Below are 56,102 nucleotides of genomic sequence, written 5' to 3'. Positions count from 1 at the left end.
CCCTTCGCGAGGCTGCAGCACGAACGCCCACGTGCCCGGCTTCGTCTTGTCGCGGTTCTCCACCGGCACGCGCATCCACGGGTACTGATCGGGATAGTCCGGCATCCGCGCCGTGGAGTACGCGAGGACGCCAAGCGCGCCGCGCTTCCACACCGCGTCCTCCATCGCCCGCGACACCGGACCCGAGGTCAGCACCACCTTGCCGGCGAGGTCTTTCCCTTCGAGGTCCGACGCGGCTCCCTCGCCGATATCGACGAGTTCCGCGGCGGGCACGTTCGCCGGCCGGCTGTAGTCGGCCAGCGCCAGCGGCACCTCGGTATTGAACGCGAGGCGGCGCATCTCCGGTTCGATCAGCCACAGCTCGCTTGCGCGCGGGCTCCAGCTCGGGCCGTTCTGTTTCAGCCTGATGATGCGCACCTCTTCGAGGCCGTACTGCCGGGCCTTGTCGTACACGTACTTCTCGACCGCCTGGTACCCCTCGCTTCCTCCCATCGGGCGGTGGTAGTGGGTGAACCACCGCACGTGTTCGTACGCGATATCACCCGAAATCTCGTTGACGAGCGCGCGATAGGCCGGTTCGGCAAGAAACGGCGACGATTGCGCCGGAACGGGACGCGGCCACGCCAGAACGATGGCCAGCGCCATCAGAAGACGGCTCATGCGCATGGGGACTCCTGTCGTGCTGGAACGCGGAAAATCTTATACTACTTGGATGAAGGCAGTGACGAACGGCCCGGCCGCGACCGCGCGCAGCGGGACGGACCGCTACGAAGGCCTCTCCCCGGAGGATCTCCTTCGCATCTATCGGACGATGCTGCTGTCGCGCCGCATCGACGACAAGGAGATTCAGCTCAAGAACCAGAGCCTCATTTTCTTCCAGATCAGCGGCGCCGGCCACGAGGCGATCCTCGTCGCGGCGGGGATGAACCTGAAGCCGGGTCACGACTGGTTCTACCCGTACTACCGCGATCGCGCGCTGTGCCTCACGCTGGGCGTCACCGCCGAAGAAATGTTCCTGGCGGCCGTGGGCGCGAAGGACGACCCCTCATCCGGCGGACGGCAGATGCCCTCGCACTGGGGCCACACACGCCTCCACATCGTCTCGCAGTCCAGCCCGACGGGCACGCAGTGCCTCCAGGCGATCGGCTGCGCGGAAGCGGGCCTGCTCTACTCGAAGATCGACGGCATCGCCGATCGCCGCGACCGTTTCCGGGACGACGAGGTGGTGTACGTCTCGCTCGGCGACGGGACGACCAGCGAAGGCGAGTTCTGGGAGTCGCTGAACACGGCGTGCACGCGCAAGCTGCCGGTCGTTTACCTGATCGAGGACAACGGATACGCGATCTCCGTGCCCGTCGAAGTGCAGACACCCGGCGGCGACATCTCGCGTCTCGTCGAGTCGTTTCCCGGCCTGAAGGTCGTGCGCACCGACGGGACCGACGTGCTGGCGAGCTATCGCGCGTACAAGGAGGCGGTCGCGTACGCGCGCGCGCGCAAGGGGCCGGCGCTCGTTCACGCGAAAGTCATCCGGCCGTACTCGCACTCGCTCTCCGACGACGAGCGGCTGTACAAGACGCCGGAGGAACGCGCGGAAGAAGCGCGCCGCGACCCGATCGTGCGCTTCGCGGACTTCCTCAAGAGCGAGGAACTGGTGGACGAGGCGGCGCTGGCCACCATCGCAAAGGACGTCGAGAAGGCGATCAACGAGGCCGTCGAGCGCGCGATGGCGGCACCACGGCCGGCGAAAGACACCGCCGCGCTCTACGTGTACTCGCCTGACGTCGATCCCACGTCGCCGGCGTTCGACACCACGCCGCAGCCCGAGGGGAAGCCGGACACGATGGTCGCGGCCATCAACCGCACGGTGAAGGACGAGATGGCGCGTGACGCCCGGATCGTGGTCTTCGGCGAAGACGTCGCGGACTGCAGCCGCGAGAGCGCAGCCGCGAAGGTCCCGGGCAAGGGCGGGGTGTTCAAGGTCACGCACGGGCTGCAGAAGGCGTTCGGCAGCGTGCGCGTGTTCAATTCGCCGCTCGCCGAGGCCAACATCGTCGGCCGGGCCATCGGCATGGCCACCCGCGGGATCAAGCCGGTGGTCGAGATCCAGTTTTTCGACTACATCTGGCCGGCGATGATGCAGCTGCGCGACGAGATGTCGATGCTGCGGTATCGCTCCAACAACGCGTTCTCGTGCCCGGCGGTCGTGCGGGTGGCGATCGGCGGGTACCTGCGCGGCGGTGCGCCGTACCACAGCCAGTGCGGCGAGAGCATCTTCGCGCACTGCCCGGGCCTGCGGGTCGTGTTCCCGTCGAACGCGCAGGACGCGGGGGGACTGCTGCGCACCGCGATTCGTTGTGACGATCCCGTGCTGTTCCTCGAGCACAAGCATCTGTACCGGCAGACGTACAACAAAGCGCCGTATCAGGGTGCGGAGTACATGGTGCCGTTCGGCAAGGGGGCGGTGCGTCGCGACGGCACGGACGTCACCGTCGTCACGTGGGGGGCGCTCGTGCAGCGGTCTCTGCTCGCCGCCCAGCAGGCGGAGAAGGACGGCATCAGCGCGCGCGTGATCGATCTGCGCACCATCATCCCGTACGACTGGGACGGCATCGCGAAGGCCGTGCGCGAGACCAACCGCGTCATCATCGCGCACGAAGATCAGCTGACGTGCGGCTTTGGCGCCGAGCTGGCGGCGCGGATCGCGGGGGAGCTGTTCGAGCACCTCGACGCGCCGGTCCGGCGCGTGGCCGCCATGGATACGCCGGTCGCGTACTGCCCGGATCTCGAGGAAGAGATCCTGCCGCAGTCGAGCGACGTCCTCGAGGCGATTCAAGAGATCGCGCGGTACTGACGGGGGGCGCCAGGTGCTCCAGGTGCTGAAGGTGCTCCAGGTGCTCGGGGTGCTCGCGGTGCTCGGAGCACCCGGAGCACCCAAAGCACCTGGAGCACCGAGAGCACCTGGATCACTTCAACCGTCCGTCCGCGTTGAAACCCTCACAGCCACCGGCGGGCTCCCCGCGCACATTGCCGGCGCGTTCCAGGAGCCCACCGCGTTTCAGCAGGCGAAGTCCGGGCGGTATTACGTCTTCGATCGCCGCGCCCACGCCGTGTACGGCATCGATCCCGGGGCGGGCGCGCCGCGCAAGCTCATTCAGATCGGGTTCGAGGAAGGGCGCCTCCTGCAGCCGTCGGCGTTCGATCTCGAGCCCGAAAGCTCGTTTGTCGTCGCCGACGCGCCCAATTCTCGCGAGCGCGTGCAACTGTTCGACGCAAACGGCATCCGCATCACGGGTTTCACGCTGCCCGGCCGCAACGCGATACGGGTGACGCTGGGAAGCCTGGTGGTCAACGGCGTGGGATCGCTGCAGTACACCGGGCGGTCGCTGCTCATCAACCAGCCGGAAACGGGATCGCTCATCACCGAGTACGGCATGTCCGGCACGCCGCTTCGCACCTTCGGACAGCTTCGCCGCACGGGCCATGAAGCGGACCACGACCTGCACCTCGCGTTGAACACCGGCCTGCCCATCGTCAATCCACGCGGCGGGTTCTATTTCGTGTTTTCCACCGGCGTGCCGATGTACCGCGCGTACGACCGCGACGGACGGCTGCTCTTCGAACGGCACGTCGAAGGACCGGAAGTGGACGAGATCGTGGCGAACCTGCCGGCACGATGGCCGCGACGGGAGTCCCCCGAGGGAGACCTGCCCTTCGTGACGCCCAACGTTCGCGCGGCCGCGGCAGACGCGCACGGCAATCTCTGGGTCTCGCTGATGCCGCCGTTCACGTACGTCTACGACCGCTACGGCGACAAGAAACGAACCGTGCAGTTCAGGGGCGCGACGGGCATCCTCGCTCCGGTCTCGCTGTCATTCTCGCCGGCGGGAAGGCTGCTGGTGGCGCCGGGATTGTACGAGTTCAATGGGGCTCGATCGGCCGAAAAAGCGGCCACACCGGGAACTCCTGAACCTCTCGAACCCCGAACCTCGAACCTCGAACCTCGAACCCCTCGAACCCCTCGAACCCCTCGAACTACATCAGCCTCCCCACCGCCCCCAAATCCAGATTCAACTCCTCCGGATCGATATCGAACTGCCTGGCGAGATCCTGGATCGTCTCCTCCAGGCGCATGAGCGCGAACCCGACGTCCTCGGTTTGCTTTTTCGTCAGCGTGCGGTTCTCCATGCGCCGGATCGCCTGGCGCTCGAGCAGGCGGCGGATGAACTCCACCAGCGTGAGCACGAGCTGCATCACCGATCGCTGCACGTCATCGGGATTGGCGTTCCACCGCGGCGAGCCGCTGCGCGCTGCCGCGCGCTCGAGATCCCGGCGGAGGGTCTCGATCTCCTTCGTTTCGGCCCGGGCGGCGCCGACCCTCCGCGGCCGGGCCCGCGTCTTTGGCCGTGCGGCGGTGACCTTCGGGTTTGTCGGGGTCCTGGACTTGCGCCTGGCGGTCATGACTCCTCGATCTCGACGAAGGCGAACGGCGCCCACGGCCCGGCGATCGCCGCGGCAGCGCCGCGCCGCTTCATCGCGCGGGTGACCGCCGACACGTAGGCGAGGGCGCGGGCGCGGGGCACCAGGTGAAACACGCTCGCGCCGTCGCCGCGCCACTCGATCCGGGTCTCCCGCGCATAGGGGCTGGCCGCGCGGCGCACCGCCCGAACGATCGGATCGCGGCGCCGGGCGGCTTCGGCCGCCGCCCGCGCGCGCAGAAAGCGCGTTCCTCGATCCGTGCCGATCCCACGATGGCTGATCCCGCGATCGTTCGATTCCATCGTGACACGCACCGTCATCTGCACGCAGCCGCGCACGCGGCGAAGCGCGCGCGAGAGTTCCCGGGCCCGGCCTGCCAGCGCGCGTGCCAGTTCGCCGGCGTCGCGGACGTGGGCGCCGAAGCGCGCCGGCAGGATGTCGGCGCCCGACTGCACCAGGCGCGCGATGACCTGTCCCTGCGCCTTCAGCTTCGCGACCGTCGGCCGTGGTGCGCGCGCCGCGGTCTCCACCACGACGTAAAGCCGGCCCGCCCGTACGACACGCAACGGCCGCCCGAAGATGCCCCGGGCGCGCACGCGCATGGCGCGGCCGGCGATCGCATAGACGTAGAGCCCCGTCATCGCCTCCGGCGGCGCCGCGCCGGCGAGAGCACGCGATCCGCGGCGCTCAGCAGAAGCGACAGGCGCAGATGGACCAGGTCGACATCGGCAAGCGCCAAGATCAGCTCCGCGTCGATCACCACGCCTCGATTGAGCAGGTTGTCTACGGCGTCGAGCAGCGTGGCGTCTTCGTGCTGCAGCGACTGCACGAGCGTCTTCGGCCGGCTCCGCGATGCCTCGGGCGCCGACAGCCGGCGCTGCGCCTCTTTCCAGGGTCGGGTTCGCGGCACGCTACCGCTCCGCCACGAAGTGATAGGCGGGCCAGGGGCCGCTCAGCACCATTTCGCAGCCGGCTCGTCCGGCACCGGCCGCAAGCCGCTCCACCTCGCGGCGAAAGGACTGTTCTCTCTTTCGCGGAACGAGGAACGCCGCGTCGAGCATCAGGCTTGTTCCCTCGGCGTCTCCCTCTTTCCGGACCGACGCGCGAGCGAGCCGTGAGAGGCGGCGATGCACGTCCTCGACCGCGCGGCGCGCCTCCGCAACCGCCGTGCGCGCCTGGTCTCGATCGGCCTTCTTGCGGAGCAGGAACGATGTTCCTGAGGCGGCGCTTCCTCGAGCGCTCGCGCGGCGACGGCCGGGAGAGGCGGGCTGCGCGCCGGCGGAGGCGGAGCGTGCGCACGTCACGCGCACGCTCCACTCGGCGGCGCCGCCGATCCGCTTGAAGATCGCCGCGAGGTTTCCCGCGCCCTCCACGTTGGCGATCGCCCGCGCGTCGTCCCTGAAGAGCGTGAACAGCTTCATCGGGACCACGTCACCGGCCCGCGAGCAGAATTCGACCACCGCCTCGTGCGCCATGGCGCGCACCGACACCCACTCCATGTCCTGGAGGTTGGCGTTGATCGACTCTGATCCGTACAGGTCGAGAGGCACGTCGGACACGATCAGCCAGAGCCCCGCCGGCCGATGCGGGACTTCGATCGCGCGCGGCCGCGCGCCGCCCGGCATCCCCGGAGGAACGCGAGCGAGCGGAGGCACGCGCGCCCGTTTCAACACGCAGTAGAGGTACGTGGCAGTCGTCATGATGTAGGCGCCGCGCCGCGGCGGCCTGAGGCGGTGTGCCCGGTTCGCCACGAGTCGCTCCACTCGAGCAGCTCCTGGACGCCGTGTGGCGGCGGAATCCGAAGCGGCGCGTGCATGATATCGCAAGGGGGGCGCGAGGCGCCGCACAGCCGCTCGATGCGGGCGACCTCTCGCTGCTCCGCCTCGGCGCGCCGGCGACAGGCCGCGCACCCACCGCTGCTCTCCCCGTTGACGATGACCGTGGGCGCCGGCACGTTCATGCGCTGCAGCTGGTCGAGCAGCCGCTCGGTCTCCAGCCGCGGCAGCACGGCGGGGCGCACGACGGTCACAAACCGTGCGCGCGTGCGGTCGCCGAGCAGCGCTCGAAACTCCCGGAGACCCCGCGAGAGATGCACGAGGTCGTGGGCAAGCGATTCGGCTCGGGCCGCAAGCCGATACTTGATCACGAGCTGCATCAGCAGGGCGACCCACTGCTGGACGTCGGCCTGCATGCCCAGCAGCCGCACCGTGTGCCCGGTCGGCGCGGTGTCCACCACGAGCAGATCGTCGGCTCCCTCGCGCAAGACGTCCGCGACGGCGAGCAGCGCGACGAGTTCGTCGATGCCGGGCGGTGCGAGGTCGAACAGCCGCTCGAACACGGCTCGATCCGCGGTCGCGTCAAACGGGGATCCGGCGGCAAGACGGTCGAAGAAGTCGGCGATGGCTCCCTGGTACCGCTGGCGGTATTCGTCGAACACCGTCGAGGCGTCAAGCTCGCGAACGTGCAGATGCCAGCGGCCGGGCACCGGCCGCCAGGTGTTGCCGATCTTCATGCCGAGCACGTCGCCGAGCGATGGCGCCGGATCGGTGGAGATGAGCCTGACCTGCCGCCTGGGTTCTGCAGCCGCCAGGCTCATGGCACTCGCCGCGGCGCACGTGGTCTTGCCGACGCCCCCCTTTCCTCCGAACAGCACCAGCCTCGTAAACGCGGGTACGTCAAACACGGCGGGTGCCGGTTCGACCGCGTCGCGACGGATCGCGGCGGCCGATGCGCCGCTCCCCCGCTTCGCTCTGGTCGCGCCGAGCCGGACGCCGGAACGGTCCGCCATGAGATCCGCCGCGATCCGCCGGAGCGCGGGAACGCCACGCGGCTCGGCCCCCTGATCCTCGACGAGCGACACGCGAAGCGATCTCACGTGTGCGGCGAGGGGCGCCAGCGCGTCCTGCTCGTACTCCGCGCGGGCACGGCACTGGGGGCAGCCGCCCCGCGGCGTCGGGGTCAGGCGGTTGACGATGAGCGCATCCAGCGGAAAGGCGCCTCCGCGAAGCCATCGGATCCCGTCGATGGTTTCCTGGATCGTCACGGGCTCGGCGAGCGTGACCCACGAGATCGCGCACTGCGACGCGTCGTGCAGCCGGCGCTCGACATCGCCCGCGTCGCGGCGCAGCTCCTCGACCAGCGGATCGGCGCCGACCGATCCTCCCAGCGCGCGCGCGACCATCGCGTGGCGGCCGTGCATGGCCGCGAACAGGTCGGCCACGGCGTGCACGAGACGTGGGACCTCGAGCAGCCGGAAGGTGTGCCCAGTGGGGGCGGTATCCACGACGATCTCGTCGTACTCACCGGCACGCTCGAACGAGGTCATCGCGAGAAACGCGGCAAGCTCGTCGAGTCCCGGCAGCGGCAGCTTCATCAGGCGGGCGGCGTCCTCGTGATCGAGGAGCGTGCCGCGCTCGATCAGCGCCGCGAACGCGGGCCGGCGTTCCTTGAGCCACGCGACGACGGCGGACCCGGCATCGACCTCGAGCGCCGCGAGCATTCCGCGCCCGATGGCCACGCGGGCCGGCTTTGCGCCGAGACGCCTGCCCAGCGCGTCGCCGAGCGAGTGCGCCGGGTCCACGGACACCGCCAGCACGCGGAGGCCGGCTTTGGCGCGCGCCACCGCCCACGCGGCGGCGCACGTCGTCTTGCCGACGCCCCCTTTGCCTCCGAACAGGCGCCAGAAAAAGGGGTCGGGAGCCTTTTTACGTTTTTCGTAAAAAGGCTCCCGACCCCTTTTTTCACGTTTCGTCACCGCCGAAGGTCGCTTCGCGGATGTCACGGAGGCGTTCGAGGATGGTGGCTTCGAACGAGGCGAACTCCCGCTCGCTCATCTCGCCCAGCTCGACCCGCATCTGTGCGGTCAGCAGCTGCTCGCGAAGCGCGGCCTCGTCGTTCAGCTCCTCGTCGGCGGCGGCCGCGATCTTGTCGAGCACGAACCGGATCCCGCCGATCAGGAGCGAATCAAGAATGAACACGTGGTGGGTGCTAATGCGCCCGTTCGAGCTTCAGCCGGATGTTCACGAAATTGTACGGCGGCCAGGGGCCCGTGTACTTGAACGTCAGCTTGTCGTAGCGCGTGCCGATCGCCTTCACCCGGGCGTCGAAGGCCAGCTCCATGTCTCGCGCAACCAGGAAGGCGGCGTTCATGATCATGCGATCGCCGATGGGCTTGTTCGAACGGGATGCGACCGACACGTCGCGCAGCGCGTCGAAGATCTCCGCCACGTACCGCTCCGAGCGCGCCTGCAGCGCCTGATCGATCAGCCGTCCGTACTGCATCCGGGCGAAGTAGGTGGACCCCGTCTGGCTGGAAATCTCCCCCTTGAGGCGGCGGATGTCCTCATCTTCGCTCTCGATGTCGCGGATGGTCTGATCGCGATCCCACAGCACCTTCAGACCGAACTCGAACTTGTCCTGCATCTTGTTGAGGACGTCGGTGAAGGCCTCGTACGCGGAGCGGAGCAGCTCGACGATGTCGTCCGCCGTCTTGAAGACGGTGCCGAACGACATCGGGATGACGGTGTGGTCGCGCATGACCGTCTCGTTCACGCGCTGGTGCGCGAGAACGTTTTCCCGCGTGGGATCCTGGACCACCATGGGCGTGCTCGACACGACGGCCGCCAGGTCGCGATAGATCACCGTGTGCACTTCCGCCGGATCCTGCCCGAGCCCAAGCGGGCCGAAGTACAGCGGCTTGTCCGACTTGATGATGCAGTAGACGTACTTGCCTTCGACGGCGCCCGCGGCGCTCCGCCTGGGCGCGGCGCTCGGCACCGCCGACGGAAACTTCACGCGCTCCAGCTTCTTGGTGCGCGCAGGTTCCACCGCCGCAGCCGGCTTCCGGCGCGTGGACGTCGCCTGGCGGGCCGCGATCCGCGACGCCGTCCTGCGCCCTGCCGATGGTGTCTGCTGACGCTTCGCCATAACTGGGTGTCACTTATCCGTTGCCGGCCCTGGCGGCCTGGCGGCTCCCTTTCTTCCTTCCGCTTCCGAGGATCCTCTGGATCTCGGTGACGAGCGCGTCGGGCAGGCATGGCTTCGTGACGAAGGAGTCACACCCGGCCTTCTTCGCCCCGTCGGCGTGTCCCGCGAGCGCGTGTCCCGTGAGCGCCACGATGGGGATCTCCTGGGTCCGGACGTCCGCCTTCAGCCGGCGCGTCGCCTCCCAGCCGTCCATCTTCGGCAGCGCCAGGTCCATCAGGATGAGGTCCGGTGCCTTCGCCACGGCCTGCTCGATCGCCTCGAGGCCGTTGGCCGCCTCGATGACGTCGAAGCCCGAGAACCGCAGGTACTCACTGTACATTTCACGCGCGTCCTGGTAGTCCTCCACCACCAGCACGAGCGGTTGTTGGCGCCCCGCGATCATCGTTTCCTCAGGCGTGCCGGCAGGACCAGCGTGAAGGTGGATCCCTTGTCCGGCTCGCTGCGCAGCTCGATCGCCCCACCGAGCATGACCGCCAGCCGCCGGCAGATCGAGAGACCCAGACCCGTGCCGCCGTATCCGCGCGCCGGCGAGCTGTCAAGCTGCCGGAAGTCCTCGAACACCTTCGTCTGATCGCCGGGCGCGATGCCGATGCCGCTGTCGGTCACCGAGATCTGCATCATGCGGTCGGCCGCACGATAGGTGGCCGAGATGCGCACCCCGCCCGCATGCGTGAACTTCAACGCGTTGCTGAGCAGATTGACGAGGATCTGCTTCACCTTCTGCCGATCGGACCGCAGCTCCGGCGCGCGGTGCGGCATGCGCACGGTCAGCTTCAGGTTCGATCGCTTGATGATCGGCTCGAGCTCCGCGATGACTTCGTCGATCAGCTGCTGCACGCCGAACGTGCTCAGGTGCAGCGGCATCCGGCCGGCTTCGATCCGCGTGATGTCGAGAATGTCGTTGATGAGCGCGAGCAGGTGGCGCGAGTTGGAGTCGATCCGCGTCAGGCTGCGCCGCTGCGCGTCCGCCACCTGTCCGAACACGCCCTGCAGCAGCATGTGCGTGTAGCCCAGGATCGCGTTGAGCGGCGTCCTGAACTCGTGCGACATATTCGCCAGGAACTGCGACTTGAGGGCCGACGCCTGCTCCAGCTCCAGGTGCTGGCGCCTGAGCAGCTCGTTTTGCGCCGCCAGCTCCGCGGTCGCCTCCTGCACCTTCGCCTCGAGCTCTTCCGACGCCTTCTTCACCTGCGCGTAGAGCTTCGCCTTCTCGATCGCCTCGGTGAGGTCGTGCAGGATGGTGACGACCCAGGTCAGCTCCCCCTGCTCGGAGAGGATCGTCCCCGCAATCGCCTCCACGGGGCTCGGTTGTCCGCTCAGCGGATCCACGAGGTTGATTTCGCCGCGGTACCGCTGCTGCCCGCTCGTCGCCAGGAGGTTCGACACGAACGAAGTCAGGTGAGCGCCGTTCGACCGCACGCGCCGCAGCGCCGACTCGCCCACCTCGGGCGGCGCCGTGAAGAGCCGCTCGGCCGGCGTATTCATCAGGACGATGTCCGCCGCCTCGTCGGTCACCAGGATCGGGTCGGCCACCGAGTCGATGATCAGGTCCAGCCGGTGCCGCTCGTCGCGGACCTCCGCCTGCGCGATCCGCAGCGTCCGGTAGCTCTCTTCGATCTCCTCCTTGGCGCGCGCGAGGTCGGTGACGTTCCGGAGCACGGACACGACGTACGTGCCCTGCCGCTCGTCTTTCGCCCGCGATGCCATCAGCTCGAACAGCAGGTCCGAGCCCTCGATCGAATCGACGAGCAGCAGCTCGCGGCGCCCTGCAGGGCCCTCGGTGCGCTCCATCGCGGTGGCCGAGAGCGCGGCGCTGAACAGCATGCTGTTGAGCGCCACCGCCCGCCGCCACCCTTCGCTCGCATCATCGGGTGCGGTGAACAGGCGCTCGGCCAGCGAGTTCGCGATGATCAACTTGCCTTCGGTGTCGGTAAGGAGGATCGGGTCGGTGACGGCGTTAATGATGCTGTACAACAGCATCCGCTCCTGGCCGAACCGCGATTCCTGCAGTGCCTGCCGCTGCTGAAGACGACCGAGCTGGCGCCCCAGCATCTCCGCCAGCCACGCGGCATCCGCGGGCACCTCGGGCGATCCGAGAGACGCCAGCAGGACGCCGACAAGATTCTGCGGCGCCTCCGGATCTTCACAGCGCAGCGGAAACGCATGGAACCCCGCGCGATCTATCGGAGAGGGAAACGCCCCCCGCTCGAAGTACACCGGGTGGCCGCTCCGCGATACCGCGGTGAGCGGGTGCTCGTCATCCGTCAGACCGACCGAGAAATTCGTGACCGCTGAGGCCGGAATGCCGTGCTCCGCCAGCACGATGAGATGGCGCGAGGCCGGCTCGACGATCGTGACGAGCCCCTGTTCAACGCCGAGCTGCTTCGCCAGCCAGTCCAGCGCGCGTGCGGCAGAATCCTGCAGGTCCACGCTCCCGAGCAGGAACTCGAGAAGCGCCACGCGGGACTCGGCATCGCTCACCGAAGACACGGTCATCGTTGCGGACGGCGCTCGAAACACGGCTCAACTCAATCTCGTTCTCAGCCTTGCGCGATGCGCCGTCGCCGCCGACGTGCGGGCGCGCGCCCGCCGCGCGCGGCGGCCAGTTCCGCACGCAACGCGGCGTTCTCGGCCAGGACGTCCTGCTGCGCCGGCAATTCGCCGGCGGGACGCGACACGGGCGCCACGAGGCTGACCGCCTCCGAGTACTTCAAGTACGTATCGATGGATGCCACGACGACGCGGGCCTCGACGGTAATCAGATCGATGCCGACGAGCGATACGCGCACCCAGGCATCGATCACGATGCCCTTATCGAGAACGCGATCGAGAACGTCGATCAGACTTGTTCCGCCTGCGGCTCTTTCAACAGCCATGCTGAGCTCCTGACACTCCTCGCTGGACTCGGTTACTTGCGGCGCCGCGCCGCGGGAGCGCGATCGATGGGTCTGGCCCCTGCTGCCCGCACGCCGGCCGCTGCCGAGAGCGCGTCAACTTTCGCCTCGAGGACGCGGACGTGCTCCCGCAGCGCTCGTTCCGCTGCCGTGTCGCCCGATCCCGGCGACAGAGAGCGGTCGTACCGCCACCAATCGAGTCCAATTTCCTGTGCCTTGTCGAGAGAACACACCAGCAGACGGATCCGGATGGTGAGCAGCTCGACTTCGGCCAGCGACACCTTGATGTCGCCGGCGATGACCAGCCCTTTGTCGAGGACACGGTCGAGGACGTCGACCAGCCCTGTGGAACGCGAATGAACGGGCAAATCCGACGGCATGGGAACGCTGAATATATCGCAGCCTGCTTAGTCGCGCCAACTCAGTGACTTGGAAGCAAACATCGCGTTGGCGAGACGGCCTGCCGAGTTTGCAAGGGGCCGGCCAGTGCCGCCGCGCGAGCATCTGAACAGGAATACACGGATCTACGCGTGAAAACAGGCTTCCGGTCTTTCACGAGCCTGCACCTCGTCAGCGGGCTGACAGCCGAGCTTGAAACCCATACACGGCGTGCGACGCACGAGGGGCGTGATGAATGGCTACCGGCGCGCGGCCAGGAACCGGGCGATGTGCTCCAGTTCGCCTGAGGAGAGCTTGTCGTCGAAGGCGGGCATCTCCGCATCCGACTTCATCGCGGCGGGACGAGCGATCCAGTCGCGCAGCCACTGCCCGTCGTGCTTGCGTCCCGCGCGCGACAGGTCGGGCCCCTCGGTACCCCCGTCGCCGTCGATGGTGTGGCACCCGATGCAGTGGCGCGCGAACAGCACGGACGCCTCGCGGGCCTCCGCCGGCCAGGATGGCGGAACGCCACCGCGCTCGACATACGCGATGAGCGCGGCCCCTTCGCGCTCGTTCGAGGGAGGAAGCGGCCGGATCCCTGGCGCGATGACCTCTGGATCGGCGAAGTGGTTCTGCAGCCAGGGAAGGGGGCGCGTCACCGCAATCTGACCGAGCTGATCCGCCAGCCGGCCGTCTCCGTGACAGCGCGCACATCCCTTGCTCTCTGCCAGGGCGGCGCCGGCCACTTCCCGGACGGTCCATTCCCCCGCCGGTCGTCGCGGGGGACGGTCGCTCCAGCCGGCGACGGTCAACGACACGAGCGAAAGCAGCGCGGCGACGACCCCTCCGAGCACGATCGGCCTCTTCCGGGGATCCCGGTTCGGACTTCGATCCAGCCAGGGCAACAGCGCGAGCAATCCGACGACCAGCCCCGGCAGAATGAGCGCGCCGAAAATCTCGAGGCGCCCCGGCATGTACTTCAGCAGCTGGAACAGCCCGAGGAAATACCACTCCGGGCGCGGCACGTAGGTGGCATCAGCCGGATCGGCCATCCGCTCGAGATCCGGCATGCCGTGCCCGGCGAGCGCGCCGAGCACGGCCGCCACGATGACCATGACGACAACGTCACGAGCGGCCTGGTACGGATAGAACGGCTGGCCGGCGGCATGAGCCCCGGCACCCGATGGCACGGGCGGCCGGACGGGGCCGGAGATCCCGTGACGCCGCATCAGGAAGATGTGCGCGACCACGAAGGCGACGATCGCCGCGGGGAGCACGATCACGTGGATCGCGAACCAGCGTGAAAGCGTGAGCGCGCCCACGTGGCCTCCGGGCGCGCCGGCGAGGGCGGCCATCGTATCGCCCGCAAGCGGGATCAGCTTCGTGATATTCACGGTGACCACCGTTGCCCAGTACGCGCGCTGGTCCCATGGCAGCAGGTAACCGGTCAACGAGAATGCGAGCACGATGAGCAGAAGCGCAACGCCCGTGAGCCACGTGGCTTCGCGCGGAGCTTTGTACGATCCGAAGGCGATGACCCGCAGCATGTGCAAGACCGCGGCAATCACGATGGCACTGGCGCCGAAGAAATGCAGCCCGCGAACGAAGGACCCCAGCGGGACCTCGCGCATGATGAACTGCACGCTCTGATAGGCATGGTCCGGCGTCGGCGCGTAGTACAGCGCGAGCGCGACGCCGGTGATGCCCTGGAGCGCCAGAAGGAACAACAGCACGCTGCCCAGCGTGAACCACCAGCCGATCCCGGGCGGAAGCGGCTCGTCGAGCAGACGCGACAGGCCAGTCCGATAGCCGGTGCGTGCGTGCAGCCATTCGCCGAGCGCCTTCATCACAGCCGGACCTCGACGTCTCCCTCATCCGTGATGCGCGCCGCCAGGGCCAGCAGGGGGCGCGGCGGAGGACCGGCGGTGACGTTTCCGTGCGCGTCGTACTCGCCACCGTGACAGGGACACTTGAACCGCTGCGCGCCGTTGTCCCAGCGCACGCGGCAACCCAGGTGCGTGCAGGTGGCAGACATCGCCCTGATGCCAGTCAACCCATCCCACACGACAAAGACAGTCTCGTTCACGCGGGCGCGCGACCACCCGTCGTCTCGCGCGACCGCCAGGACGGCAGGAAATGGCGTGTCGGGATCGAGGTCGCCAAGCGACGCGCCGCGGAACCACTGCTGGCGTGCCGACGCCCTGGGCACGAGCGCGAAACGCCCGACGACCGAGGCGAGGCCGGCGGCGAGCACGCCAAGGGCCGTGTTGACGAACGCTCGAAGCACGAGACGCCTGCCGTGTGCCGGGTCGGTACGGGTCATCACGCTGCAGCAAAGCGAACCGCGCGCCACGCCAAAACCGGGGGAAAACCCGTCATTTGCGGCCGAAGCCGCTCACGCGTTTTACGAAAAGCGTAAGAGGTTTCGTGCCGGCACTGCCATGAGCCGCTCCGGCCCGATGTTGCGCATTCCCGGGTGGAGGTTCGAATGCAGACACGATGGGTGCTGATGGTCGCGGCCTTGCTGGCGTCGGCACCCGCCACGGCACAGACGCCCGGCGCGCCGCGCGGAGATGCCAGCGTGTCGCTGGGGTGGCTTCACTCTGACGTATCCGCGCTCAGCCGCGGAGAAGACAACTGGGCGTTAGGCCGCCTGACGCTGGCCGGCCAGGCGGGTTTCTACTGGACCGAGCACCTGAAGACCGAGGTCGTGGCGGAGCGATCGGACCACGAGGATGTCTTTATCGGCGAGAGCATCCTGCTGCCAGCGGGGCGGACGGCGTGGCGGAGCACCCAGCACGACATCCAGGACACGCGGCTCTCGATCGGACAGTTCTACCAGTTCGGCCGCAATACGTGGGCGCACGTTTCGGTCGGGGCGGGTGTGAGCGTCACCTGGCGTGACATCACGAGCGAGACCTCGCCGTTGATCGTGTACGACCGCAGCGGCCAACAGCAGCTTGAACCCGGCTCCACGCGAACCTCCGCGGACACCCGAACGAACGCGTTTGCCGCGCTGGCGTTGAAGGCATACCTCACGCCGCGCGCGTTCTTCCGTTCGGATCTTCAGACCGACTTCCGGTCGTCGATCGACAACCTCGCCGTGCGCGTCGGCTTTGGCATGGACTTCTGAGGTGACGTCATGAAGAAGACAGTGGCGGTGATATTGTGCGCGGCGCTCTCCGCGCAGTGCGCGGGAGTGCGGGCGATGCAGGGGGGCGCGCGCGTGCAGGAGGCCACGCGCGTGGATCCGGCGCTCGTCCGCTCCACGGCGGAACGGATCCCCGCGGGCGCGCGCGTCCGCGTGACCCTTACCGACGGCCGTCAGATGAAGGCGGTGATCGTCGGCGTCGACGCGCAGGATGTCGTCGTCCGGGAGCGCACGCGCATCCCGGAGCCTCCGGTGCGGATCCCTGCCGAACGCATCACGTCAATTGAACTCGACCAGGGGATGGGGTTCGGCAAGGCGTTGGCGATTGGCGTCGCGATCGGTGTTGGGCTCACCTTCAGCGTGCTGGCGATCCTGTTCGCGACGCTGGACGACTAACGGCATCGCCGCAGAACTCGCAGAAACCGCGGAAACGCGCTTCGAAAAAGCCCTGCGCGTTCCGCGCGTTCCGCGGCGGGACTGGGGAGCTACTTTCGTGCGCGCGCGGCCTCGACGAGCGCTCTCGCGCGTGGCGTGCCGAACAGCTTCAGCCGCGCGAGCGCTTCGTCCCTCAACTTCGCATCCCGCTCGCTCTCGGCGATCGCGATCAGCTCGTCCTCCCCGGCGGCCGTGAACAACGCGATGATGATCGGCAGTTTCAGCTCGGGGTGCTGCCGGTACAGCATCGCGAGCTGCGTTCGCGCTCCCGCCTGGCCGAGCGCGGCGACGGCGCTCTCGCGCAGCGACCATTCCCCTTCCGAGCGCGCGATCCGCACGAGGCTCTGCGGCTGGCGCGTGGCGCCGAGCGCGCGGATGACCTGCGTTTTTACCGGGGAGGAACCCGACGAGTACAGGTCGGCCAACAGCTGCGCGGCCTCAGGGGATCGCGCGAGCCCAAGGACTTTCACGGCGGCAAGCGTCACCGGCTCGGGGCCGATCCTGGCGACGTCCGCCACGGCCGAACGCGCATCCGGGCGGTCGGACTGCATCAGCACGAACAGCGCGCGGCGCGCCTGGTCCACGTCTGTCGTCCTGAGGGCCACGTCCTTGAGGATCGGCACGGCGCGCGTCGGCTCGACGCGGATGAGGCTGCCAAGCGCCTGGATGCGCAGATCCACCTCGGCGACGATTTCCAGGTCGTCGATCTCGTCAGCCTTCACCCACTGTCGCCGGGGGCGAGGGCCACGCGCGGGAGGCGCGGGCGGCGGGGGTGGTGCCGGCACCGCGTGCGGGGCCGGAGCGGCCGGTGGCGGCGGAGGTGCCGTCGCGTACTCCCACAGGACGTCGTTGCGGTTCAGCCGATGTGCGATCTCGATCTTCAACGACCGCGCGGGAAACGCCCAACGGCTCCGCGGGAACCGGCGCTCGAGCTGTTCGATCGCCTGCAGGGCCGCCGCGGTGTCGCCGGTCTGATGAAGGCTGTGCGCGAGCCAGAACGCGGCTTCGTCACGAGCCGGCTCGTTCGGATCGTCGTACGCCGCGCGAAGCTCGACGATGGCCCGCCGCCACTGCTCGTCGGCGATCAAATCTTTCGCGCGGGACAGCCGTTCGGAGTCCGCCGCGAAGGCGAGCGCCACCGTGGGCACCCATATGGTGGCCAAGAACGCCGGCAGGTATTTCCTGGACATGCCGCTATAACTCCCTGAAGCCCATGCGGACGATGAGGTCGCGCCCGCGGATGATGCGCTGGAGGCGCTGCAGTTCCGGCGGGTCGGCGTCGGACGCCATTGACGCCTGCAGCAGCACGGTCTCGAGATCGCCGAGGAGCCGCGCGAGCCGCGCGTCGCCGCGATCGGCGGCCGACAGGCGGAACAGGCGCGTCTCGGGCAGCAGCGATGCCGCCAGCGCGCGCTCGTACTCCCAGTCTGCGGCGCTCGCGCGCTCCGTGTCTTTCATGACCAAGCCGAGCAGGACGATCTTCGCGCGCTCGAAGTGCCGCGCCGCCGCCGCCTCGAGCGCCGCGTCGCCTGCCGTCCCGTTCACGGTCGCCTGGCGCGGCGGCAGGCTTCGCGGCTGCCAGACCAACCCGAGCGCGACGCCGACGAGCAAGGTGGCAGCCAGAGCGAACCACGTCATCACGTGCCACGTCACGTGCCACGTGCGACGTGCCACGTGCGACGTGCTGACGTCCGCACGTGGCACCGTGGCACGTCGCACCGTGGCACGTCGCACGTCGCACGTGGCGGCGCCGAGGCGCCGCATGAAGTCGGCCCACTCGGCATCCGTGCGCGTGACAGATGCGCGATCATCGAGCGCCGCGCGCACCTGTTCCAATTCGCCGACCGCGGCCGCGCACGCCGCGCACGTGGCGAGGTGTCGCTCGAAATCGTTGCGGGCGGCGGGATCGAGCTCGCCGTAGAAATACAGCGTGGGCGTCTCGCCAGCGGCGCGCGGGCAGATCGTCATGAGTTCGCCACTCCGGGCCGGTGCGCGGCCGCCTCGTGCGTCCGCCCGGCGCGCACGCCGCGCACGCCGCGCAGCGCGTGGCGCAGGCGGTGCACCGCGGAGTGGAGCTGCCGCTTCACGGTCCCCTCCGCGACGCCGAGCGCGTCAGCGATGTCGGTGAGCTTCAATCCTTCGAAATGGCGCATGGCGAAGATCACCCGCTGCTGCGGCGGCAGCTTGTCCACTGCCGCCTCGACGGCGCGCCGGACCTCGCCGGCGTACACGTGCTGCTCCGGTCCGGGGTCCGCGGCAACCGGGTCGTACGGTCGTTCGTCTTCCCGCGCGGCGTCAAGCGACGTCACCGGGGTCCGCCGCCGGCCGTGATCGATGCACGCGTTCATCGCGATCCGATAAAGCCAGGACGCGAATTGCGCGTCGTGCCGGAACGAGGCGAGGGACCGGTGCACCTTGAGGAACACGTCCTGCGCAATGTCGTCCGCGTCGAAGTGGTTGCCGGCATACTGGAACGCCACCCGATACACCAGCCCCCGGTGACGCTCCACCAGGGTCATGAAGGCGGCACTGTCCCCAGCCGCGGCTCGCGTGATGAGCTGAGCGTCATCCATTCAGCTGGCGCCAGAGGTTAAGACGGTGGGAGCCCCTTCGGGGTTGATCAGGCACCTGTCAGGTATACTGGTGAGATGCTCATGACCCCTCGAAGCCCGCAGATCGCCAATCCGCTGCGCCGGAACGTCGCCATCGTGGCCCACGTGGACCATGGCAAGACGACGCTGGTGGACGCGATGCTGCACCAGAGCGGGGTCTTCCGCGCCAACGAGCGCGTGGCCGAGCGCGCGATGGACAGCAACGAGCTCGAACGCGAGCGGGGCATCACCATCCTGGCGAAGAACACGGCGGTGCACTACCGCGATCCCGAGACGGACGAGGGTCTCCTCATCAACATCGTGGACACGCCGGGGCACGCGGATTTTGGCGGCGAGGTGGAGCGCACGCTGTCGATGGTGGACGGCGTGCTGCTGCTGGTCGATGCCTCCGAGGGGCCGCTGCCGCAAACGCGGTTCGTGCTCCGCAAGGCGCTCGAGCGCCGCCTGGCGCCGATCGTCGTCATCAACAAGATCGATCGGCCTGACGCCCGGCCGCAGGAAGTGCTGAACGAGGTGTACGACCTCTTCATCGATCTCGACGCCACCGAGGATCAGCTCGATTTTCCGGTGCTGTACACGAGCGCGCGCGCGGGAACCGCCTCGGTTGCGCTCGACACGCCGGGGACGGACCTCCGCCCGTTATTTGACGCCGTTCTCCGGAGCGTGCCGGCGCCACACGGCGATCCGTCCGCGCCGCTCCAGATGCTCGTGGCCAACCTCGACTCCAGCGACTATCTCGGGCGGATCGCGATCGGCCGCATCTTCAACGGCACGGTGACGATCGGCGACGCGATCACCGTCTGCAAGCTCGAGGGAGCGCAGCAGCAGACGCGTGTCACCAAGCTGTTCGCGTTCGAGGGGCTGAAGCGCGTCGACATCGAATCGGCCGCCGCCGGCGACATTGTCTGCCTGGCTGGGATTGAAGACATCACGATCGGCGAAACCGTGGCGGACCCCGAGCACGCGACGCCCATCCCGACAACGGCCATCGACGAGCCGACCGTTTCGATGATCTTCGGCGTGAACACCTCGCCGCTCGCCGGCCGCGAGGGGCAGTTCGTCACGTCGCGCAACCTGAAGGACCGGCTCGATCGCGAACTGCTCGGCAACGTGTCGATTCGCGTGGAGCCGACCGACACGCCGGAACAGATGAAGGTGCTCGGGCGCGGCGAGCTGCAGCTGTCAATCCTGATCGAGATGATGCGGCGCGAGGGGTACGAGCTCCAGGTGTCGCGGCCGGAGATCGTCACCCGCGACATCGGCGGCACGCGCGTCGAGCCGGTCGAGGAGCTGGTGATCGACGTGGCCGACGAGTTCCAGGGCGTCGTCATCGCGCAGGTCGGGACGCGCCGCGGCGTCATGACCAAGATGATCAATCACGGCAGCGGCCGCGTGCGGCTCGAATTCCGCATTCCGGCGCGCGGCCTGATCGGCTTCCGCTCGCAGTTCCTCACGGAAACCAGAGGCACCGGGATCATGAACCACATCTTCTCGGGCTGGGAGCCGTGGCACGGCGCGATCCCGGCGCGTCCCACCGGAGCGCTGGTCGCGGACCGCGCGGGAGTGGCCACCGCGTACGCGCTCTCGAACCTGCAGGAGCGCGGCGAGATCTTCATCGATCCCGCGACGCAGGTCTATGAAGGCATGCTCGTTGGCGAGAACTCGCGCACGAACGATCTGGACGTGAACGTCACGAAGGAAAAGAAGCAGACGAACATGCGCGCGTCGACGGCCGACGAAGCCATCCGGCTCATCCCGCCGCGCAAGCTCGGCCTCGAGCAGGCGATCGAGTTCATCAACGACGATGAGCTGGTCGAGGTGACGCCGAAGAGTATTCGCCTGCGGAAGAAGATCCTGCAGGCGAACATGAGGCCTCGGAAGACCGACTAGGCACGAGTCATCAGGCGCGAGTCGGAAGGCTGACGCACGAGGCGCAACCTGGTGCCTCGTGCCTGGTGCCTCAAACGAACGGGCGCAGGGCGTCGGCCACGAACACGTCTTCCGGCTGCGCGCCAAGCAGCTCGACCTTCCCGTTGACGACCGTCTTTGGCACGCCCGTGATGCGGTAGCGCTGCACGACGTCTGGAAACTCCGCCGCGCCGACCGACGCCATCGTCACCTTGTCACTGAGCATCGCCATCCGCATCGCCAGGCTCACGGCCCGGGGACAGTGCGGTCAGGTCGGTGTCACGAACACCTGGATGTGAACCGGCTCTTTGAGTGACGCGAGCAGCGCCATGCTGTCCTCGCTCAGGCCCACTTCGTCGGCGCCCCCCGTCAGCAGGATCGATTCGAGCAGCGACGAAAATTCGTAGCCGTGCGGCGCGCCGAAGAAACGGATGCCGTGGTCCGTGCCGTTATCGCCGAGCACCGCAACGGCGGGCACGCGGTCGATGCCGAGGCGCGCGGCCTCATCCTTCTCGAGGAGGAAATTGCGCTCCTCGAGCGTGATCTTGTCGTTGATGCGCACGACTTCGCTGAGCACCTGCTTCGCGATATCGCAGGTCTCGCAGTTGAGCGTCTGCGTGAAGAAGACGATCTTTACGGGGTTCTTGAGCTCGGCGAAGGTTTCCTGGAGCTGCTTCAGATCGGCGTCGGCGAGAAGGGCCACGAAGACATTTCATCACAGAATAAGGGGGACAGTCACACTTTCCGAGGCAGCGGCCCAGGAAAGTGTGACTGTCCCCCTTACGCGGCTCAGACCCGGGACTGCTCCGCGCCCTCGACCCCGAATGCCGGGGCGTGCACGAACGTCTCGGCCTGCGCGGGGAACTGCGTCGTGTGGCTTTCCTTCACACGAAACGCGACCACGTCGGCGTTGGGCTGCGTCGCGAACTGGTGCAGCAGGTCGTCGCGGCGGCGGCGAGCCTCTTCGAGGTCCGCCGTGCCGAGCGAGCGCCGCACGCGCTCCTGCCGCCACCCGTCGTACACGACGGTGAAGGCGATCCACCACAGGCGGCCGTTTCTCCAGAGATGATGATTTGGATTAGGTATGGATGCGACAGGCATTGGTGTTTTCTCCTCGGCCAGCCCTCCCGCTGGCCTTGAAAAAACACCCGGAGTGCCCGCTGTTGCCTCTGGGCTTGGCAGGCCGGACACTTGTTTGTCCCGTCCGGTTGCTCGGGACCGCATCTCCGGCAGCGCGCGGGGGAACCGCTGGGGCTGCCGGAAGGCACCTTGGGATGTCCGCCCCAGGTTGCCGGGCCCACGCTCTCCAACGTGGACCGCTCCGGATGTCTGCCCAGACTATAGCCGGAACCCCCCCGAAAGCTCAAGTGGGGGGCGTGTCATAGCGCACGGCGCCAGGCTCCAGGCAGGGTTAAGGGCTCAGGGTTCAGGGTTTTAGGTGTGCCGTGTACCACGCCAGCGCACGCTCGATGGCGTCCGCGACGTGACCGGTTTCGCGCAGGCCGTGGCCCTCGCGCGGATAGCGCACCATCACCGTCTCCACGCCCGCATCTTTCAGCGCGATGAAGAATTGCTCCGCCTCCGCGATGGGGACGTCGTTGTCATTCTCACCATGGATGAAGAGCGTTGGCGTCTTCACGTCCTTCGCGTAGCGAATCGGCGACCGCTCCCACAGCTTGTCGATCAACCCCTTCTCGTGCGGGTACGACCCGAACTCCACGGCGAGGTAGTCGTGGTAGTACGCCATGTAGTTGAAGCTCACGAGGTTCGCAATGCCCGCGATGGGCACCGCGGCCTTGAACCGGTCGGTCTGCGTGATGAGCCAGTTGGCGAGCTGCCCGCCGTAACTCGTGCCCTCGACGAGTAGCGCCGTGCGATCGATCCACGGGTATCTCGCAACGGCCGCGCTCACGCCGGCCAGTACGTCCTTCGCCTCGCCTCCGTTCTGGTCGCCGAAGATCGCGTCGGCAAATTTCTGCCCGTAGCCCGTGGAGCCCCGATAGTTCACCATCAGCGACGCGAAACCGGCCCCGGCATAGATCTGCGCCTTCGCATTGAATGACGCCCCCTGCTGCGCATGCGGGCCGCCATGGATGACCGTAACGAGCGGGTACTTCCGCGCGGGATCGAACGCCGCCGGCCTCGTGACGAACGCCTCGACATCGAGACCGTCGAAGCTCCTGACCGTGAACGACTCCACGCCGGCGATGGCGCGATCGTGAAGGAACGCATTGTGGTCCGTGAGGACCCGCCTGTCCGAGCATGCCGGGCGCCGGTCTGACGACCGGCGGCGGCACGCGATCAGATCCGCGGGGCGATCGCGCGTGGTGACGGCAGCCGCGATGACGTCGCCGGCAATCGACCAGGCTCCCACCGACCCGCCCGCGTCGACCGGGCGACCCTCCAGGTAGAGGTGCGTCGCACCCCGCTCCTGCACCGTGAACGCCACCTGGCCGTCGACCCACCTCGGGGCCCCCTGCCGGTTGTCGATCTGCGCGCCGACCTCGTGCCGGCCGCTCCCGTCCGCGTTCATCATCCAGACGTGCGTGTCCTCCATCGTCGTCTCGGATGACGTCAGGTCGCGCTTCGTGCCGAGCAACGCGATGCGCGATCCGTCTGGCGACCAGCGCGGAAAGTACTCCGCGCTTTTCGTCTCCGTCAGGCGGCGCACGGCGCCGTCGCTCACCCGGACGGCGAAGACGTCGTAGTTGAACGCGCGATCGGGATCGCGCTCCCGGTTGGAGACGAACAGGATCTCGTCACCTTTCGGCGACCAGTCGATGGAGTGCTCGTAGAAACGTCCCTCGGTCAGCTGTCGCACCTTCTTCGTGGCCACGTCCACGATGAAGATGTGCAGCCGGCGATTGTCGTTGAACCGGGTGCTTCCCTCGGACGCGGTCGGTTTGTAGAGATATCGCGTGATCACCATCGGATCGCCGTTCGCGTCCTGCTCGGGGCCGGGCGTCGACGACACGAAGGCGATCTGCTTCCCATCGGGGGACCAGGCGATCTCCTCCCCTGCCGACGGCAGGGGATGGTTGGTGCCTGAAACGTGGGCGACGCGATCGGCCTCGGTCTTTTCGGCCTTCGACCCGAGGCCCTCGACCTTGACGACGTCGATGCCGGCACTCCCGTTGTCCCAGCCGGCGTACGCGAGAGCGTGTCCGTCGGACGACCATCTCGGATCCGCCCCATCGCCGACGAGCGACGGTTCACCGCTCTCCACCTGCGCCACCCAGATCTGCGGGTACGGCCGGCCAGGCCTGTCGCTCTTGTAGACCGTGTATGCCACGCGCCTGCCGTCGGGCGACAGCTGCACGTCGCCCACCGACCGCAGCCGGTGGAGGTCGGCAGTCGTCAGCGGCTTCTGCCCGGCCGCGCCCGCGAGCGCGCCGAGGGCGACGATGACAACGGCGGCTTGAAAGGTCCGGCGCCTCATAGAAGAGACGGCGCCTCGCCGCTCAGGAACTTCGGCAGCTCCTGCGCGCTGAACTGCAGCCCCACGTAGAACGGCCCGAACTCCGCGAATTCCGCGGTCGCCCGGTCGAAGCGCATCTCGTAGATCAGTTTCTTGAACACCAGCGGATCGTCGGCGAAAAGATCGACGCCCCACTCCCAGTCGTCGAAGCCGATGGACCCGGAGATGATCTGCGTCACGTTCCCCGAGTAATGGCGGCCGATCATCCCGTGCTCGCGCATCATCGCGGCGCGTTCCTCGAACGGCTCCAAGTACCAGTTCTTCCGCTCGCCGCGCCGCTTGTTCATCGGGTAAAAGCACACGTGCCGGCGCCGGGGCACCTCGGGAAACAGGCGCCCCGCCACGCGCGACTTCTGCGGCTCCATCTCGGCGTCGAACGCGGCGTCGTAGTCCCCGCTTCCCGGCTTCAGTCCTTTCGCCTGGAGTTGCTCGTGCACCTTCGCCGTCATGTCGTACATGCCCAGCTCCACGATGGACACGTACGACGTGGCTGGCTCGAGCACGTCGAACAGGGGCGTCTGCGCGAGCGCCAGCTCGGCCGCCTCGAGGTCGTCGAAGGCGCGGCGGAAATGGATCAGCATCAGATCTCCCTTGTGGCCGAGCAGATGTACGAGCGCCGTCCCGCCCGCGCGCGCATCCTCGGGGCCGCAAAGCGCGGTGCCGACGGACGAGGTCAGCTCGCGGCGCGACGCGTTCGTCATCTGCCGGATCGCGGGCCACTTTACGCGGAACATCTGGTGGAGCACGCTCCACCCTTCAAGCGTTTCGGGAACGAACGGGTTGTGCACGCTACATTTCCTTCGACTCGAAGACGACTTTCCCCCCCACAATCGTGACCACCGCGGTCGTCGCCGCGAGCGAGTCGGGCGGGGCCGTGAAGATGTCCTGCGAGAGAATCGCGATGTCGGCGAGCATGTTCGGCGCGATCGTGCCTTTCTCCTGCTCGGCGAACTCCGCGTACGCGGAGCCGTGCGTGTAGGCGCGCAGCGCCTGCTCCCGCGTCAAGGCTTCCTTCGGATTGTTCGGATGCAGCGTGGCGAGCATCAGGTTGAGCCCGGGGTTCAGCGGGCCGTCCGAGCCTATCGCAAGCGGCACGCCCGCCTCGAGCAGGGACCGCAGCGGCTGCACGGTCGCCGCCCGGGCCGGGCCGAATCGCGCGTCCATGTCGCGGATCGACAGGTGCGCGGGATTCTGCACGACGATCACGCCAAGGTTTTTCGCACGCGGGACCAGATCGCCCGCGAGCAGATCCCCGTGCTCGATCCGCACGCGGCGCGACTGCCACCTGAGCGGCGATCCCGCCGCGGTCATCACCGAGAACGCCTGCGCGACCGCGCCGTCGCCCGAGGCGTGCAGCATGACCTGCTCCCGGCTCTCGAGCGCCTTGAGCGCCATCGCGCGCAGCGACGCGTCCCTGAAGTTCGGCTGCCCGCGCCACTTCGGCCGGTCCGCGTAGTCCTGCCGCAGAAACGCCAGGCGCTCGATCGGCGTCCCATCGAGGATCCACTTGGTGCCCCACACGCTCAGGGCGGTCGCGGGAGCCGGAGGCGCGGTCGAGGCGGGAGGCTGCCACGTGGCGGGATCCTGCACGGGGAACCGGACCAGCCGGAGACGGATCGGCAGGTCCGCGTCCCGAAGCAGCGCGGCCACGCGATCGGCGTCATGCGAGTTCATGATCGCCTGCGCGCTCGTGATGCCGAACGACACCGCCTCGGAGGCGAACGCGCGAAACGCGTCGACGATCGCGGCGTCCGACATCCCCTCCGTCAGCGCGCGGTCCATGCGGGCTTCCGCGTACTCGTGCGCGAAGCCGCTGAGGGTGCGATCGCTGCCCCCCTTGCGCAGCCTCGTGAAAAATCCGCCCGGCGGGTCCGGCTCCGTCTCCGACAGCCCCAGATCCTTCATAATCGCCGTGTTGAAAAACGTGCCGTGCCCGGTCCACGCGCGCAGCAGCACCGGGTGTGCCTTTGACACCTCGTCGAGCCCGAACCGCGTCGCTTCGACGTCGTCGATGATCGTCGGCCCGATCGCCCCGGAGATCCAGGTGCCTTGCGGCGCTTTCGCCGTGGCGTCGGCCACCAGTTTTAACACGTCCTTGAAGGTCGGATCCGGCGTCGGCGAATCTCCGGTGCGCAGCTCGACGCCGTCCGGGTACGCCGGCGGATGGACGTGCGCGTCGTTGAAACCGGGAATGACCGCGCGGCCACCGGCGTCGATCACGCGCGTGGCCGGGCCGGTCACCTTCTTGATGTCGGCACTCCCGCCGACCGCGGCGATGCGGTCGCCGCGGATCGCGAGGGCCTGCGCGAAGACGGGCGTCCCGGCGTCCGGCTGAGCCGCCGGGGCGAAGATCTTGCCGTTCACGATGACGAGGTCCGCAGGCGGCGGAACCGGCGCCGGCTTCTGCGGGGCCGGGCGACGCTGCCGCGGCCGCCGCTGCGCGTCGAGCGAGGCAGGGGACAGACACAGCGTGAGGCCCAGCAGGACGAACAGGGGCTTGCGCATTCGCGCAGTATAATCGTCCTCGCCGAAGGAGATGACACGCATGCGATTCCGTCCGGCCCTGGTGCTCGTCACTCTTCTCTTAATCTCATCCATCTCATCCGCCGCTCCGGCGGCCCAGCAGGCGGCCGCCGCCGACAAGCCGCTTCGCACGCCCGACGTCATCTACGTCCCCACACCGCAGGAAGTGGTCGACGCGATGCTCGTCATGGCCGGCGTCAACGGCAAGGATGTCGTCTACGACCTGGGGTGTGGCGACGGCCGGATTCCAGTGACCGCGGCGAAGGTGTACGGTGCGCGCGCGGTCGGCATCGACATCGATCCCCAGCGGATTTCCGAGGCCAACGCGAACGTCGCGAGCGCCGGCGTTGCCGACAAAGTGAAGATCATGAACGCGGATCTGTTCGAGACCGATGTCAGCCGGGCCACCGTCGTCACGCTGTACCTGCTGCCGTCGCTCAACCAGAAGCTGATGCCCAAGCTGCAGAAAGAACTGAAGCCGGGCACGCGCATCGTCTCGCACGCGTTCGATATGGGCGATCAGTGGCCGCCGGAAAAGACGCAGGAAGTCAACGGCCGGCGGATCTACCTGTGGACGATTAAGTAACTGGCCTGCTCGTTGCTGCAATCTGGCGTGGAGGGCGCGATGGGGGACGACGAGGCTCAGCTGCAGGATCTCGAGATCACCGAGGGTGGTCGGGGCGTCCGGCTGGATGAATCCCCCGAGGGACGCCTCCTCCACGAGGAGACCCTTGCGCCCGGCCGCGCTTCGGTGCGTCTGCCCGATACGACGCGCGAACGATTTCAAGACATCGACGACCGCGCCGCGGATGCGGCCCGCATGGACGTGCGGCGCCGCGAGCATTCCGCCGAATAGCCTGTCGCGCATCGCCCGCGCCCGCCGATTGCGCAGGCGGAGAACGGCTGAGCTTTGATCCGGCGCGGCGGACATATGATCCCGGCTCTGATTGCGTGAGGCCGTTGAATGAGCACACACGTCACGTCGGGCTCCGCCGCGCTTGCCGCACTCCTCGCACTGCTCTGCACATCAGTGGGCGCCCAGGTGCCGCCGCCGCCGTCGCCGGAGGAACAGCAGCAGGAAGAACAGTGGATCCAGATGAAGATCGATCAGGGCGAATCGCACGCCTCCGGCGCGCGCCCCGAGCTCGGTCCGGTGATTCTCGGCAATCCCACGCAGGCGGTGGCCACGCTGCGCGTCGGTTTGTATTACTCGTTTACGAGCAGCGGCGCGTACTCCGAGTTCTTCACGCTCAGTCACCCGTTCGCCGACATCAGCCACACGGCGGGCGATGTCCACGTGCTCGACGGCGCGACGGGCAAACAGATCGCCGCCATCGCAGCCGGAGCGCTCACCCATGTCACCTTCGACGGCGCAGGCTACCAGGTCTCGGTCGATGGTGTGTTCCTCGGCTCGTTCGGCGGGCCGATTTTCTTCAAGCCGACGCAAGCGACGAACGAGTTCAGGGTGGAGAGCATCCGGCGGGGCACGACGGCCTTCGTCCCGCGTTACCGCGGCGCGATCGAGATCTCCCGCGGCACGCCGACGACCGCCGGGCGGCTGAACGTGATCAACATCGTGGAGCTCGAGGATTACGTTCCGGGCGTCGTCACGAACGAATCGCTGAACAGCTTCCACGTCGAGGCGCTGAAGGCGCAGGCGATTGCCGCGCGTGGATACGCGGTGGCGAACATCGGCCGCTTCGCCCGCTCCGGCTGGCCGTTCGACATCGTCGACTCCAGCTCGTCGCAGGTCTATCGCGGTGTGATGTCCGAGACCGTCAAAGGCCGACAGGCGTCGACCGACACCTCTGGACTCGTCGCGTCCTACAACGGGCAAATCATCAGTGCGCTGTACTCCTCGTCGTTCGGCGGGCACAGCGAGCACAACGAGTGGATCTTCAACAGCCCGTCGAGCCAGCTTCCCGGCACGAACGCGACGCCGTACCTCCGCGGGATCTACGACGGCGATGGGGTCGCACCGGATTTCACGAGCGATGCGGGCATCGCGTCGTTCTGGACCGCGCTGCAGCCCGACACGTTTGACGACTGCCCACGCGTGTCGAACGCGCGCAACCGGTTCTCGCGGTGGCGCATCGTCCTGTCGCCCGGGTACATCAGGACGCGGATGAACCTGTCCGGCCGGTCCGTGGTGATCTCGGGCAACACGACCGGCACGGTCACCGACGTCGAGATCACCCGCCGCATGGGCGCGTCTGCGCGCGCCGCAGTGGCGCGCATCACGCTGACGACCGGCGTGGCCGAGGTCCGAGGCTGGGACAACCTGCGCAACGTGCTCGGGCGGAGCGAGGTCATCACGCCGCCGCTTTGCACAGGCAGCAACATCATCGCGGGTTTCGTCCTGAACAATCCCAGCGTCGTCGAGGTCGTGCGCAATCCTGACAGCTCGCTGAGCCACGTCGTCTCCTGGGGCGGCGGGTGGGGACACAACGTGGGCCTGAGCCAGTACGGCTCGAACGGCCGCGCCTGGTCCGGCCAGAACTTCCTGGAGATCCTCAAAGGCTATTACACGGGTGTGGATGTCGGCTCGTATCCGATCGATATCGGACGCGATCCGGGGACCGGACCGCCGACGCTGCGCCAGCAGTTCATGGCGCCGAGCGCCCGCGGCACGCTCGTCGTCCGATCCACGGACCTGAAGGGGCTGCGCGTGCACGTCAACGAAGCGTGGGACATCTCGCTCGACGAAGCGGCGCTCGGGTCCGGCACGGTGAGCGTGGACCTGTCGCCGTACCTCGTCGCGGGGATCAACAGCGTCCAGTACAACCCCGTGGGACGGGACGGACGCGCCACGGTGACGGTCGCGATCGAGTGATTGAAAACGAGGGATGCCGTGGTACCATTTGCGGCATCCCTCACATGGCGCGCGCGACGGTCCACGACCTCAAGACGCTCATCCTCTCGTTCCAGCCCGTCGTCGCCATCGACAGCGTCGAGGAAGAGCGCGTCGAGTCGCTCGTGCGCGAGGTCGCGGCCGAGCTGCGGCTGCCGCTGTTCCAGTGGTCGGTGACGCGGGGTCTCACGCGCGCGGGCGGCGACGCCCATTCCACCTTCGGCACGAACGACCCGCTGGGCGTCCTGAAACACCTCGAGACGCTCACGGTGGAGGCGATGTTCCACCTGCGCGATCTGGCCGTGCACCTGCACCGAGCGGAGGTGCAGCGCGCGTTCCTCGATGCCGCCTCGAAATTCTCGAAGACGCGCGCCACGATGGTCCTCAGCGGCGTCTCGAACGAGCTGCCCGCGGCCATCGCGCACAGTGTCGTGCACCTGCACCTGCACCTGCCGGGGCCGGACGAACTGCGATCGATGGTCGGGTCGGTCGCCGGTGCCCTGAAGGCGAGCGGCCGCGCGGTCACGCTGGACCTGTCCCCCGCGGACCTCGAGGCGCTGGTGCTCGCGATGTCGGGGCTCACGCTCAACCAGGCGCGGCAGGCGCTCGCATACGCCGCGCTCAGCGACGGCCGGCTGACGGCAGACGATGTGGGGCGCATCCTCGAGCGGAAGGCGCAGCTGATTGAAGATGGAGGCCTGCTCGAGTACTACGCGCCGTCGGACAACGCGTTTGAAATCGGCGGCTTCGATCGGTTTCGGGCGTGGCTCGACCAGGCACGCGTGGGCTTCCAGCCGGAGGCGCGCGCGCTCAACCTGAATCCGCCGCGCGGCGTGCTGCTCGTCGGCGTGCAAGGCTGCGGCAAGTCGCTTGCGGCGAAGGTCATCGCGCGGCAGTGGCGCATGCCGCTCCTGAAGCTGGATGCGGGGCGCCTGCTCGACAAGTTCATCGGCGAGTCGGAAAAGAATTTCCGGCGGGCGCTCGAGATGGCCGAATCGATGGCACCCAGCGTCCTCTGGATCGATGAAATTGAAAAGGGCTTCGCTATCGGCAGCAGCGAAGCGGATGGCGGGCTCGGGCGTCGCCTGCTCGGCACGTTCCTCACGTGGCTGCAGGAACACAAGACACCCGTGTTCGTTGCCGCGACGGCCAACGACCTGTCGGCGCTGCCGCCGGAGCTCATGCGCAAGGGGCGGTTCGATGAAATCTTCTTCGTCGATCTGCCGGATGCATCCGAGCGCGCGGAAATCCTGAAGATTCACCTGCGCCTTCGCCACCAGGACCCGTCCACATTCGACACGGCGCTCCTGGCGGCGGCGTGCGACGGCTTCAGCGGCGCCGAAATCGAGCAGGCGGTCGTCGCGTCGCTGTATCGCACGCTCTACGAGAAGCGCCCGCTCGACACCTCGCTGCTCGGCTCGATGCTGAAAGCCACCGTCCCCCTCTCCGTCTCCCGCCGCGAGGACATCGCGGCGCTTCGCGCGTACGCCTCAGGTAGGTTCGTGCCCGTCAAGTAGGTACTCGCCTTGCTGCGCTTCCAGCCGGGGGACTCATGGCTGAGCAGCGCAAACAGGAATCTCTCGACAACGACGTCATTGCCGGCGACGAAGACCTGGTCGGGCGCGAGGTGGGAGGCGGCGAGCCGGCGTGGGAAGGACCGGCAAAACCCGAACGTCGCGAGGTTCCGGGCGGCGATCACCCGGCGCGCACGCCCGGCGGCACCGGCCCGAGCACGCGCGACACCGAACACGCCGTCGCAGACGATGCCAACGAGCAGTTGATCGGGCGGTCCCGTGTCGGGGGAGCGTTGAAGGCGAGAGCGCGGCCGGCGGACAAGTAGGCCGCCATCCGTGCCGCCGCCGAGGCACTACGGCGCGGGCCTGATCCTGAAAATCCGGTCGTCGTCGGCCGAGGGAGTCCCGCGGCCGTCGCGATTGCTGGTGGAGAAGTACAGGAAGCCGTCCGGTCCGGACACCACGTCGCGGATGCGGCCGTACACGCGCTCGAGCAGCCGCTCCTCGCCCGCCACCTCCGTCCCCGCTGCGTTCAGCCGAACGCGGTGCAGGTGCGTGCCCGCCAGCGTGCCGAAGAAGAGGTCGTTCGTGAACGCCGGGATGCGCGTGCCACGGTAGAACGCCATCCCCGAAGGCGCGATGGACGGCGTGTAGAACAGCACCGGGCGCTCCATGCCGGCGCGGCTTTCAGCGCCGGTGATCTCCGGCCAGCCGTAGTTGGCGCCCGCGCGAATCCGATTCACCTCGTCGAAGCCGGTCGGCCCGTGCTCGGTCTCCCACAACTCGCTGGTCAGCGGATGGAAATCGATCCCCTGCGGGTTGCGGTGCCCGTAGGAGAAGATCGGCGACGAAAATGGATTCCCGGGCGCGCTCGTCCCATCCTCGCGAATCCGGAAGATCTTCCCCGCGTACGATCCCAGGTCCTGCGCGAGCGATGCCGCCGCCGCATCTCCCATCGTCAGGTACAGGAAGCCGTCGGGCCCGAACTTCACGCGCGAGCCGTCGTGGACCGGGGCGGCGGGGATATTGTCGAAGAGGACGGCGCGTTCAGCGAGCGTGTTGTTCACCTCGCGATAGCGCGCGAGGCGGTTGACCGTGCGGCCGTCCGCGCGCGCGGTATAGACGACGTAGACGAAGTGGTTCGAGCCGAAATCGGGATGAAGCGTGATGCCGAGCAGGCCTGATTCGCTGACGGCGGAGACGTCATCAAGGGTAAGCGCCGGCGACGCCAGTAATTGACCGCCGCTGGCGATGCGGACGCGGCCTGGACGCTCGGTGATGAAAAGCCGTCCATCGGGCGCGAAGGCCATTCCCCAGGGCACAACGAGATTGCGAAGGTACGTCTCGACCAGAAATCGTGTGCCATCCGCGGCCGTATGAATGTCGCCCGTCGGCGGCGGCTCGGTCTCGCCGGGCTCGGGCGCCGGGCTGCAGGCCATCTGCGGCTGCTGCAGCGCGACGACCAGCGGCACGGCGAAGAGCCAGCTTCTCGGCATGACAGATTGCCGATCTCAGATCTCACGATTTCTCGACGACGAGATTGTTCGTGACGCCGAAAACGCCCCAGACCTCGCGCGCCTTGAAGCCGGCCATCGTCTTGTCCATCGGCGAGTTGACGAGGCCTTCAAGCGTCACGCGCCCGTTCTTGACGATGATCCGGATCGACGGGTTCGCGCCGAGCGCGTACCGATACAGCGAGGAATCGGCGAACAGCGAGCGATAGACGGCGAGGCGGATCCGGTCGTCGCCAAGGCTGGGCGGCAGGATCTCGATGTCGTTGATGACGGTGTCCACGCCGCGTACGCGCTTGACGGCCCGCTCCGCGTCGTTCTTGAGCCAGCCGGTGCGGACCTGGCCGCTGAGCCGGACGAGCCCTTTGCCGGCAACTTCGTACGCGAGGCTGTCGAACACGTCGTAGTACGGCAGCCGGAGCAGCGCAGCGCCGATCTCGTACTCGAGCTGGCGGGTGCGGACGTCCGACCGGACGACGGCGGACTGGGCCGCTCCGGACAGCTCTGCTGTTCCGGCGAGGAGCGCCGCGATAGCGAAGACTCCGAATTTCCCGAGTCGCATGGTCCCCCTCCTGCAGGCTGGCACCAACACCTCATGCATGGCTCTTGCCGTCACGAGGCGACGATAATCCCTAGTAAAAAGACGCAGGAGTGAAACCAACTGTCCCCGCCAGGCGTCATAGCCTATGAGCCTGCGCCTGATTAGACACCTGATTAGACGATGACTATGCCTCAGGATTTCCAAAGGAAGACGCCGAGCCGTCCGAAGCTCGAGTACGACGTCTGTTCCCGCTGCAACACGCTGTTCGACGACCAGGGCGAAGGCGGGTGGTGGTTTGAAGCGGGCCAGTGGTGGCACGAATGCTCCCCCGAGCGTCCCGCGAAGGTGGTCGTGCGCCGTCTGTCCCGCGTCGCGTGACCCCACGCTACGCCGTTGCGGCGGCGTATTCCTCGTAAGCGCCTTTGAAATCCTCCACGGCGCCGTGCTCGACGTGCCACACGCGCGTGCCGACCTCTTCCATCAGGTCCTGGTCGTGCGTCACCAGCAGCACCGTGCCCTCGAATTTCTGCAGCGCGATGTTGAGCGCGTTCACCGATTCCAGATCGAGGTGATTGGTCGGCTCGTCGAGGACGATCACGTTCGGCTTCTGCAGCATGATGCGGCAGAACAACAGCCGCGCCGTCTCGCCCCCCGAAAGCGCTTCGGTCGGCTTCAGCCCTTCCTCGCCGCTGAACAGCATCTGCCCAAGAAGGCCGTGGATCTCCTGGCGTGACGCCGCCGGATCGAATCGGTGCAGCCACTCCACCGCCGTGAGCCCCTTTTCAATCGCGCCCGTGTGATCCTGCGGGAAGTATCCGATCGACACCTCGTGGCCCCACCGGATGCTGCCGCCGTCCCGATCGCCACGCGACGCCGGCAGGTTTGGCGCGTCCGACAACAGCGCCTTCAGCAACGTCGTCTTTCCGGCGCCGTTGCGCCCGACGATCACGACTTTCTCGCCGCGATGGACCATGCCGCTGAATCCGGCTATCACCTGCTGGCCGGCGAACGCCTTCCGCACGTCGGCCGACTCCAGCACGTGGCGCCCCGACGGCCGCACCATGGAGAACTTGATGTAGGGGCGCTGAATGTTCGACCGCGCCAGCTCGGTCGTCTGCAGCCGCTCGACTTCCTTGCGGCGCGAGGTCACCTGGCTGGCGCGCGTGCCGGCGCCGAACCGCGCGATGAACTCGTTCAGCTGCGCGATCTTCTTTTCGCGCTGCGCGTTCTCCGCCTCGACGCGGGAGCGGATCTCGGTCTTCGCCACGACCATGTCGTCGTAGCCACCCGTGTAGGTGATGATGGTCTGGTAGTCGATGTCCGCGACGTGCGTGCACACCGCGTTCAGGAAGTGCCGGTCGTGTGAGATCACGATCAGCGTTCCGTCGTAGCGCGCCAGGAGCCCGACGAGCCAGTGAATCGAGTCGAGGTCGAGATGGTTGGTCGGCTCATCGAGCAGCAGCGCCTCCGGGTGGCCGAAGAGCGCTTGCGCGAGCAGCACCCGGACCTTCTGCCCGCCCTGCAGCTCTGCCATCGTCCGCTGGTGGAGCTCGTCGGGGATGTCGAGGCCCTGCAGCAGAATCGCCGCGTCGCTCTCGGCCGTGTAGCCGTCCTCTTCGCCGATAATGCCCTCGAGCTCTCCCAGGCGCATGCCGTCGGCATCGCTCATGTCCGCCTTCGCGTAGAGCTGTTCCCGCTCTCCGAGCGCGGTCCATAAGCGTGAGTTGCCCATGATGACCGTATCGATCACCCGAAACCGGTCGAAGGCGAACTGGTCCTGCCGCAGCACGCCGACCTTGCGCGGCCGCGCGACGGTGCCTTTCTGCGGGACGAGCTCGCCGGTGAGGACCTTCATGAAGGTCGATTTCCCCGCGCCGTTCGGCCCCGTCAAGCCGTACCGCCGCCCCTTGGAGAACGTGGCGGTCACGTCCTCGAACAGGATCTTGGACCCGAACCGCATGGACACGCCACTGACTGCAATCATTTCGATGGGCAAAACGATTATTCTACCACGCGAGCCTTCCCCAGACCGCCATGCACCGGTTGCTGATTCCGCGCCTCCTGCTCCCGGTGGCGCTCGCCGGCTGCGCCGCTCCCGCGGGACCTCGCCTGCTGTACACGCCGGACGATTCCGTACGGCCGGTGACTCATGTCGAGAGCGTCCGCGAGTACGACGTCGCGATCGCGAGCATCGCGTCCGTTCTCGAGCGTGACGCGGTGGGCGGATACCGGCGGGTCCTTCTCAATGAGGCCGCAATCGCGCGGCAGGAATGGCCGGCGCGCGTCGCATCGCTGGCACACGAGCTCGGGCACAGCCTGCAGTACGAGCTGGGGGGCGGGACGCAATAAGTGGGACAGTCACACTTTCCGTAGCAACATCAAGGAAAGTGTGACTGTCCCACTTATTTCACTGACCCCAGGAGTAGCCGACGCGGACGTACAGGAACCGGCCGTTCATGCCGAAGGGCGAGTGGCTGGGATACCTCTGGATGCCGTTGAACGAGTTCGGCGGGATGTTCAGGTCCGGATACACGTCGAACGCGTTCTGGATGCCGACCTGCACCGACGCATCACCGAGGCGGACGGTCATGTCGAAGTCGGTCAGCCACTTGGGGCTGAAATTCTGGTCGAGCGCTTCCGTGGCTGAAAAGCTGCAGAACTCGCCGTAGCGCTGCGACCGCATCGACGCGCTCACCGGGCGGCCGGACCATCCCGCGCCCAGAATCACGTTGGTGTGCGGCTGCCCGCACTCGATGCTGCGGCGCTCGATCCGATCGAACAGCACGTTCTCGAACCCCGCGAGCTGCGGCGGCGTCGGCAGCAGCCGGACGATGTCCGTGTCGTTGCGGTTGAAGCCGGCCGTCAGCCTCAACGAGTTGCGCTCGTCCAGGCTGACGCGATACGCAAACTCGCCGTCCAACCCGTTGGTGCGCGTGTCGATGGCGTTGGTGAAGAACCGCGCGCCGGTCGCGCCAAACGGCGCGAGCAGCGCCGAGATGCGCCCGCCCGTGAAATTGCCGGAGAACACGATCCGGTCGTCGATCTCGATGCGATACGCGTCCACCGAAATCTCCATCCCGTCAACCGGCTCGAGCACGAAGCCGCCGCTGATGTTCACCGACGTCTCCGGCTCCAGTCGACGCGCCCCCAGCGCGGCCGCCACCGGGCTCTCCACCGGGAAGGTGCCCACCTCGAAAGGCAACAGCGTGCCGCCGACGTTCAGGAAGTTGGTGCTGACCGCCGAGAACCACGACTGCTGCAACGACGGCGCGCGGAAGCCCGTGGACACCGCGCCGCGCACGACCACGCGCGAGACCGGCTCGAGGCGCACGGTCAGCTTGCCATTCGCCGTGTTGCCGAAGTCGCTGTAGCGCTCCGCGCGACCCGCCACGCCCACGCGCAGCCAGTCGGCAAGATCCCCCTCGAGATCGATGTACCCCGCGACACTGTCGCGCGATTCATCGACCTCGTTCGAGGGGCGGAACCCCGGGAAAACCTGCGCGCCCGGCGCCGCGCGTCCGCCGAGCTGGTTGGCAAAGCCGCCGTCGACATACGAGTGCTCTTCCCCGGCGAGGATCTGATACGCCTCGCGGCGCCACTCGGCGCCGAACGCGACGTTGGCGCGCCGGACCGGCCCGACGCTGACCGGCCGCGTGAAGTCCAGGTTGCCCACCCACTGATCGAACACGAACGAGCCGGCGTAGAACTCCGTCTGGTTCGGCGGCACCGCCGGCCCGAGCGACGCGTTCAGCGAGTTGGTGACGTGGAAGTCGAAGCTGTTGTGCCCCCACTCCAGGCTCGCGTCGTACGCCCATCCCCTCGCCGCGCCGCGCACGCCGCCGGTGAGCGACGCGTCGACCACGTCCGGCTCGATCTGCGGCAGGAATCCCTGCGGATAAATCGTCTTCCAGTTGCGGGCATCCCCCGCGAGGCGGTAAAAGCCGGCCGAGTTCCCAAGCCGCCGGCTGACGCCGCCAAACAGGTACAGCGATCGATTCTTCGCGGCGTTGAGCGGAAACTCGCCGTTGGCGAACACCATCGTGTCGTTCGTGTCGCCATCGCCCCACCGATGGTTCGGCTGCGGGGGCGGCTCGACGCCGGGGTCGGTCCCCTGCGGGCGTGGATCCGGGCCCGCGCGGTTCGTGCGGTTCCGGTCGCGATACTCCGCCGACACGTTGACGCCGCCGCCGAACAGGTCGAACCCGTAAGTGCCGCTCACCTCGTTCAGCTCGCCGTCTCCTTCACCGGTGCCGCCCACCTTGTAGGCGACGCTCTTGTCGGCCGTTCCCCCCTTCAGCACGACGTTGATGACGCCGGCAATCGCATCCGATCCGTACTGCGCCGCCGCACCGTCGCGCAGGATCTCCACGCGCTCGATCGCCGACGGAGGAATCGCGTTCAGGTCAACGCCCGTCGATCCGCGGCCGATGCTGCCATTGACGTGCACCAGCGAGCTGGTGTGGCGCCGCTTGCCGTTGATCAGCACGAGCACCTGGTCGGGACCGAGGCCGCGCAGCGTCGCGGGGCGCACGGTGTCGGTGCCGTCCGTGATGGTGGGTCGCGGGAAGTTGAACGACGGCGCCACCGCCTGGATGATCTGCGCCGTCTCGCTGAGGCCGGTCGCCTTCAGTTCCGCGGAGGTGATGATGTCGACCGGCACGGCGAGCTGCGCCTCCACGCCGGGCGCGCGCGATCCGACCGTGATCTCCTCGTGGAAGCCGACGGTCATCGAAAAGTCACGCGTCACCGACGCGCCCGTCAACGACACGCGCGCGGTCTGCGTCACCAGGCCGGCAAACGTCACGCGCAGGTCCACCGCCGACGCGCGCGCGCCGGCCGGCACGGTCAGCGTGTACTTGCCCGCGGTGTCGGTGGTCGCGGAAAGGCCCAGCGCGGGAATACTGACTTCCGCGCCGGGAAGCGAGAGACCATCAGCGGCCGTCGTCACGGTTCCGGTGATCGTGACCTCCTGTTGCGCAGCAGCCGCGCCGGCGGCGCCGAACAACACGACGGCGAACATCGCTGCGACGAGGGCGGACACGGGACGGACGCCGGCTGCCAGCATGAAGCCTCCGTGAAGAGAGACGCAGTGCGCGGGATTATAGCCCAACGGAATGTCTCGACATTCGCTCTTCTCCGCGCTACAGTCTGCCTCCTTGCAGTGGGCTGAGGAGGAGAAACGCATGAGATTGACCAGGTTCGCGGCGGCACTCGGAACAGCGGCCATCTTCGCGGCCGCGGCGGCGACTCTCGGGGCGCAGGCGCACGCGGGCATGCAGCCGAAGCCGGACACGGCGTCCGCGCACGCGATGGTCGCGGCCGGCGACGTCACGTGGGGCCCGGCGCCCCCGGCCCTCCCCGCCGGCGCACAGGCGGCGGTCCTCGCCGGCGATCCCACGAAGGCGGGCCAGTTCGTCATCCGCGTGAGATTCCCGGATGGCTACACGGTCGCTCCCCACTGGCATCCAACCGACGAGAACGTCACCGTCCTCGAAGGCACGCTCGTCGTCGGCATGGGCGAGAAGGCCGAGGAGAGCGCCATGCGCCCGCTCGCCGCCGGATCGTTCGTGAGGATGCCGAAGAAGGCGGCGCATTACGTGCGGGCGAAAGGGGCAACCGTGCTGCAGATCCACGCCATGGGGCCGTTCGAGCTGACGTACATCAATCCGCAGGACGACCCGCGCCTGAAGAAGACGCAGTAGCGATCGAGGCGCGGCGTTCGCGGCGCGCACGAAACCGAGATCGGCGCGCACGGATCTGTCGCGCGCACACCAGGCGGGGTTGGCCGATCCGCGCTAACCCCGCCGCCACAGCAGGTTAGCGCCCTCCTCTTCAGGCATTGCCGTTGCACCCTCCACGCCGACTCCCCCGGCACAAGGAGAGGCCTGTGGCCAAACGCCTGTTCGCAACCGTGTTCATCCTGCTGGTGTTCGCGGCCGCGGCGGTCAGCTCGCCCGCGCCGGCCAAAGCGTCGAAGCGTGCTGTCGCGGACCGTGGCGAGGTGGTGACCTTTGTCGGCTGCCTCCGCTCGGCGGACCACGGCGCGCGGTTCATGCTGACCGACATCACCGGACCGAACGCGCCACGGGCGCGCTCGTGGAAGACCGGGTTCATCACGAGGCGCAGCGTGAGCATGACCGTGACCAGCGGACGCAGCATCAAGCTGCGGGACAGTGTCGGGAAGCTCGTGCGCATCACCGGCCGCCGCGCCGGCGACGACCTGCACGCCGAGTCGCTGGCGTTTGCCGGCGCGATCTGCCGCTAGACGAGATCGGTCCGGCCGGACGGATCTCGTCACTCCTCACGCACCGCGTGCCCGCGACGCCCACGCGCGAGCACGCGGTCACTCTCGGACGACACTCATCCCCGCAAAACCGTTCTGCTCAGCTTGATTCCGCGCGATCGTGGGCCTACAGTGCTCGTGACCTTCTCTTGTGCTCCCCGGGGAACGTTCATTGACAGAACGCACGCTCTTTGGAACCCGCCTGCGCCTGGCGCGCGAGCGGCGCAAGCTTTCGATCGAGCGCATCGCTGAGGAAACCAAGCTCAGCTCGTCGCTGATTGCCGCTCTCGAAGACGGAACGTGCCGCCGATGGCCCGCCGGCCTCTACAGCCGGTCGTACGTGCGAGGCTACGCGGCGCTGGTCGGCCTGGATCCGGCCGAGACGGTCGAGGAATTCGCAACGCTGTTTCCCGACCTGGCGGTGCTGAATATCGATCGCGCGGCGCGAGGGGATGCTCTGGCGCTCGGGGCGCCGGCACCGGCGCCGCGCGTGGCGCGTCCGCCGGTCGCGCCGATCCGGTTGTTTCTCGACGCGACGCCCGCGCCGTGGTGGAGCCGGCTGCTGACGCGGCTGGCGTGGTGGCTGCACGGCGTCGCCAACGGCGGGCGCGCGCCGGCGCTCGAAGGTGCGGACGCCGACACACCGGCCTGGTCGCTGAACCCGCAGGTGGACCCATGAGCGAGCTGTCACTTCCCGCACTCGGCACCGGAGAGGCGGCCGCAGCGGCGCCGACCGAGGCCACGCGGCTTCGCGAACTCCTGATCCGCTATCATCACGCGCTCGCGACCGTAAAGGACCTGTCGGCGGCCCTGCTGGACGCGGTCCAGCCCGACGCGGCGCCCATCACGCCGGAGCAGGCGCGCGCGTACCGGCACTCTGTGGGTGAAGCGCTCGCCAGCGTGGAGCGTGGCGAGGCGTTCGCGCGAGACCTGTGGGGCGATTTCGAGGTCGAGCGCCGCATGGCTCCTGTCTCGGCGCCGCTCCCGCGCACGGTGAAGCAGGAGCGCAGAAGGCGGCAGCGAAAGGGCCCTGCCGCCTGAGTCTCACCTCGCCGCAGAACGCACGCGGGAAGCCGCAGAATCTCTACCGCCTCGCCACCTTTTTCGCGGCTTCCGCGATCCCCAGTTCCTTCGCAATCTCCGCCGCGCCGTAAACGTCGGCCTGGCGTTCACCACCGCGCTCCCCGAGTTCCCTCCGACGATGTCGTTGGTGGTGGAGAAGTTGACGGGGGTATTCATATCGAGGCGCGTCCTGGCGGCAACCCAGCGCTGCGGCAGCGCGAACGGCCGCGCGCCGGTCGCGCGCCCGTAGAGCCGATCGAGGCGCGTGAACGGTTCGATGCGGCGGCCGGCTTCCGTCCAACCCTGCACCGCGCCGTATGAGAGCCGCAGCGTGAAGGTGGCATCGGGGTACAGGCTGGTGCCGTACACCTTGAAGCGCGCGTCCGCAATCGCCTGCTGCGCGCGCTGCTCGGGCACCTGCACCTCGTTCTCGTACACCTTGCGCAGCGCCCGCGCCTCGCCGTCAATCTCACGAGCGAGCGCGATCATGGGATCCTGGCTCGCCTCGATTGCTGCCTTGCCGCCTTCGAAGAGCGCCGTTCGCACCTTCGGGTCTCCCAGCGTCGAGAGGGTGACGAGCGCCTTCGCGCGTTCGTCGGGCGATGCCTTCCCCAGCGACGACTTCACCACCGGGTGATCCGGCCCGAGGTACTCGCGCATGCGCTCGAGGGAGAACGACAGGCGCGCCTGTTCCAACTCCGGGTAGACGGGTGTCTCGGCGGCCAGCGTCTGCTTCAGATGTCCCAGTTGCGTGTCGGTGTACTCGCGCAACCGTTCGGCGCTCGGCTTGGCGCGCTCGTCGGCGGCGCGCAGCAGCGACCGCGCGTACGCGAAGAGGTCGCTGTTGAACCCGGCGCCCCCTTCGATCCACGTGTACGGCACGAGGATGTCCCGATACCTCGCCTCCGCGCGCGCGATGTCGTCCCACGCCGATCCGGCGCGCGCCTTCAGCTCGGCGCTCGCCATCACCGCCTCGCGAAGCTTCTGTTCCTGCCGGGCGCGCTGCTCCATCAGGCGATCGTCGAGCAGCGTCGCCAGCTGCATGCGCCGCACCTTGTGGCTGTTCTCGATCGTGTCGAGGTAGTCCTTCGCGGTGCGCGCCGCCTCGGGGGAGGTCTTCGAATATTGCGCCAGCCGGCCGCGCAGTTCCGAGAAGCGCAGCAGCCAGAACGGCAGGAACAGGTCGCGCTGCGTCTTCAACTGCGCGATCGTCAGCAGCCGCTGCGTCGTCCCCGGATGGCCGGAGACGAAGACGGGCTCCCCTTCCTTCGCGCCCGCCCAATTGAAGGACAGATGACCGGGTGTCGCGGCGGGCTTGCCGTTCTCGTACACGCGCAGGAGCGACATGTCGAGACACCACCGCGGGAACTGGAAGTTATCCGGATCACCGCCGAATGCGGCGATGTCAGACTCCGGCGCAAACGCCAGCCGCACATCGTCGTAACGTTTGTACTTGTAGAGCCGGTGCTGGCCGCCCTGGTAGAGCGTGACCGCTTCGCACTTGAGCGGACGGCCTGCGCTCCTGGACTCTGCTTCGCAGCGCTCCTCGAGCTTCGTCAGCACCTGGTTGCGCGTGCGTGCGGCGTCCGCGGCGGCGACGCCCGCCAGCGCACGCGTCACGTCGGGCGTGACATCCTGCGTGTCCATCAGGACGGATGCCTGCTCGCCCTGGCACCGGATTTCATCGTTTCGCGCGTCCGCGAGGTAGCCGCCGGCCACAAGATCGCGCTGCGCGGTGGAGTTCTCCGCGAGGCACGTCTGGGCGCAGTGGTGGTTGGTGAGCACCAGGCCCTCCGGGGAAACAAAAGACGCCGTGCACCCGCTCTCGAGGCGCACCACCGCGGTCTGCAGCCCGTCGAGCCATTCGTCCGTGATCTGGACTTTGTATTTCTGCGCGACGTCCGCCTTCGGGAAGTTATCGAGCGTCCACATCCCCTCGTCTATGCGGCCCGCCGCCGTCGCGGCGAACAATGCCGTCAGGGTGATGGCAAGGATGAGTCGTTGCATCTTTCAACCTCCGCGGAGCGGCATTGCAGCCCCGACGTTCGAGGATATCAGAGCATTCAGATGCCCGCCTTGTGCTGTGTCACCGCGGCGCGCTGAGCGAAGAATTATCCACGCGCGAAGGCGCACACGCGCGCAACTATTGCGACGGCCGCGTCCTTACCTCACGCAGTTCCGCTGTTTTCCGCAGAAATCATCCGCGGCACGCAAGTGGCGATAGTCGGGATGCAAGGCACGTCGAGACGATGCTACTATCCTCGGAGGACGGGAGATGGCGGACGAATCGCTGGAGCGCAGGATCGACCAACTGGCCGCGGAGATGCGGCAGGGTTTCGATCAGGAGAATGCGCGGTTCGGGCAGGTCGACGCCCGATTCGAAGCGGTCGACCGGCGCTTCGACGAAATGACCGAAACGCTCAAGAGTCACATGAGCATGGTCGGGGCGCGGCTGGAGATGCGCTTCCAGCAGGTGCTGGATGGGCACTTCGCCTTGCGCGATCGCGTCGACGCGCACGAGCGCCGCCATGACGCGACCGATCGGAGGCTCGACGCGATCGACGGGCGCGTGACCGCCCTCGAGCATCGCCGCAAACATTGACGCCGCCCGAGGCGGTGCGTCCCCTCACGCGGCAGCGCCCTCTCATGATGCAGCTCACCATCAGGCAGGCGGAGCTTGCCGATGCGGCGGCTGTTGCCGCCATCTACAACCAGGGTATCGCCGAGCGCGGCGCGACGTTCGAGACAGAGCCACGCAGCGCCGCCGATATCGAGGCGCGGCTGCAGGACCGCGCGCGGTTTCCGATGGTGGTCGCCGAGGAAGACGGCCGCGTGATCGGATGGGCGGGCACGGGCAGCTATCGGCCGCGGGCATGCTATGCCGGCATCGCGGAGGTGTCCGTGTATCTCGATCGCGCCGCTCGCGGCCGCGGCGTCGGCCGGCGGCTGCTCGAGGCGCTCGCCGCCGTCGCGCGCGAGCGCGGCTACTGGAAGCTCGTCTCGCGCGTGTTTCCGTCCAACGCCGCGAGCCGCGCGCTCTGCCGCGCGTGCGGCTTCCGCGAGGTCGGCACCTACGAAAAGCACGCCCGCCTCGACGGCCGATGGCTCGACGTCGTCATCGTCGAGCGGCTGATCCCGGAGAACCAGTCGCAGCGCCCGCCAATCGCGACGTAGCTAGTGCCCGGCGTTCAGCCGGACGAGCGCGCGATCGTTGTGCGCGGTCGCGAAGACGACCAGCCCCTGGTCCTGACCGCGCCCTGACGTGGCATACAGGTGGTGGATGTCGATCTCCTCCTGCGCCAGCTTGTCGGTGATGCTCCGCAGCATGCCGGGCTTGTGCGGGATCTCGGCGACGACGACGTCCACTTCGCGCACGTGGTAGCCGCGCGCCTTCATCGTGTCTGCCGCGCGCGACGTGTCGTCCATGAGCAGCCGGATGACGACGTCCGGCCCCTCCACCCAGGCGCTCACGGCGAGGATGTTGAAGCCCTTGTCGGCGAGCGTCTTGGCGACGCCGTTGAGCGTGCCGATCTCGTTCGGCATTCGCAGGACGATTTCCTTCGCGAGATGTGCTTTGAGCATGAGCCGCTCCTTCATCTCAATCGTGGGACGTGGGCCCCGCAGTGTTCAATTTCCGGCGCCGCGCGTGCGGATCGGGCACAGCCGTTAATTCGTTGACCCCGGGTGCGTCGTACCGCATTCTATAGCGACCGCATCCAAGGGAGCACCCAATGACTGTGTCGCGCAATCAGCTGATTGCCGCCGCCGTGGTAGTCGTTTTATTGCTGGGAACCGCCAATTACTTCGGCCGTCTCTCTTCGTCCGGACCCACGCGTTCCGATGCGACCGCCTCGATGCCGCCGCTGCCGATGGGGGACGTCACCGGCCTGTCGCGCGACGCGCAGATGCAGGTGACGGGGCTGTCGGTCAGCGCCATGATGTTCGTCTTCCTGCACGAGGCGGGGCACATGCTCATCTCCGAGCTGAAGCTGCCCGCGATCGGCCCGCAGGAAGACGTGGCCGACGAGTTCGCGACTTTCGTTCTGACGTCCGCGCTCACCGAGGCGCCGGAGGATCAGAAGGGCGCCATCGCGGATCTCGTGTACTCCGGCGCGTTGTTCTGGAAGCTGGCCGCCGCCGAGCGCGCGAACGCCGGCGGCAAGATCGCGTGGTACGACGAGCACTCGCCGGACGAACGGCGCTACTACAACATTCTGTGCCTCGCCACCGGCGCCGATCCGCTGCGCTTCGTCGGACGCGCGGTGAAGGACGGCGTGCCGCAGTCGCGTCTCAACCGGTGCGCGGAAGAGTACAAGACGAAGTACGCCGCGTGGGACGTGCTGATGGCGCCGCACGAGCCGGGCTGGTTCGAGCGCACGTTTGGCGGGCGCGAGCTGACGATCGAGTACGGCCCCGCGGTGAGCGGCACCTTCGGAGCGTTTGAAAACGTCTACCGCCAGGGCACGGTGTTCCAGCCGTTTCTCGCCTCGGTCAGCAGGGCGGTGAGCCTTCCCAACGATATTCCTGTCGTCGTCCGCGGCTGCGGCGAGGTGAACGCGTGGTGGTCGCCGTCTGAGAAGAAGATCACCCTGTGCCACGACCTGTTTGCCTCGGTCACCCAGAGCTTCGCGCGCGCGATGGCCGCGGCCGCGTCGGCGCAGGGGCAGGGACAGGGGCAGCAGGCGCCGCAGGGCGGAGGTGGCGGCGGTCAAACGCCGCCGGCGCCGCCGGCGCCGCCGGCGCCGCCGCAGGGTGCGACCGCGCTGGCCGGCGTCTGGCAGTGCGACGGCGCGCCGGGCGGCATGGTCGTCCAGCAGCGGATCACGCTGCAGCCAAACGCCACGTTCCAGGCGCACATCATGGCAAACGGCATGAACATGTCGGCCTGGGGGCGATGGGGCGTGAGCAGCAACGTGCTGCGCTTTGACTACGAGGGTCCTCCGGGCACGCCGTCGCCGGAGTTCGTGACGTTCCAGATGCCGTCGGCCGGCGTGATGCACACGCAGAACGGCACGTGCCGGAAAGTCCAGTAGCCGCACTGGTGGGCCGGCGCGGCGCGTACGCGCTGCGCTGGCTCTGGCTCTACGTCCGGCGATTCAAGCTGGCGTCGTACCGGCGGCTGGCGGCGCTGGTCCGCCGCGCCTGGTCGCTCGGCGCCGCCGAGCGTGGGGTTCTCATCGGCCTGTTCGGCCTCACGGCCGCGGCGGTGGCCGCCTCGTCGCCGGCGATCGTGCCGCCGGCGATTGCCGGCGGCGCGCTGTCCGCCGTTCACCTCGCGCTCTTCGTGTTCGCGTGGTCGTTGGTGCTCGCCGTCGCCGCGGCGCAGAGCACGCCGCTCGCCCTTGCCGTCGCGGGCCCGTGGCTCGCCTTCTATCACGTCCTCGCCAGCGGCGCGTGGAATGCCACGCCGATGGCAATCGTCCCCGTCGCGTGGCTCGGATGGATTTTCCTGCTCGTCATCCACCGGACGTCGTCGCGGACCGCGGCTCTGTTGTGGTGGCTCGCGGCCGCCGCCGGTCTTGCGTACGTGAGCGCGGGGCCGTCGGGGCTGAGGCGCGCGCTCGGCTGGCAGCCGGTGGCAGCGCGCCTGCTGCTCGGTGGCATGCTGTTCGCCGCAGGTGTCGTCGCGCTTCGGACCATGCGGCCCGCGGCATCCCGCGTGACGTTCGCGTACGCGTGGGTTGGCGCGCTCGCCGCATCCGCGCTCACGCTCGGGTCCGCCGCGCTGAAGAGCTGGGCGCCGACGGTGGAATGGACCGCGTTCGTTCTGATCGATGCCGCCGCGATCGTGACGCTGTTCTGGATGTGGCTGGGCGGCCGCTTCGCCATGGGCTCGCTGCAGCTCGTGGACTGGACGCTGCGGCGCGGGGCGCGCCTCGTCGCGCCGCGCGTTGCGAAGCTGGCAGCGCCGGCGGCGATCGCGCTCGTCGCGTTCGGTGAAGGGCTGCTCGCGTTCCGGGCCGGGCCGCCCGCATCCGCGGCAGCGGAGCTTCAGCTGGTCGTCTTGTTCGGCCATCTATCTGCGAGTGCGATCGCGCTGGCGCGGATTGGCTGGTGCGCCGCGCGCCGGCAGCTCACGTCAACGCTGGCGCTTGCCGCGCTCAGCTGGTGGGCCGTGGCGTGGCTGGTGTTGATCGGGCTGCAGGCTGGCAGCCTGGACGTGCTGTCGTCTGGCCGGAGCGTGGAGCGGCTCGCGCCGTACGCGCTCGCCGCGCTGGCGATCGGCCTTGCGCTGGAGTTCGGCAGCATCAAGAAGGCGTGGGCGTCGTTGCCTGACGAGCGCATTCGTGTGCACATCGCGCTCGTCTCCGGGATCATCGCCTGCGCGGTGGCGCTCTCGACCATTCCTGGCGGCCAGTGGGGGACGACGCGCGCGTTGATGGCGCTGATTGGGATGGTGCACATCGGCGCGCCGCTCGGGGTGTACGCGAGCTTCCGCTCGCGGCTGCAGCATGCCGCTCTCGGCGACATGGCCGCCGCCGCGATGTTTGCGGCGGGCTACGCCGCCGTGCTGGTGGTGATGGCGTTCGACGCGCGGCACGCCGTTGCACTCACCGCCGCCCTGCCCGTGCTTGTCGTCGCGCTCGCCGTGCTGCGGCGATCGCAGCCCTCGACAGGCCGCGCGGGCGGCGCGCTCGCGGGTGCGCTGTTCGGCGGCGGCGCGATCGCGGGCTGGATGATGCCGTATCCGCCGACGCTGCCGTTCCTGCCGGTGCCCGCGTGGATTGCGCTGTTGCGCGACTGGGGGCAGCTGGGCCGCGCGCTCTTCTCGCCGCAGCATCTCGTGCTGCTCGCGAGCGCATGGGCCATCGGCGCCGCAGCCGGCGGGCTCGCGTGCCGGGGCGCGAGAGGCGGCGATCTTCAGCCGGGGTCCTGACGGCGCGGGACTGCGGCGTTCAGGCGGGCTCGCGGGCGGCGAGCCGCTCAGTGCGTCTTCTGAGTACGGACCAGGAGACTTGTCGTGCGATCTTCGAGTATGAGCGCCGGAACAACCAGCAACACATAGCATCCGAGAGGGGCGTGACAGGGCAGACCGGCTCCTTGCGACACAAAAGACCGCGACGCCGAAGAAGGAGCTGAACGAAGCGGGCGAACAGGGGTTCAGGTTCGTTGCGCTCACGGTGGCGGAAACGCTGGTCGGCGGCACCGAGACGGTCGCGATCCTGCGCCGCGCAGCGCGCTCGGGGACGCAGCCGGATTCAGGGCTTCAGGGCTTCTTCGCCTTCTTCCGAGCGGCTCGGGCGGAGCCTTCCCACTGCCCCGCCTTCGCGACTTCCAACACCTCCTCTTCCGTCAGCTTCCTCACGCGCCCGTCATCGTCCTCGACGACAAGCGTGCGCGCCCAGGCGATCATCTCGGCCTCGATCGTCTCGTTCGCCTTTTCCCATTCGGCGAGCGGCATGTTGCGCGGACGGCGCCAGGTGGCGGAGGTGCTGCGCTTGCGACGGGTCTTGGACATACAACTGGGTTCAGGGTCCGGTTCAGGGTGCTGTGATGGCCGTGCTTAGCGCGATCAGAACCACTACCGCGTGCGCGGCGAGGCCGGCTACGACGCCGCGCCAGAAGAAGGCCGGCGCGACGTGGTGCCAGGCGCGGAGCAGAGCAAGCATACCGAGCGGCAGGTACAGCACCACGCCCGTCACCAGCACGGGCGAGTAGCCCGCAGACACGAGGCTGCCGAGTAGATGCGCAAGGCCGTTCACAGAAACAACAGTCGCGATCGCGATCGCCAGCCAGCCGAGCGACTCGCGACGGGTCGCCGCGTGCGCGGCAGCGGCCATCACCGCAAGCGCGGTCAAGTTAATGATGACGAACGCGTCCCGCGGAAGCCTCTCGCCGGCAATGAACGCAAACCACTCCGGAAATCCGCCGAAGAACTCCTCCGCAAGATGCATGGCATAGGCGACGACGAAGAGCCAGACGAGCGGCGGGTCGCGGTAGTGCCAGCGCACACGGGAGTGTACTCAGATCAAGGCAAAGGGGATGAGGCAAAAGGGCCCGACGACATTTTTCCACGCCAGTCCTCTTGACGCACCCGCTACACTCTTCCGGGGGCGGCTCCGGAGCGAGACGAGACATGACGAGCGACGCCGCAGTCCGTACGCTGATAAACCGTTGGCGGAATGATACCGGCAGCACGTACGCGACCTGGTTTCTCTGGGAAGAACGGCTGAAGAACTTCCGATCGATTCGCCGAGGGCTGCAGCAGGTCGTTTCGGAGATCGCCAGCGGCACGTTCGGCAACACTTACAAGGGATCGTCGCTCGAGACGATTGTCGGCTCGATCGCGGAACAACGCCAGATTTTCAAGGGGGCGGATCACGCGTTCCTCTGGAAGCCGAAGCTCCGCATCCCTGACATCTACGAGTCGCGCGAGAACCAGCAGGCGTTCGGACGCTTTCTCGACACGTGCTGCTGCAGCAGCAGCGAAGCGGACCTGGTGGACGCGATCACCACGCTCGACGGCCACGGCATCAAGGGGCTGGGCCCCGCCGCTGCAAACCTGCTGTATTTCCTGCACCCGACGCTGATCCCACCCTTCAACACCGCGATCGTAAACGGCTACAACGCCCTCACCGGGGCGCGGGTGAAGCTCGGACGCTGGCGCGAGTACCTCGCGATGCGCGAGGGGATCCTGCGCGTGAACGCCGGGCACCGCGACCTGCTGTCGAACGATCTCGGCGCGATTGCCGGCTTGCTGTTCGACCTGGGCGCGAAGCGCTACGCCCCGCCGCCGATGACAGACGATGCGGACGCCCGCGCGAGGTGGGAGGCGGACCTGGAAAAAGTGCGCGAGGATGCCCGGGCGCGGAAGGTGATTGCCGCCGGCGAGGAAGGCGATCGCACCCACACCGAGATCCAGGCGTGGTTGCGCGATCTCGGGAAGTCTCTCGGCTTTGATGTCCACGTGGCGGCGAACGACCGATCTCGGACGTGGCACGGCACGCGCCTCGGCGACGGCTGCCTCGAAGAACTTCCCGAACCGCTCAACAGCGCGCCGGGGTGCGACGCCGTCCGCCTCATCGACGTCCTGTGGCTGGAACGCGCGACTGCGCGCGTCGCGGCCGCCTTCGAAGTGGAGCACTCCACCTCCATCTACTCCGGCATCGTCCGCATGCTGGACCTGGCGGTGGGCGGCGGCGTGCACGGCACGCGCGAGCTTTTCCTGGTGGCGCCCGACGATCGCGAAGCGGACGTGCGCGCCCAGGTATCGCGCCCGGCATTCCGGATGATCGGCGAGATGACCGTGCGATACCTGCCCTACAGCGAGCTTGAAGCCAATCGGGAAGCGATTGCGCGGTTTGGGTCCGGGCTGAAAGCGATCCAGGCGATTTCCCGCGTCGTGTCCGGACCGGTCGCACTGGCCTGACGCCTGAAACCTACTTCAGGACGACGATCTCCACATCGCCTTCGCGGCGCAGGACGCTCACGTCCAGACCGGCGCCTCGGCGCTCGACGTGCAAGGCCACATTCGCGTCGTCCACCGCGAGATTCTCGATGCGCAGCCAGGGGACGCAGTCGGGGAGCTGGCCGTGCGCGAAACGGATCTGGCGGCGGCGCGCGTCGATCGCCAGGCCCATGGTGGCCTGCAGGAGCATGAAGACGGCGCCGGAGGCCCAGGCCTGCGGCGCGCAGGCCACCGGGTACCGCGTGGGTCCTTCGCCCGGACGGCGATGGAAGCCGCAGAACAACTCGGGCAGGCGATAGACCTCCACTGCCTGGCTCGCGTCGAACAACGCGTGCAGCACCGTGGCGGCGTGGCTCGTGAGGCCGCAGCGCGCCATGCCAAGCGCGACGAGCGCGTTGTCGTGCGGCCAGACGGATCCGTTGTGGTACGACATCGGGTTGTAGCGCGCCTGTCCCGACGCCACGGTCCGTATCCCCCACCCCGAAAACGCATCGTCTTTGAGGAGCCGATCGGCCACGCGCGCGGCACGCTCGGGCGCGCAGATGCCGGTGAAGAGACATTGCCCCGCGTTCGACGACACGATGCGGCAGGGCTCCTTGTGGCCATCGAGCGCGAGGGCATAGGTCGAGAAGTCGTCGAGCCAGAACGACGCCTCGAACTTCTGCCGCAGCGCGTCGGCCTGCGCGCGCAGGGTCGCGGCGCGCGCCGGATCGCCGATGCACGCCGCGATGTCTGCCGCGGCCAGACGCGCGCGGTAGACGTACGCCTGCACCTCGCAGAGCGCGATGGGCGCCTCGGCCAGCGTCCCGTCGGCGTGAAACACCGAGTCCTGCGAGTCCTTCCATCCCTGCTGCACGAGCCCGGTGGCGCTCCGGCGCTGGTATTCGACGAAGCCGTCCTGGTCGGGATCGCCCCACGTGTCAACCCATCCGAGCGCGCGATCGATCGCCGGCCAGAGCGCCTCGATGAACTCCTCGTCCGCGGTGCGCTCGAAATACTCCCCCGCAAGGACGATGAAGAGGGGCGTGGCGTCGACGGTGCCGTAGTAGCGGCCGAAGGGGATCTCGCCGAGTGCGGCCATCTCGCCGCGGCGCATCTCGTGCAGGATCTTGCCGGGCTCGGCGTCGCGCGCCGGGTCGCTCTCGCGCGCCTGCGCGTCGGCAAGGAACTGAAGCACGCCCCGCGCGAGCGACGGATCGATCCACAGGAGCTGGAGCGCGGCGATGATGCCGTCGCGCCCGAACACGGTACTGAACCACGGGACGCCGGCGTACGGATACGGCCCGGCGGGGGTGTCGGTGGTCATCATCGCGAGGTCCGCCGCGGAGCGGCGCACCCACGCGTCGAACTGCGCGTTCGACGACTGGAGGCGCGCCTGGCGCGCGCGCGTCCCGGCGGAGCGGTGGCAGACGCGCTCGAGCGCGACGTCGTCGGCGAGCGGCTCGGCGCGCTCTCCCTCCCCGTCGCACGCGATCGCGATCCGGACGTCGACCTCCTGGCGCGGCGCGAGCCTGAAGAGAAAGCTCGCGGAGCTTCCGTCGATCGCTTCCGGGGCCGGATCGAAATGGATTTCCGTGCGCCGCTCGGCACGATCCAGCCCCTCGTACGCAATGACGACGCGGTCGCGGGCAACAAGCGGGGCGCGCAGCCGGCCGCGGCGCGGCCGCGTGGTGCCGCGCACCTCGAAGATGTCCGCGAAGTCGGCATCGAAGAGGATCGAGAGCGGCACCTCCACCCGCACGTCGGCATAGCTCGTGAGCCGCAGCCGCTGGTAGCAGACGCCGCGCCAGAGAAACGTCGCGCGAAAGACGTGGACCAGGTCGCGCGGGATCGCCGTGCCGATCGCGCTCACGAGGTCCGGGTTGGTGGCGTCGGTCGCCAGCAGGTCGTTGTCCTGCCGGACGGTCGAACTGAGCAGCAGCGGGCGATGGCCGAAGAGCTGCAGCCCGAAGTGCGCGAGATGCCGCGTGCCGAGATGGTAGAGCCCCTGCTCGCCGAGGCCGGCGGGCCGCAGATCGCCGTGCTCGTCGAACACGGCGAACGTGTCCCCTTCCTTGAGCACGCGGGTCGGCTCGGTGCCGCGCGCGGCGGTGGCGACGATCCGGTACTCGTTGCTGGCGGAAATGATGTCCTGCATGTCTCTCCGCGGCGGCGCAGCGCGCCGCGCGTCAGATCGCTTCGGCGGCCTCGGCGCCAATCACCGACAGGCCAGGCCCGCGCGCCGCCACAATCTGCTCGTAGAGCGCAACGTACTCACGCGCCATGCGGGCGGCGTTGAAGCGCCGTTCGAACGCCTCGCGGCACGCGCGCCGGCTGAGCGACCCGGCGCGCTCGACGGCCCGGGCGGCCTCCTCGAGGTTCTCCACGATGAAGCCGGTGATGCCGTGCTCGACGATCTCGGGAACGGAGCCGCGGGGCGTGGCAATGACGGGCGTGCCGCACGCCAGCGACTCGATCATCGCCAGGCCGAACGGCTCCGGCCAGTCGATCGGAAAGAGGAGCGCGCGCGCGCCGCCGAGCAGATCGTTCTTGTCCCTGTCGTTCACCTCGCCGAGATACTCGACGAGCGGGCTGCGCAGCAGCGGCCTGATCACGTCGTTGAAGTACTCGGCGTCGGCCTTGTCGATCTTCGCCGCAATCTTCAGCGGCATGCCGGCTCGCTCCGCCGTTCTGATCGCGCGATCCAGCCGCTTCTCCGGCGAGATGCGCCCGAGGAACACGAGGTACTCATCGCGTTCGCGGGCCGACTGGTGGAACGTGTACAGCCCGGGCGGAAGGCCGTGGTGGACGGTCCCGACCCAGTTGATCCACGGGAGCGGCCTGCGCTGCGCGCCGGAGATCGACACGACCGGCATGTCCGCAAACTCGCGATAGATCGGCACCAGGTCCGGCAGGTCGAGACGCCCGTGGAGCGTGGTGAGCTGCCGCGTGCCCAGGCGCCGCGAGAGCGGGAAGTGGAGGTAATCGATGTGAAAGTGAATGACATCGAACTCGTCCGCACGCCGCGCGACCGCTTCGAGCATCAAAATATGATGCGCGAGCGGATCGGCGCACCTCGACCATCTCAACGAGCGGTCCACCACCGGCACGAGCTGGGCGCGTGTCAGCGAGTCGCCACTCGCGAACAACGTGACGTCATGCCGCTGACCAACGAGTTCCTCCGTCAGATATGAGACAACCCGCTCCGTGCCGCCGTAAGACTGCGGCGGCACGCTTTCATAGAGCGGGGAAACCTGAGCGATTCGCATCGTGATGCCGGTTGGGGCTGCAACCGGCGTGCCTCACACAAGGTTCAGGGTTCAGGATTCAGGGACGTTTCGGGATCCGAGCGTTCAGCGTCCACTTGACAGAATTCAAGACTCTGCCGTATGACAGGGGCCGTAACGGGGAGGGACTTAATGAGGATTCAGTGGAAGGCGCTTGTTTGCGCCGCGGCGCTCGCCGTGTTCGTCGGCGCGCCGGCATGGGCCCAGGGGACCGAAGGCAAGATTGCAGGCACCGTCCGCGACACGACGGGCGCCGCTCTTCCGGGCGCGTCGGTGACGGCCACCAACCCGGCGGGCGGCGCGGCGCGCTCGGCGACAACGGCCAACGACGGGAGTTACTCGCTGGCATTACCGCCCGGCAAGTACACCGTGGCCGTGGTACTGTCCGGCTTCCGCAGGGCCACTCAGGCCATCGAGGTCACAAGCGGCGGCTCACACCAGGTCGATTTCTCGCTGGAAGTGAGCCTCAGCGAGCAGGTGAGCGTGACGGCGATGAAGCGCGAGGAGGCGATCCTCAACGTGCCCTTTTCGGTCGCGGCGCCCACCGAAGAGATGCTGCGCTCGCGCGGCGTGGTGGACATGGAGGGGCTCGCCGCAAATGTGGGCGGGTTCACCGTTCAGAATCTCGGGCCCGGCCAGAGCCAGGTCGCCATGCGCGGCGTGTCGGCCGGCCAGATCGTGCGCGATCAGCCGGGCGTGAAGGAGCAGGTGGGCGTGTACCTGGACGAGTCCACGATCTCCATGTCGCTGTTCACGCCGGACATCGATCTGTTCGACACGAGCCGCGTGGAGGTGCTGCGCGGCCCGCAAGGCACGCTGTTCGGATCCGGGTCGCTCTCCGGGACGGTGCGCTACATCACGAACCAGCCTGAGATGAATGTCCGCAAGGGCTTCGTCGAGCTGGGAGGCAACGTGATCGGCGGCGGGAGCGCGGGCGGGAGCGCCAAGCTGGGATTCAACGTCCCGGTCGGCGAGAAAGCGTCGCTGCGCGTCGCGTCGTACTACAACCGGGTCGCCGGCTACATCGACGCCGGCGCATCGTGTACCAGCGCGTGAAGATGGACGGGTGGAACCGCATCGACGCGTTCAACATCCTCGCGAACCCGTTCACGACCACGCGGCCGGCGGTGACGCTCGGCGAGCGCGAGCAGTTTACGCAGCTCCAGGAAGACTTCACGGACGACTTCGTGCTGGGCGATCTGAACCTCAGTTACCGCTTCGGCACGGTGGCGCTGACCTCGATCACGTCGTACATCTTCCGCGACGTCTCGGTGGTGCGTGACGCGACGGCGCTGACGGCGAGCATCACCGGCGGCAGCATCGGGCTGCCGGAACGCGCGTACTCGCTCGACGCGGCGCTCATCGACACGACCGAAGCCACCTCGTGGACGCAGGAGATCCGGTTCGCCGGCACGAACGCGCGCTTCCCGTGGGTGGCGGGGGCCTTCTTCTCGCGCGGGGACCGCGACTACGCCCAGGACCTGCCGGTGCACGGGTTCCAGGACGTCTCCGGCATTCCCACCGCGGGGCTGCGCGCGCCGAAAGACAGCCTGTTCTGGTCGGACCTGGCCTACACGCTGAACCAGTTCGCACTGTTCGGCGAGGGGACGTTCGCGGTCACGCCGCAGTTCAGCCTCACGGGCGGGCTGCGCTACTACCATTTCAGCGAGGACAAGGAGCAGATCTTCGACGGGATCTTCGGCAACGACAACAACGGGGTCTCGCTGGTGTCGCAGCCGGGTTCGACCGACGCCAACGGCGTGGCGCCGCGCATCATCGCCAGCTACAAGGTGACGGAGGACGCCAACCTCAACGCGCAGGTCTCGCGCGGCTTCCGGCTCGGCGGGATCAACGATCCCCTCAACGTGCCGTTGTGCACGCCGGCCGACCTGGTCACCTTCGGCGGGCGCGAGACGTGGAAGGACGAGACCGCCTGGAACTATGAGGTGGGCTACAAGTCGCGGGTGCTGAACGGCAACGGCTCGTTCAACGTGTCCGCGTTCTACATGGACATCCGCGATCTGCAGGCGACGGTGACCGCGGGCTCGTGCTCCTCGCGCGTGGTCTTCAACGTGCCGAAGGCGCGCAGCGTGGGCACTGAGGTGGAGTTCGAGATCGCGCCCACACGCAACTTCGACTTCGCGTTCTCGGCCAGCTTCAACGACGCGGAGCTGCGGTCGACCCTGACCTCCACCGACCCGTCTGGCGCGGTCAGCGTCGTCTCGGGGATCGAGGAGGGACGGCGGCTGCCGACGGTGCCGAAGGTTCAGGTCGCGGCGGCGGCGACCTACCAGTTCGAGGTGCGGCCGGGCTCGATGGCGTACCTGACGGGCACGTACCAGCACATCGGCTCGCGCTTCACGCAGGTGGGCGACGAGGAGCTGGGGCGGCTCGACCTGCTGTCGTTCGGGCGGAACACGCTCGGCGCACCGCTGACGGCAAGCGTGTTCAGCTACGATCCGGAGCTGCCGGCGTACGACATCCTCAACCTGCGCGTCGGCCTGCGGCGCCAGGGGTGGGACGTCTCGGCGTACGTCAACAACGTGACGGACGAGCGGGCGCTCCTCTCGTTCGACCGCGAGCGCGGCACGCGCGCGCGGATCGGGTACCTGACGAACCAGCCCCGGACGTTCGGGGTAACGACGCGGTTCGATTTCTAGAGCAGAAAAGGGGGACAGTCACACTTTCCGAAGCAGCGGCCCGGGAAAGTGTGACTGTCCCCCTTAATACGTGAGCAGCGGCCTGGGGCCGAGGCCGACGTTGACGCCCACGAGCGACAGCAGCGTGCTGCGCGAGGTCCTCTCCTCGTAGTCGCGGCCGAACG

The 56,102-nt window shown here is 68.0% G+C and carries 56 protein-coding genes (1 of these 56 running past the window's edge); 23 read left to right on the top strand and 33 right to left on the bottom strand.

The features are described from left to right. Nucleotides 1-660 carry the start of a M28 family peptidase gene (locus HYU53_05545; protein MBI2220654.1) on the bottom strand. 1,476 nt of this gene lie to the left of the window's left edge, so only the first 660 of its 2,136 coding nucleotides appear in the window; its start codon is at nucleotides 658-660; the stop codon falls past the left edge of the window. Nucleotides 661-712: 52 nt separating this feature from the next. Between HYU53_05545 and HYU53_05540 the strand changes: the two genes are divergently transcribed. Then, entirely contained in the window at nucleotides 713-2,851 is a 2,139-nt protein-coding gene (locus HYU53_05540) for a dehydrogenase E1 component subunit alpha/beta (protein ID MBI2220653.1), read from the top strand. A 13-nt stretch (nucleotides 2,852-2,864) separates the two neighbouring features. Further along, on the top strand, nucleotides 2,865-4,133 hold the full coding sequence (locus tag HYU53_05535; GenBank protein ID MBI2220652.1) for a hypothetical protein: 1,269 nt from the start codon (nucleotides 2,865-2,867) through the stop codon (nucleotides 4,131-4,133). On the opposite strand, the gene HYU53_05530 is transcribed toward HYU53_05535, so the two are convergent. From HYU53_05530 to HYU53_05470, 13 genes are all read right to left on the bottom strand, one after another. After that, nucleotides 4,033-4,458, bottom strand: a complete 426-nt coding sequence (locus HYU53_05530) for a gas vesicle protein K (protein ID MBI2220651.1) — start codon at nucleotides 4,456-4,458, stop codon at nucleotides 4,033-4,035. The two genes, HYU53_05535 and HYU53_05530, sit on opposite strands and share 101 nt — an antisense overlap. After that, a complete protein-coding gene (locus HYU53_05525) occupies nucleotides 4,455-5,117 on the bottom strand; it encodes a GvpL/GvpF family gas vesicle protein (protein MBI2220650.1) in 663 nt (220 codons plus the stop codon). The genes HYU53_05530 and HYU53_05525 overlap by 4 nt, the downstream gene beginning before the upstream one ends. Beyond that, the gene (locus HYU53_05520) at nucleotides 5,114-5,305 is read right to left on the bottom strand and encodes a gas vesicle protein (GenBank protein ID MBI2220649.1); all 192 of its coding nucleotides are present in this window, start codon (nucleotides 5,303-5,305) and stop codon (nucleotides 5,114-5,116) included. Before HYU53_05520 ends, HYU53_05525 begins: the two co-directional genes overlap by 4 nt. Nucleotides 5,306-5,387: 82 nt before the next feature. Then, nucleotides 5,388-6,176, bottom strand: coding sequence for a GvpL/GvpF family gas vesicle protein (locus tag HYU53_05515; GenBank protein ID MBI2220648.1), 789 nt, complete (start codon nucleotides 6,174-6,176; stop codon nucleotides 5,388-5,390). Then, nucleotides 6,173-8,230: an ArsA family ATPase gene (locus tag HYU53_05510; GenBank protein ID MBI2220647.1), complete on the bottom strand. Its 2,058-nt coding sequence runs from the start codon at nucleotides 8,228-8,230 to the stop codon at nucleotides 6,173-6,175. Before HYU53_05510 ends, HYU53_05515 begins: the two co-directional genes overlap by 4 nt. Next, nucleotides 8,217-8,453, bottom strand: a complete 237-nt coding sequence (locus tag HYU53_05505) for a gas vesicle protein GvpG (protein ID MBI2220646.1) — start codon at nucleotides 8,451-8,453, stop codon at nucleotides 8,217-8,219. The genes HYU53_05510 and HYU53_05505 overlap by 14 nt, the downstream gene beginning before the upstream one ends. Nucleotides 8,454-8,463: 10 nt before the next feature. After that, nucleotides 8,464-9,402, bottom strand: coding sequence for a GvpL/GvpF family gas vesicle protein (locus HYU53_05500; GenBank protein MBI2220645.1), 939 nt, complete (start codon nucleotides 9,400-9,402; stop codon nucleotides 8,464-8,466). A gap of 13 nt (nucleotides 9,403-9,415) precedes the next feature. Further along, complete coding sequence (locus tag HYU53_05495) at nucleotides 9,416-9,844, bottom strand: response regulator (GenBank protein MBI2220644.1); 429 nt, start codon at nucleotides 9,842-9,844, stop codon at nucleotides 9,416-9,418. After that, a complete protein-coding gene (locus HYU53_05490) occupies nucleotides 9,841-11,958 on the bottom strand; it encodes a PAS domain-containing protein (protein MBI2220643.1) in 2,118 nt (705 codons plus the stop codon). Before HYU53_05490 ends, HYU53_05495 begins: the two co-directional genes overlap by 4 nt. Before the next feature lie 44 nt (nucleotides 11,959-12,002). After that, entirely contained in the window at nucleotides 12,003-12,338 is a 336-nt protein-coding gene (gvpA, locus tag HYU53_05485) for a gas vesicle structural protein GvpA (GenBank protein MBI2220642.1), read from the bottom strand. 32 nt (nucleotides 12,339-12,370) lie between these two features. Continuing rightward, nucleotides 12,371-12,736, bottom strand: a complete 366-nt coding sequence (locus tag HYU53_05480; GenBank protein MBI2220641.1) for a gas vesicle protein — start codon at nucleotides 12,734-12,736, stop codon at nucleotides 12,371-12,373. A gap of 258 nt (nucleotides 12,737-12,994) precedes the next feature. Continuing rightward, entirely contained in the window at nucleotides 12,995-14,581 is a 1,587-nt protein-coding gene (locus HYU53_05475) for a cytochrome b N-terminal domain-containing protein (GenBank protein MBI2220640.1), read from the bottom strand. Further along, on the bottom strand, nucleotides 14,581-15,057 hold the full coding sequence (locus tag HYU53_05470) for a Rieske (2Fe-2S) protein (protein ID MBI2220639.1): 477 nt from the start codon (nucleotides 15,055-15,057) through the stop codon (nucleotides 14,581-14,583). The genes HYU53_05475 and HYU53_05470 overlap by 1 nt, the downstream gene beginning before the upstream one ends. Nucleotides 15,058-15,222: 165 nt before the next feature. Here HYU53_05470 and HYU53_05465 point away from each other — a divergent pair, with 165 nt between their 5' ends. Both HYU53_05465 and HYU53_05460 read left to right on the top strand, forming a co-directional pair. Then, nucleotides 15,223-15,867 (top strand): hypothetical protein, encoded by a 645-nt coding sequence (locus HYU53_05465; GenBank protein ID MBI2220638.1) that lies wholly within the window; start codon nucleotides 15,223-15,225, stop codon nucleotides 15,865-15,867. Nucleotides 15,868-15,876: 9 nt separating this feature from the next. Continuing rightward, nucleotides 15,877-16,281, top strand: a complete 405-nt coding sequence (locus HYU53_05460; protein MBI2220637.1) for a hypothetical protein — start codon at nucleotides 15,877-15,879, stop codon at nucleotides 16,279-16,281. Between the two features lie 89 nt (nucleotides 16,282-16,370). Here the strand turns inward: HYU53_05460 and HYU53_05455 are convergent, their stop codons facing one another. From HYU53_05455 to HYU53_05445, 3 genes are read right to left on the bottom strand one after another with little or no spacing between them, the layout of a single operon-like run. Beyond that, nucleotides 16,371-17,510 carry a HEAT repeat domain-containing protein gene (locus HYU53_05455; GenBank protein MBI2220636.1) on the bottom strand — a complete coding sequence of 380 codons (1,140 nt, stop codon included), beginning with the start codon at nucleotides 17,508-17,510 and terminating at the stop codon, nucleotides 16,371-16,373. A 4-nt stretch (nucleotides 17,511-17,514) separates the two neighbouring features. Continuing rightward, nucleotides 17,515-18,288: a zf-HC2 domain-containing protein gene (locus tag HYU53_05450; protein ID MBI2220635.1), complete on the bottom strand. Its 774-nt coding sequence runs from the start codon at nucleotides 18,286-18,288 to the stop codon at nucleotides 17,515-17,517. Continuing rightward, entirely contained in the window at nucleotides 18,285-18,893 is a 609-nt protein-coding gene (locus HYU53_05445) for a sigma-70 family RNA polymerase sigma factor (GenBank protein MBI2220634.1), read from the bottom strand. Before HYU53_05445 ends, HYU53_05450 begins: the two co-directional genes overlap by 4 nt. 81 nt (nucleotides 18,894-18,974) lie before the next feature. Here HYU53_05445 and typA point away from each other — a divergent pair, with 81 nt between their 5' ends. Next, the gene (gene typA / locus HYU53_05440; protein MBI2220633.1) at nucleotides 18,975-20,822 is read left to right on the top strand and encodes a translational GTPase TypA; all 1,848 of its coding nucleotides are present in this window, start codon (nucleotides 18,975-18,977) and stop codon (nucleotides 20,820-20,822) included. 70 nt (nucleotides 20,823-20,892) lie between these two features. Here the strand turns inward: typA and HYU53_05435 are convergent, their stop codons facing one another. From HYU53_05435 to HYU53_05410, 6 genes are all read right to left on the bottom strand, one after another. Continuing rightward, nucleotides 20,893-21,090, bottom strand: coding sequence for a thioredoxin family protein (locus tag HYU53_05435; protein ID MBI2220632.1), 198 nt, complete (start codon nucleotides 21,088-21,090; stop codon nucleotides 20,893-20,895). Nucleotides 21,091-21,108: 18 nt separating this feature from the next. Beyond that, nucleotides 21,109-21,543, bottom strand: a complete 435-nt coding sequence (locus tag HYU53_05430) for a hypothetical protein (protein ID MBI2220631.1) — start codon at nucleotides 21,541-21,543, stop codon at nucleotides 21,109-21,111. 86 nt (nucleotides 21,544-21,629) lie between these two features. Next, nucleotides 21,630-21,941: a hypothetical protein gene (locus tag HYU53_05425; protein ID MBI2220630.1), complete on the bottom strand. Its 312-nt coding sequence runs from the start codon at nucleotides 21,939-21,941 to the stop codon at nucleotides 21,630-21,632. Between the two features lie 325 nt (nucleotides 21,942-22,266). After that, on the bottom strand, nucleotides 22,267-24,279 hold the full coding sequence (locus HYU53_05420; protein MBI2220629.1) for a S9 family peptidase: 2,013 nt from the start codon (nucleotides 24,277-24,279) through the stop codon (nucleotides 22,267-22,269). Next, a complete protein-coding gene (locus HYU53_05415; GenBank protein MBI2220628.1) occupies nucleotides 24,276-25,052 on the bottom strand; it encodes a heme-dependent peroxidase in 777 nt (258 codons plus the stop codon). Before HYU53_05415 ends, HYU53_05420 begins: the two co-directional genes overlap by 4 nt. A 55-nt stretch (nucleotides 25,053-25,107) precedes the next feature. Further along, the gene (locus HYU53_05410; protein ID MBI2220627.1) at nucleotides 25,108-26,823 is read right to left on the bottom strand and encodes an amidohydrolase; all 1,716 of its coding nucleotides are present in this window, start codon (nucleotides 26,821-26,823) and stop codon (nucleotides 25,108-25,110) included. A 31-nt stretch (nucleotides 26,824-26,854) separates the two neighbouring features. On the opposite strand from HYU53_05410, the gene HYU53_05405 reads away from it, so the two are divergent. From HYU53_05405 to HYU53_05385, 5 genes are all read left to right on the top strand, one after another. Then, nucleotides 26,855-27,427 (top strand): class I SAM-dependent methyltransferase, encoded by a 573-nt coding sequence (locus tag HYU53_05405; protein ID MBI2220626.1) that lies wholly within the window; start codon nucleotides 26,855-26,857, stop codon nucleotides 27,425-27,427. A gap of 39 nt (nucleotides 27,428-27,466) precedes the next feature. Then, a complete protein-coding gene (locus HYU53_05400) occupies nucleotides 27,467-27,697 on the top strand; it encodes a hypothetical protein (GenBank protein ID MBI2220625.1) in 231 nt (76 codons plus the stop codon). 108 nt (nucleotides 27,698-27,805) lie between these two features. Beyond that, entirely contained in the window at nucleotides 27,806-29,674 is a 1,869-nt protein-coding gene (locus tag HYU53_05395) for a SpoIID/LytB domain-containing protein (GenBank protein ID MBI2220624.1), read from the top strand. 44 nt (nucleotides 29,675-29,718) lie between these two features. Beyond that, nucleotides 29,719-31,209 carry an AAA family ATPase gene (locus HYU53_05390; protein MBI2220623.1) on the top strand — a complete coding sequence of 497 codons (1,491 nt, stop codon included), beginning with the start codon at nucleotides 29,719-29,721 and terminating at the stop codon, nucleotides 31,207-31,209. 35 nt (nucleotides 31,210-31,244) lie between these two features. After that, entirely contained in the window at nucleotides 31,245-31,532 is a 288-nt protein-coding gene (locus tag HYU53_05385) for a hypothetical protein (GenBank protein MBI2220622.1), read from the top strand. Nucleotides 31,533-31,559: 27 nt separating this feature from the next. Here HYU53_05385 and HYU53_05380 read toward each other — a convergent pair whose 3' ends face one another. Further along, nucleotides 31,560-32,702, bottom strand: coding sequence for a PQQ-dependent sugar dehydrogenase (locus HYU53_05380; GenBank protein MBI2220621.1), 1,143 nt, complete (start codon nucleotides 32,700-32,702; stop codon nucleotides 31,560-31,562). A 22-nt stretch (nucleotides 32,703-32,724) separates the two neighbouring features. Beyond that, a complete protein-coding gene (locus HYU53_05375; protein ID MBI2220620.1) occupies nucleotides 32,725-33,279 on the bottom strand; it encodes a BON domain-containing protein in 555 nt (184 codons plus the stop codon). A 165-nt stretch (nucleotides 33,280-33,444) separates the two neighbouring features. Here HYU53_05375 and HYU53_05370 point away from each other — a divergent pair, with 165 nt between their 5' ends. Continuing rightward, nucleotides 33,445-33,636, top strand: coding sequence for a hypothetical protein (locus HYU53_05370; GenBank protein ID MBI2220619.1), 192 nt, complete (start codon nucleotides 33,445-33,447; stop codon nucleotides 33,634-33,636). A 7-nt stretch (nucleotides 33,637-33,643) separates the two neighbouring features. Here HYU53_05370 and HYU53_05365 read toward each other — a convergent pair whose 3' ends face one another. After that, on the bottom strand, nucleotides 33,644-35,242 hold the full coding sequence (locus HYU53_05365) for an ATP-binding cassette domain-containing protein (protein ID MBI2220618.1): 1,599 nt from the start codon (nucleotides 35,240-35,242) through the stop codon (nucleotides 33,644-33,646). 50 nt (nucleotides 35,243-35,292) lie between these two features. Between HYU53_05365 and HYU53_05360 the strand changes: the two genes are divergently transcribed. Next, a complete protein-coding gene (locus HYU53_05360; protein ID MBI2220617.1) occupies nucleotides 35,293-35,607 on the top strand; it encodes a hypothetical protein in 315 nt (104 codons plus the stop codon). Nucleotides 35,608-35,665: 58 nt separating this feature from the next. Here the strand turns inward: HYU53_05360 and HYU53_05355 are convergent, their stop codons facing one another. Further along, complete coding sequence (locus tag HYU53_05355; protein MBI2220616.1) at nucleotides 35,666-38,323, bottom strand: TonB-dependent receptor plug domain-containing protein; 2,658 nt, start codon at nucleotides 38,321-38,323, stop codon at nucleotides 35,666-35,668. A 118-nt stretch (nucleotides 38,324-38,441) separates the two neighbouring features. Between HYU53_05355 and HYU53_05350 the strand changes: the two genes are divergently transcribed. The 4 genes from HYU53_05350 (at nucleotide 38,442) to HYU53_05335 (ending at nucleotide 40,582) form a co-directional block, all read left to right on the top strand. Then, on the top strand, nucleotides 38,442-38,960 hold the full coding sequence (locus tag HYU53_05350) for a cupin domain-containing protein (GenBank protein ID MBI2220615.1): 519 nt from the start codon (nucleotides 38,442-38,444) through the stop codon (nucleotides 38,958-38,960). Between the two features lie 185 nt (nucleotides 38,961-39,145). Continuing rightward, entirely contained in the window at nucleotides 39,146-39,523 is a 378-nt protein-coding gene (locus HYU53_05345) for a hypothetical protein (protein MBI2220614.1), read from the top strand. Nucleotides 39,524-39,713: 190 nt separating this feature from the next. Beyond that, entirely contained in the window at nucleotides 39,714-40,220 is a 507-nt protein-coding gene (locus tag HYU53_05340; GenBank protein MBI2220613.1) for a helix-turn-helix domain-containing protein, read from the top strand. Further along, nucleotides 40,217-40,582, top strand: coding sequence for a hypothetical protein (locus tag HYU53_05335; GenBank protein MBI2220612.1), 366 nt, complete (start codon nucleotides 40,217-40,219; stop codon nucleotides 40,580-40,582). The genes HYU53_05340 and HYU53_05335 overlap by 4 nt, the downstream gene beginning before the upstream one ends. 3 nt (nucleotides 40,583-40,585) lie before the next feature. Here HYU53_05335 and HYU53_05330 read toward each other — a convergent pair whose 3' ends face one another. Continuing rightward, nucleotides 40,586-42,610 carry a S46 family peptidase gene (locus tag HYU53_05330; protein ID MBI2220611.1) on the bottom strand — a complete coding sequence of 675 codons (2,025 nt, stop codon included), beginning with the start codon at nucleotides 42,608-42,610 and terminating at the stop codon, nucleotides 40,586-40,588. Nucleotides 42,611-42,878: 268 nt separating this feature from the next. Between HYU53_05330 and HYU53_05325 the strand changes: the two genes are divergently transcribed. Continuing rightward, nucleotides 42,879-43,205 carry a hypothetical protein gene (locus HYU53_05325; protein MBI2220610.1) on the top strand — a complete coding sequence of 109 codons (327 nt, stop codon included), beginning with the start codon at nucleotides 42,879-42,881 and terminating at the stop codon, nucleotides 43,203-43,205. A gap of 47 nt (nucleotides 43,206-43,252) precedes the next feature. Next, nucleotides 43,253-43,777 (top strand): N-acetyltransferase, encoded by a 525-nt coding sequence (locus HYU53_05320; GenBank protein MBI2220609.1) that lies wholly within the window; start codon nucleotides 43,253-43,255, stop codon nucleotides 43,775-43,777. On the opposite strand, the gene HYU53_05315 is transcribed toward HYU53_05320, so the two are convergent. Continuing rightward, nucleotides 43,778-44,185, bottom strand: a complete 408-nt coding sequence (locus HYU53_05315) for an ACT domain-containing protein (GenBank protein MBI2220608.1) — start codon at nucleotides 44,183-44,185, stop codon at nucleotides 43,778-43,780. A gap of 149 nt (nucleotides 44,186-44,334) precedes the next feature. Between HYU53_05315 and HYU53_05310 the strand changes: the two genes are divergently transcribed. Both HYU53_05310 and HYU53_05305 read left to right on the top strand, forming a co-directional pair. Next, the gene (locus tag HYU53_05310) at nucleotides 44,335-45,636 is read left to right on the top strand and encodes a hypothetical protein (GenBank protein ID MBI2220607.1); all 1,302 of its coding nucleotides are present in this window, start codon (nucleotides 44,335-44,337) and stop codon (nucleotides 45,634-45,636) included. 8 nt (nucleotides 45,637-45,644) lie between these two features. After that, nucleotides 45,645-47,480 carry a hypothetical protein gene (locus HYU53_05305; protein MBI2220606.1) on the top strand — a complete coding sequence of 612 codons (1,836 nt, stop codon included), beginning with the start codon at nucleotides 45,645-45,647 and terminating at the stop codon, nucleotides 47,478-47,480. 330 nt (nucleotides 47,481-47,810) lie between these two features. On the opposite strand, the gene HYU53_05300 is transcribed toward HYU53_05305, so the two are convergent. Further along, nucleotides 47,811-48,062, bottom strand: a complete 252-nt coding sequence (locus HYU53_05300; GenBank protein ID MBI2220605.1) for a hypothetical protein — start codon at nucleotides 48,060-48,062, stop codon at nucleotides 47,811-47,813. A gap of 22 nt (nucleotides 48,063-48,084) precedes the next feature. Beyond that, nucleotides 48,085-48,555 carry an HXXEE domain-containing protein gene (locus tag HYU53_05295; GenBank protein MBI2220604.1) on the bottom strand — a complete coding sequence of 157 codons (471 nt, stop codon included), beginning with the start codon at nucleotides 48,553-48,555 and terminating at the stop codon, nucleotides 48,085-48,087. 125 nt (nucleotides 48,556-48,680) lie between these two features. Here HYU53_05295 and HYU53_05290 point away from each other — a divergent pair, with 125 nt between their 5' ends. Beyond that, entirely contained in the window at nucleotides 48,681-49,973 is a 1,293-nt protein-coding gene (locus HYU53_05290) for a type II restriction endonuclease (protein ID MBI2220603.1), read from the top strand. Nucleotides 49,974-49,983: 10 nt separating this feature from the next. Here HYU53_05290 and HYU53_05285 read toward each other — a convergent pair whose 3' ends face one another. Together HYU53_05285 and HYU53_05280 are read right to left on the bottom strand one after the other, a co-directional pair. Further along, on the bottom strand, nucleotides 49,984-52,149 hold the full coding sequence (locus HYU53_05285) for an amylo-alpha-1,6-glucosidase (GenBank protein ID MBI2220602.1): 2,166 nt from the start codon (nucleotides 52,147-52,149) through the stop codon (nucleotides 49,984-49,986). Between the two features lie 31 nt (nucleotides 52,150-52,180). After that, nucleotides 52,181-53,260, bottom strand: coding sequence for a glycosyltransferase family 4 protein (locus HYU53_05280; GenBank protein ID MBI2220601.1), 1,080 nt, complete (start codon nucleotides 53,258-53,260; stop codon nucleotides 52,181-52,183). Nucleotides 53,261-53,410: 150 nt separating this feature from the next. Here HYU53_05280 and HYU53_05275 point away from each other — a divergent pair, with 150 nt between their 5' ends. Together HYU53_05275 and HYU53_05270 are read left to right on the top strand one after the other, a co-directional pair. Next, nucleotides 53,411-54,334: a TonB-dependent receptor gene (locus HYU53_05275; protein ID MBI2220600.1), complete on the top strand. Its 924-nt coding sequence runs from the start codon at nucleotides 53,411-53,413 to the stop codon at nucleotides 54,332-54,334. Beyond that, nucleotides 54,319-55,938 carry a TonB-dependent receptor gene (locus tag HYU53_05270; GenBank protein MBI2220599.1) on the top strand — a complete coding sequence of 540 codons (1,620 nt, stop codon included), beginning with the start codon at nucleotides 54,319-54,321 and terminating at the stop codon, nucleotides 55,936-55,938. Before HYU53_05275 ends, HYU53_05270 begins: the two co-directional genes overlap by 16 nt. Nucleotides 55,939-56,102 lie beyond the last annotated feature (164 nt).

Source organism: Acidobacteriota bacterium, from assembly GCA_016184105.1.
In the GTDB taxonomy this organism is placed as follows: domain Bacteria; phylum Acidobacteriota; class Vicinamibacteria; order Vicinamibacterales; family 2-12-FULL-66-21; genus JACPDI01.
This window is presented reverse-complemented; position numbering and strand designations above follow the sequence as displayed.

Bases quoted from the DNA above. Each gene is read 5' to 3' on its own strand.
- HYU53_05360 (MBI2220617.1), top strand. From the start codon at position 35,293: ATGCACCGGTTGCTGATTCCGCGCCTCCTGCTCCCGGTGGCGCTCGCC.
- HYU53_05495 (MBI2220644.1), bottom strand. From the start codon at position 9,844: ATGATCGCGGGGCGCCAACAACCGCTCGTGCTGGTGGTGGAGGACTAC.
- HYU53_05390 (MBI2220623.1), top strand. From the start codon at position 29,719: ATGGCGCGCGCGACGGTCCACGACCTCAAGACGCTCATCCTCTCGTTC.
- HYU53_05455 (MBI2220636.1), bottom strand. From the start codon at position 17,510: ATGTCCAGGAAATACCTGCCGGCGTTCTTGGCCACCATATGGGTGCCC.
- HYU53_05450 (MBI2220635.1), bottom strand. From the start codon at position 18,288: ATGACGATCTGCCCGCGCGCCGCTGGCGAGACGCCCACGCTGTATTTC.
- HYU53_05475 (MBI2220640.1), bottom strand. From the start codon at position 14,581: ATGAAGGCGCTCGGCGAATGGCTGCACGCACGCACCGGCTATCGGACT.
- HYU53_05470 (MBI2220639.1), bottom strand. From the start codon at position 15,057: ATGACCCGTACCGACCCGGCACACGGCAGGCGTCTCGTGCTTCGAGCG.
- HYU53_05425 (MBI2220630.1), bottom strand. From the start codon at position 21,941: ATGCCTGTCGCATCCATACCTAATCCAAATCATCATCTCTGGAGAAAC.
- HYU53_05490 (MBI2220643.1), bottom strand. From the start codon at position 11,958: ATGACCGTGTCTTCGGTGAGCGATGCCGAGTCCCGCGTGGCGCTTCTC.
- HYU53_05300 (MBI2220605.1), bottom strand. From the start codon at position 48,062: ATGTCCAAGACCCGTCGCAAGCGCAGCACCTCCGCCACCTGGCGCCGT.
- HYU53_05350 (MBI2220615.1), top strand. From the start codon at position 38,442: ATGAGATTGACCAGGTTCGCGGCGGCACTCGGAACAGCGGCCATCTTC.
- HYU53_05365 (MBI2220618.1), bottom strand. From the start codon at position 35,242: ATGATTGCAGTCAGTGGCGTGTCCATGCGGTTCGGGTCCAAGATCCTG.
- HYU53_05395 (MBI2220624.1), top strand. From the start codon at position 27,806: ATGAGCACACACGTCACGTCGGGCTCCGCCGCGCTTGCCGCACTCCTC.
- HYU53_05275 (MBI2220600.1), top strand. From the start codon at position 53,411: ATGAGGATTCAGTGGAAGGCGCTTGTTTGCGCCGCGGCGCTCGCCGTG.
- HYU53_05415 (MBI2220628.1), bottom strand. From the start codon at position 25,052: ATGTTCCGCGTAAAGTGGCCCGCGATCCGGCAGATGACGAACGCGTCG.
- HYU53_05405 (MBI2220626.1), top strand. From the start codon at position 26,855: ATGACACGCATGCGATTCCGTCCGGCCCTGGTGCTCGTCACTCTTCTC.
- HYU53_05380 (MBI2220621.1), bottom strand. From the start codon at position 32,702: ATGCCGAGAAGCTGGCTCTTCGCCGTGCCGCTGGTCGTCGCGCTGCAG.
- HYU53_05540 (MBI2220653.1), top strand. From the start codon at position 713: ATGAAGGCAGTGACGAACGGCCCGGCCGCGACCGCGCGCAGCGGGACG.
- HYU53_05530 (MBI2220651.1), bottom strand. From the start codon at position 4,458: ATGACCGCCAGGCGCAAGTCCAGGACCCCGACAAACCCGAAGGTCACC.
- HYU53_05280 (MBI2220601.1), bottom strand. From the start codon at position 53,260: ATGCGAATCGCTCAGGTTTCCCCGCTCTATGAAAGCGTGCCGCCGCAG.
- HYU53_05500 (MBI2220645.1), bottom strand. From the start codon at position 9,402: ATGGCGAAGCGTCAGCAGACACCATCGGCAGGGCGCAGGACGGCGTCG.
- gvpA (MBI2220642.1), bottom strand. From the start codon at position 12,338: ATGGCTGTTGAAAGAGCCGCAGGCGGAACAAGTCTGATCGACGTTCTC.
- HYU53_05325 (MBI2220610.1), top strand. From the start codon at position 42,879: ATGGCGGACGAATCGCTGGAGCGCAGGATCGACCAACTGGCCGCGGAG.
- HYU53_05480 (MBI2220641.1), bottom strand. From the start codon at position 12,736: ATGCCGTCGGATTTGCCCGTTCATTCGCGTTCCACAGGGCTGGTCGAC.
- HYU53_05410 (MBI2220627.1), bottom strand. From the start codon at position 26,823: ATGCGCAAGCCCCTGTTCGTCCTGCTGGGCCTCACGCTGTGTCTGTCC.
- HYU53_05310 (MBI2220607.1), top strand. From the start codon at position 44,335: ATGACTGTGTCGCGCAATCAGCTGATTGCCGCCGCCGTGGTAGTCGTT.
- HYU53_05420 (MBI2220629.1), bottom strand. From the start codon at position 24,279: ATGAGGCGCCGGACCTTTCAAGCCGCCGTTGTCATCGTCGCCCTCGGC.
- HYU53_05285 (MBI2220602.1), bottom strand. From the start codon at position 52,149: ATGCAGGACATCATTTCCGCCAGCAACGAGTACCGGATCGTCGCCACC.
- HYU53_05290 (MBI2220603.1), top strand. From the start codon at position 48,681: ATGACGAGCGACGCCGCAGTCCGTACGCTGATAAACCGTTGGCGGAAT.
- HYU53_05315 (MBI2220608.1), bottom strand. From the start codon at position 44,185: ATGCTCAAAGCACATCTCGCGAAGGAAATCGTCCTGCGAATGCCGAAC.
- HYU53_05400 (MBI2220625.1), top strand. From the start codon at position 27,467: ATGGGGGACGACGAGGCTCAGCTGCAGGATCTCGAGATCACCGAGGGT.
- HYU53_05375 (MBI2220620.1), bottom strand. From the start codon at position 33,279: ATGCGACTCGGGAAATTCGGAGTCTTCGCTATCGCGGCGCTCCTCGCC.
- HYU53_05370 (MBI2220619.1), top strand. From the start codon at position 33,445: ATGCCTCAGGATTTCCAAAGGAAGACGCCGAGCCGTCCGAAGCTCGAG.
- HYU53_05460 (MBI2220637.1), top strand. From the start codon at position 15,877: ATGAAGAAGACAGTGGCGGTGATATTGTGCGCGGCGCTCTCCGCGCAG.
- HYU53_05330 (MBI2220611.1), bottom strand. From the start codon at position 42,610: ATGCAACGACTCATCCTTGCCATCACCCTGACGGCATTGTTCGCCGCG.
- HYU53_05445 (MBI2220634.1), bottom strand. From the start codon at position 18,893: ATGGATGACGCTCAGCTCATCACGCGAGCCGCGGCTGGGGACAGTGCC.
- HYU53_05335 (MBI2220612.1), top strand. From the start codon at position 40,217: ATGAGCGAGCTGTCACTTCCCGCACTCGGCACCGGAGAGGCGGCCGCA.
- HYU53_05515 (MBI2220648.1), bottom strand. From the start codon at position 6,176: ATGACGACTGCCACGTACCTCTACTGCGTGTTGAAACGGGCGCGCGTG.
- HYU53_05320 (MBI2220609.1), top strand. From the start codon at position 43,253: ATGCAGCTCACCATCAGGCAGGCGGAGCTTGCCGATGCGGCGGCTGTT.
- HYU53_05465 (MBI2220638.1), top strand. From the start codon at position 15,223: ATGCAGACACGATGGGTGCTGATGGTCGCGGCCTTGCTGGCGTCGGCA.
- typA (MBI2220633.1), top strand. From the start codon at position 18,975: ATGACCCCTCGAAGCCCGCAGATCGCCAATCCGCTGCGCCGGAACGTC.
- HYU53_05385 (MBI2220622.1), top strand. From the start codon at position 31,245: ATGGCTGAGCAGCGCAAACAGGAATCTCTCGACAACGACGTCATTGCC.
- HYU53_05355 (MBI2220616.1), bottom strand. From the start codon at position 38,323: ATGCTGGCAGCCGGCGTCCGTCCCGTGTCCGCCCTCGTCGCAGCGATG.
- HYU53_05525 (MBI2220650.1), bottom strand. From the start codon at position 5,117: ATGACGGGGCTCTACGTCTATGCGATCGCCGGCCGCGCCATGCGCGTG.